Below are 45589 nucleotides of genomic sequence, written 5' to 3'. Positions count from 1 at the left end.
GCAGCAGCCATAGGCCGGCCGCTCCCGGCCAAACCCACCAGCCCGACCCAATCGGACCGAGCCGCTGGACCCGAGCCTCTATATCGAGCCACCCGGCCGCACTCCACTCGCCGACGTCGCCCGTCCGAGCACGCCCGTGCCCTGGGCCAAGACGAAGTCGCGCCTGCCCTGCCCTGCCCCAAGGCGCGCACTCCCCCTACGGCACTTAAGAAACCCCCTCCGCCGCGATCGCCAGCGCCGAGCGCAACGTCTCTGCCACCTCGGCCTCCCCCACCCCCGCATCCGCCACGGACTCGCTCACACTCCACGCGAACCGCTCCACCGCCGCCCGCAGCGCCGCGTTCAGCATCGCCGCCTGGATCATGGGCCGTAGATCGTCGGCCGGCAGGCCGGCGCGGTCGGCCAGGGCTCGGGCGAACGCCGGTTCCGCCTCGTCGTAGGTCTGGAGCCAGATCGCGCGGAGGCCCGGTTCCGTGCGGGTGAGGCGGACGAGAGCGCTGCCGGTGGCGCCGTCGGGGCCGGTCGCGGTGAGGAGGCCGGTCGCGAGGGCCGGGTCGAAGAGTTCCGACAGGGGGTGGCCGGGGCGCCACTCCCGCAGGCGGGCGGCGATCACGTCGATGCCGGCCGAGAAGAGTGGTCGTACGCAGCTCTCCTTGCTCGGGAAGTAGCGCCACACGGTGCGCGCGGAGACGCCGACCGCCTGGCCGATCTGTTCGCCGGTGGTCGCCGCGACGCCCTGGGCGACGAACAGCTCCACCGCGACCCGGGCGATCTCCAGGCGGATCTCGGCCTTGCGCGCCTCGGTGAGCGGCGGTCGTCCCGTGCGTCCGCTGGGTGCGGTCATCAGTTCCCCTCCGGCTGCGGTCGTGACCTCCGGGGATTCTCCACCATGACTTTATGTCACTTGAAGACATTAAGTCGTATGGTGTGGGGACCTCGGGCGGCGCAGAGCCCTCGCACCACGGACAGGAGCAACCTCATGGCCACTGGACTCGACGGACGCAGTGTCATCGTCACCGGAGCGGGTTCGGGCATCGGCCGTGCCGCCGCCCTGGCCTTCGCCGCGGAAGGCGCCAAGGTCGTGGCCGCAGACCTGAACGCGGACGGCGCCGGGGCGGTCGTCAAGGAGATCGAGCAGGCGGGCGGCACCGCCGTCGCGGTCACGGGCGACCTGAGTGAGCAGGCGGTCGTGGACGAGGTGGTCGCGACCGCCGTGGAACGGTTCGGCGGGGTCGACGTCCTGGTGAACAACGCCGGGATCATGGACCGCATGTCGGCACTGGCGGACGTGGAGGACGCGGAGTGGGAGCGGGTCATCCGGGTCAACCTGACCGCACCCTTCCTGCTCACGCGGGCCGCGCTGCCGCACATGCTCGCGGCTGGCCGGGGCGCGATCGTGAACACCGCCTCCGAGGCGGGCCTGCGGGGCAGCGCGGCGGGCGCCGCCTACACGGCCTCGAAGCACGGGGTGGTGGGCCTGACCAAGAACCTCGCCGTGATGTACCGCAAGCAGGGCATCCGGGCGAACGCCATCGCCCCGGGCGCGACGGCGACCAACATCTCCGTGGAGGCAGACCGGGCCGCCCACGGTCCGGCGGCGCTCGGCCCGCACTTCGTCAACGTCGGCAGCCTGGCCAGGCCCGAGGAGCAGGCCGCCGCCATCGTGTTCCTCGCCTCGGACGCGGCCAGCAACATCAACGGCGTGATCCTGCCGGTCGACGACGGCTGGTCGGCGGTCTGACGACTCCGCCCCGGAGCGCTCGGCAGCCTGCGGCCTACGACCCCGGACGCCCAGCGACGCCCTGCACGAACAGCCGCGCCAGCCGCTGCCCCGTCTCCACGGCCGCCGCGTGGTCCTCGATGGGCTTCACCTGCGAGTCCTTGAACACGATGTAGGTGACCCCGGCGTCCGTCCCGCCGCCGCGCGGATCCGTGCGGATGCCGAGGCCCTTGGCCGTGGCGTACGACGCCTCGCCGATGATGTCGTGCGGACCGACGTCTCCTACGACGGCGTACTGCACCCGGTCCCGGTAGACGACGGCGGCGACCGAGCCACCGCCGACGCCGTGGTCCCGGTGGTTCCAGAGGGCGCTCGCGGCGGGGACCACGATGTACGGGAGCCGTTCGGCGTTCAGATAGCGGCCGTCGGACTGCTGGTAGGCCGTCATGGAGGAGAAGAGCGGGTCGGTGCGCGCGTTGCAGCGGGCGCCGGCCTGGCCGTCGCAGTCGATGTCCAGGTCGGCCTTCCAGTAGACGGCCTCCTTGGTGCCGCAGACCGGGATCGTCGCGCGCACCCCGTCGTCGCTGCGGTACCGGCCCCGCGAGACGGGCACGCAGTCACGCACCTTGGCCAGCAGGTCGGCGGCGCGGACGTCGCCCTCACGCAGCGCCGCCGGCCCCGCCTGAGGTCGGACGAACGCGGCGGGGGCGGCGGCGGGCAGCGTGGTCGGGGCGAGCAGGGCGGCGCCGGCCGCGGCCAGCGTCAGCGACTGGACACGCACGATAGAGGACCCTCTCCTGGGGGATCTGACGGACACTCAGCCCACCCTGGTACCGGTCCGATCGAGCGGCCACCGGTAGGGGGCCGGACGGCGCACGCCACCCCCGAACTCCCGGCGGAAACCGAATCCGTGAGCCCGTGCCTTCCCGAAGGAAGCCGGGGCTCTGAGCCTGTGTCACTCCCGGCGGAAACCGGGACTCTAAGCCGGTGTTCACTCCCGACGGAAGCCGGGAACCCTGAGTTCGCGTCACTCCCGACCGGGGCCGGGCCCCTGAGCCCGCGCCCGTCCCGACGGAGGCCGGGACCCCGAGCCCGCTTCAACTCCCGACGGAAACCGGACCCCGAGCCCGCCCCACTCCGACGGGGGCCGGGGACCCGAGCCGGTATCGGCTCCGGCCACCCGGCCGCCCGCGCCGGCGCGGGATCAGCGACGACAGCGGTCCGCGCCACCGGCATGAACTGCCCACTCCCAGCGGCGAGTTCAGCCGTGCGGACTTCAGCATACGTAACCCCCGTGACCGGTCGGCAACGGTGCCCCTCTTGATGCGGCCGCACCACCCGGGTCATATTGGTCCGGACCTTTTCCGTCGTGTGGTGCCCGCGTGATACCGGGGAGGCAGAATCGTGCGACGCGTCCGTGCCGCCCCCACTCGCCTCCGAGCCGCCCTCGCACTCCCCTGTACGGTCCTGGTGTGCGCCGCACTCCTGCTGCTCGCGTCCTGCGGCATGACCGACGAGGAGGACGGCCACGCCCCCGGCGCCCCGGCCGGCGTCACGGCCGCGGCGGGGAGCGCGACCAGCGTGCACGTCATGTGGGACGCGGTGACGGCGGACCCGGGTATCGGCACCTACGAGATATACCGAGGCACCACGAAAGTGAAGGAAGTAGCGGGCTCCGAGCACATGGTGGATGTCACCAGGCTCCGGCCCGCCACCCTGTACTCCTTCACCGTGCGGGCCCGGGACACCGACGGCCGCCTGGGTCCGCGCAGCCGGACGGTCCGGGCGCGGACACCGGTCGCCGTCGCGGCCGACCACTCGGCGCCCACCCGTCCGCGCGCACCGCAGGGCCGGGTCATCGGCAGCCGGGCCGTCCAGTTGTCCTGGGGCGACTCGACGGACGACCGGGGTGTGGTGTCGTACGACATCTACCAGGGCGGGGCGAAGATCCACAGTGTGGGCGGAGCCCAGACCGCGACCGTGGTCACGGGGCTTCGGCCGGGCACGCGCTACTCCTTCACCGTGCGGGCGCGGGACGCCTCCGACAATCTCTCGCCCGCGAGCACGGCCGTCCCGCTCACCACCGCGCCCGGCAGCGACGCCGGGAGCGGCACCGCCCCCACGGACTTCCGCGCGACCACGCACCGGGGCGACGACGGGGCGTACTACATCGACCTGTCCTGGGTACCGCCACGCACGGACGGGGTCGTCACGGAGTACCAGATCCGGCTCGACGGACAGCCGGCCACCTCGCTGGTCTGGGGCGGGACCGCGCCGCGCGATCACGCGAAGTACAGCTTCTACGCAGGCGGGGATGCCGGGGTCAGCCATCGGGTGCGGCTCAGGGCACGGTTGCCGGACGGCACGTGGGGCGGGCTCTCGGCGGAGCGGACGGTGACGACGGGCAAGGCCGTACCATAGGCGAAACGTAGGATTCGGCTCATGGTCCATGGGAATTCCAATGGCTCGCCGCACCCCGCCCCGGCCGCCGCCACGCCGCTCGATCTCTCCCTCCTGCGCACGTTCCTCGCCGTGCACCGCGCCGGTTCGTTCACCGCGGCGGGGCGGCTGCTCGGGCTGTCGCAGCCGACGGTGACCACACAAATCCGGTCGCTGGAGGAGCAGTTGGGGCGGGAGCTGTTCGAGCGGCGCTCGCGCGGTGTCGTGCCGACCTCGGTGGCGGACAAGTTGGCCGCGCAGGTCGCGGCACCCCTGGACGCGCTGGCCGTCGTGGCGGCTCGGGGTGCTCTCGGTGCTGACCGGTCTCCGGAGCCGGTGCATGTGGCGGGCCCGGCGGAGTTGCTGTGCACCCGGGTACTGCCCGCCCTGGCACCGCTGACGGACGAGGGCGTGCGGCTGCGGGTGAGCCCGGGACTGACGGACGATCTGCTCGACGGGCTGCGGGGCGGTCGTTTCGACCTGGTGATCGCCACCGCGCGGCCGCGCGGGCGGACGCTGACCTGGGAGCCGTTGGCGGACGAGGAGTTCGTGCTGGTCGCCTCGCCCGCGTGGGCCGAGCGCATCGGGGCCGGGCGCGTCGCGGCCGAGGGGGCCGCCGCGCTGCACGGGGTGCCGCTCGTGTCGTACGCGGAGGATCTGCCGATCGCCCGCCGCTACTGGCGGCACGTCTTCGGTACCCGGCTAGGCGGGCAGGCCGCGATCACGGTGCCCGACCTGCGCGGGGTGCTGGCGGCGGTCGTGGCCGGCGCCGGGATCACCGTGCTCCCCCGCTATCTGTGCCTGGACGAACTGGCCTCCGGCGCGCTGGTACCGCTGCTGGTGCCCGAGGACCCGCCGATCAACACCTCGTATCTCACCCGGCGCCCCGGCTCACCGGACAATCCACACGTCGTTCTCGCAAGGGAGCGACTGCTCCGGGCGGCGCCCACCTGGTGAGCGCCCGCGCCCCTGCCGGCGCATCGCCCCGGAGCCTGACGCCCGAAGCGGCACCCGCCCGGTGAGCGCCCGCGACCCCGACAGCGTGTAACCCCTGAGCCGGACGAAGGAATCCGTCACCTGCCCGGTCCCCGTCCGCGTGCGGGACGGGCCGGGGGCGCGTTGGCTTCCTTGGAGGCAGCACGGCCGTTTCCCGATCCCGGCGGCGCAAGGGATGTTCCGCCAACCGTGCCGCCGGAGGGCAGTCCCATGCGCACTTTTCAGCTACTACTCCGCTCCGGCCTGACCGTGACAGCCGCCGCCGCTCTTCCCCTCGCCCTGACCGCCGGAACCGCCGGCGCGGCGTCGGGGATCTCCGTGAGCACGACCGGGACCACGGTCTCGGTCACGACCAGCGCGTGCTCCCAGAACCGCACCACCGGCGTCTGGGGCACCGGCTCGCTCCTCACCAGCAGCCAGGGGAGCTTCGCCGAGGGCCGCAAGGCGACCCTGGCGGGGACGACCGTCAGCCAGTCCACCGCCTGGACGAACGTCACCCCGGGCACCTACACCGTCATCGTCATGTGCCAGAACGCCAGCACGCCCGCGGGCACCCAGACCGTGGTCGTGTCCAGGTCCACGACGCCCACGGTCTCCGCCACGGCCTCGCCCTCGCGCGGCGTCATGGGCGGCCTCGGCGGGGCCACCAAGGACTACGGCCCGCTCACCCTGGCGGCGGGCGGGGGCCTGGTCGGAGTCGGCGTCATCGCGACGGCCTGGTTCCTGCGCAGGCGCGCGAAGCCGTACCGCCTCTGACCGTCCACGACCACGAGGGGCCGCCCGGTGACGGGGCGGCCCCTCCCTCATGCCCTACGACAACTCCCCCACGCCCTACGGCAGTTCGGCGAACTCCTCGATCGCGTGCGTGAGCCACTGTGTCCAGAAGGTCTCCAGGTCGATGCCCGCGCGCAGCACGAGGTGCTGGAGCCGGTCCTGGGGGCTGTCCCGGCCGGGCGGGAAGTCGCGCTTCTCGATCTCCTCATACTCGGTCAACTGCCGCTGGTGCAGGGCGAGATGACGGCGCAGGTCGGTCTCGATGCCCTCCGTGCCGACCACGGCCGCCGCGCGCAGCCGCAGCAGCATCACATCGCGGTGCGGCTTGGGGTCCTGGGAGGTCGCGGTCCAGCGGGCCAGTTCGGCTCGGCCCGCGGGCAGGACCTCGTAGCGCTTCTTCTGGCCGCGGGCCGGCTGTTCGGACGCGAGCGCCCTGATCTGGCCCTCGGCCTCCAGTTTTCCCAGCTCGCGATAGATCTGCTGGTGCGTCGCCGACCAGAAGTAACCGATCGACCGGTCGAAGCGCCGGGTCAGCTCAAGACCCGAGGACGGCTTCTCCAGAAGGGCGGTGAGGATCGCGTGCGGGAGTGACATGGAGGTCATCCTAGGGACGGGCCCCGGCCCTCAGAGGGCTGCCGCGACCTCGGTGCCCTGCTTGATGGCGCGCTTGGCGTCCAGTTCGGCGGCCACGTCGGCACCGCCGATGAGGTGCACGCTGCGGCCGGCGGCGGTCAACTCGTCGTACAGGTCGCGGCGCGGGTCCTGGCCCGTGCACAGGACGACCGTGTCGACCTCCAGGACGGTGGAGCGGCCGTCGACGGTGACGTGCAGTCCGGCGTCGTCGATCAGGTCGTACTGGACGCCCGGGACCATGGTGACGCCCCGGTGCTTGAGTTCGGTGCGGTGGATCCAGCCCGTGGTCTTGCCGAGTCCGGCGCCGACCTTGGTCGCCTTGCGCTGGAGGAGGTGGACGCTGCGCGGCGGGGCGGGGCGTTCAGGTGCGGCCAGGCCGCCGGGGGCCGCGTAGTCCATGTCGACGCCCCAGGCTCGGAAGTACGTCGCCGGGTCCTCGCTCGCCTTGTCGCCGCCGTCCGTGAGGAACTCGGCGACGTCGAAGCCGATGCCGCCCGCGCCGAGGATCGCGACGCGGTCGCCGACGGGGACGCGGTCGCGCAGGACGTCGAGATAGCCGACGACGCTGGGGTGGTCGACGCCGGGGATGTCGGGGGTGCGCGGGCTGACGCCGGTGGCGACGACGACCTCGTCGTAGTCCGCCAAGTCGTCTGCCCCGACTGGGGTGTTGAGGCGTACGTCGACTTCGTGCTCGGCGAGTCGGGTGCGGAAGTAGCGCAGCGTCTCGTCGAACTCCTGCTTGCCGGGGACCTGTCGGGCGACGTTGAGCTGTCCGCCGATCTCGCTCGCGGCGTCGAAGAGGGTCACCTCGTGACCGCGTTCGGCGGCCGAGACCGCGCACGCCAGACCCGCCGGACCCGCACCCACCACCGCGACGCGTTTCCGCAACCGCGTTGGGGCGAGGACCAGTTCGGTCTCGTGGCAGGCGCGCGGGTTGACCAGGCAGGAGGTGATCTTCCCGCTGAAGGTGTGGTCGAGGCAGGCCTGGTTGCAGCCGATGCAGGTGTTGATGGCGTCGGAGCGGTCGGCCGCGGCCTTGGCCACGAAGTCGGGGTCGGCGAGCATCGGGCGGGCCATCGACACCATGTCGGCGTACCCGTCGGCGAGCAACCACTCCGCCAGCTCAGGGGTGTTGATGCGGTTGGTGGTGACGAGCGGGACCGAGACCGCGCCCATCAGCTTCTTGGTCACCCAGGTGTACGCCCCGCGCGGCACCGAGGTCGCGATGGTCGGGATACGGGCCTCGTGCCAGCCGATGCCGGTGTTGATGATGGTCGCCCCGGCGGCCTCAACCGCCTTGGCGAGCCTGATGACTTCGTCGAGCGCGGAGCCACCCGGCACGAGGTCCAGCATCGACAGCCGGTAGACGATGATGAAGTCCTCGCCGACCGCCTCGCGCACCCGGCGCACGATCTCGACGGGGAAGCGCATGCGGTTCTCGTAGGAGCCACCCCAACGGTCGTCGCGGTGGTTGGTCTGGGCGGCGATGAACTCGTTGATGAGGTAGCCCTCGGAGCCCATGATCTCGACGCCGTCGTACCCGGCCTGCCGGGCGAGGCGGGCCGCGCGGGCGTAGTCCTCGACGGTCTGCTCGACCTCGTCGTCGGTGAGCGCGCGGGGCGGGAAGGGGCTGATCGGCGCCTGGACGGCGCTCGGCGCGACGAGGTCCTGGTGGTAGGCGTACCGCCCGAAGTGCAGGATCTGCATCGCGATCCGCCCGCCCTCGCGGTGCACGGCGGCGGTGATCTCCGCGTGCTGTTCGGCCTCGGCGTCGGTGGTCAGCTTGGCGCCGCCCTCGTAGGGCCGGCCGGCCTCGTTGGGCGCGATGCCACCGGTGACGATCAGGCCGACTCCGCCACGCGCGCGTGCCGCGTAGAACTCCGCCATGCGCTCGAAACCGCGCTCGGCTTCCTCCAGGCCTATGTGCATGGAGCCCATGAGGACACGGTTGGGCAGTGTGGTGAAGCCCAGGTCGAGCGGGTTCAGCAGGTGCGGGTAACGGCTCATCGGGGCCTCCGTGCGCGATGTCGTGCCTCTTTTGTAGAGGACGGGAAGGCCTTTATGCAACTAGTTGCATAATCGGGGGCAGGTCATGAGGTAGGCCATGGGGTGAGCCATGGAGGTCACCCGGCTCCCGATTCACAGGGATTTATTACCGCTTCTTTATCGCCCGCCCCGGAGAATCACAGGCAGGCGTGCCGGTGGGATGCCGCGCGCGTGGCCTAGGGAGCGAGCCGTGACGCACGATCCTGAGCACGAAGCCGGCGACAGCGCGGCGACACCTCCGATGCCCGACCACGCGCCGGAGTGGGAGGTGCTCACCGGCCCCGGCGGAGCTGAACGCGACGGCGGTCTCGACCGGTTGTGGCGACGGCGGTCGAGGCGGTCCCGTGCGGTGATCGCCGTGGCCACCGCGGGTGTGCTGGCGCTCGGCGGAACCGTCGCGTACGCGGCGACCTCGGGGGGTTCGGGCAGCGACGCCGTACCGGCCGCCGCCGCGTCCCCGTCGGGCACACCGTCGCCCGGCGGTCCCGGCTTCCGGCACGGTGGCGGGTTCGGCCTCGGCGGCGCGGCGGTACACGGTGAGGCGACGGTCAAGGACGACGCCACTGGCAAGTGGGTCGTACGGATCTGGCAGCGCGGAACGGTCACGAAGGTCGACGGCGACCAGGTCACCGTCAAGAGCGACGACGGCACGTCCTGGACCTGGACCGTGGGCTCGGCCGCCACGCCCCAGGGCGGCGCCGCCCTCAAGAAGGGCGACACAGCCTCCCTGACAGGCACCCGCTCCGACTCCGGCACCCGCACGGCCGACCGAGCCTTCACCGGCACCTTCGACCGCAAGGGCCCGGGCGACGGACGAGGCGGCCCGGGCGGCCGAGGCCCCGGCCCCTGGGGACGCGGCGACCACGACCAAAGCGCCGCACCCAGCCCGTCCAACGGCGCCCCGAGCCCGGCACCCAGCCCGTCCGGCAGCGACGCTACGACCTGACGGGGACCCACTCCGACACCGGCACCCGCACCGCCCACCGGCCCTTCACGGGCACCTTCGCCGCAAGGGCTCGGGCGGCGGACGGGGCGACCGAAGGCCCCGCCCCCAGCCCGTCCGACAGGGGCGTTACGACCTGACCGGCCTCCCCGCCCCGACGCCGGCACCCGCACGGCCGACCGGGCCCTCACGAGCACCTTCGACCGTAAAAGCCCGGTCGCCGGACGAGGCAGACCAGGCGGCCTCGGCCATTGGGGACGCTGCAACCACGGCCAATCGCCGTACCCAGCCCGTCCGGCATCGCCCGAAACCCTGGACCCCACCCCGTCCGGCAACGGCGCTACAACCTGATCGGCACCCGTTCCAACGCCGGCACCCGCACAGCCCACCCAGCCTTCACCGGCAGCCGCGCTACGACCCCGCCACCCCGACGCCGATCACAACGTTCGCGTACAACTCCTCCGAGTACGCCGACCGCGTCTCCAGCCCGGCACGTGTGAACGCCTCGACCGCTGACGGGAGTTGACGCTCGCTCGTCTCGACGAGGAGGCAGCCGCCGGGTGCGAGCCAGTCGGGGGCACCGGTGGCGACCGCGCGGAGTATGTCGAGGCCGTCGGTGCCGCCGTCGAGGGCGACCAGGGGTTCGTGTTCGCGGGCCTCGGCCGGTAGCAGACCTACCTCGCCCGTGGGGACGTACGGCACGTTGGCCGCGAGGATGTCGACGCGGCCGCGCAACGCGTCGGGCAGCGCCGCGTACAGGTCGCCCGTGTGGACGTGCCCGCCGTAGGCGGCGACATTGCGGCGGGCGCAGCGGGTGGCGGCGGGGTCGATGTCGGCGGCGTGCAGTTCGACCCGGCCGAGGACTGCGGCGAGGGCCGCGCCGACCGCACCCGAACCGCAGCACAGGTCCACGACGACGGACGCGTCGGGGGCGTGCGCGAGGGCCTGTTCGACGAGGAACTCGGTACGGCGGCGGGGCACGAACACGCCGGGTTCCACGTCTATGCGCAGGCCGCTGAACTCGGCCCAGCCGACGACGTGTTCGAGGGGCAGGCCCACGACCCGGCGGTCCACCATGGCGGTGAGTTCGTCCGGGGTGCGCGCGGCGGAGAGGATCAGTCGCGCCTCGTCCTCGGCGAAGACACAGCCCGCGGCACGGAGCGCGGCGACGACGGAGGCGGGGGAAGGAGAAGGCATGGAAGCCGAGAGCCTTTCGGGAAGCAACCGAAGGGCGCTCTCGCGGTCACCTACCGGCGGTGATCCGCGTTGTCCTGAGGTGAGAGCACCCGACCTGACACAGCGGTAATGGGTCTCACCTCCCAGGAGTTCAGGGCCGCGACTGCCCGCGACCGGGGAGCAACACTACCCCAACCACCGGGCCCGCGAGGGGCCCGCCTCCTGTCCGAGTTGTACTCTGCAACAAGCGGGTGAACGAGGGAGATTCCAGTGCGAGCGGACCAGGCCGTGGAGACCATCCAGCGCGAGATGACGGCCTTCGCCCGGCGCGCCCGGGCCTCCGCGGGCCGCCTCCACCCCGAGCTGTCACTGGTGTCGTACACCCTCCTCAGCCACCTGGAGGTGCGCGACGGCTGCCGCGCCACCGACCTCGCCGCGCACTACGCCCTCGACAAGTCCACGGTCAGCCGCCAGGTCGCCGCCCTGGAACGCGCCGACCTCATCGAACGGCGCCTCGACCCCGAGGACCACCGCGTCCAGGTCCTTCATCTCACCGCCGCCGGCCGCCGGATCCTCGCTCAGGTCACCGAGAACCGCCAGGCCGCCTTCCGGGAGCGGCTCGCGGGCTGGCCCGAGGAGGACCTGACCCGGTTCGCCAACTATCTGGAGCGCTACAACGCGTGGCCGGGCGGGGAGTCGGACGACGGCTGAGGGCTCACCGGCCCTTCGGTTCTACGACACCCCCACGGGCCGCGTCTGGGTGAGGTGCTCCGGCGCCCGTGCCGCGAGGAACGCGGTTTCGAGGCGCAGGCGGAAGCCCAGGGACTCGTACAGCCGGATGGCGGTCGCGTTGCTCGCGCCGGTGTGCAGGAACGGGGTCTCGCCGCGCTCCCGGATGCCGTGTGCGACGGCCAGGATGAGGCGGCTCGCGAGACCCTCGCCGCGGGCGGAGGGGTCGGTGCAGACCGCGCTGATCTCGGTCCAGCCGGGCGGGTGGAGTCGTTCGCCGGCCATGGCTATGAGGGCGCCGTCACGGCGGATGCCGAGGTAGGTGCCGAGTTCGATCGTGCGGGGCAGGAAGGGGCCCGGCTTGGTCCGTTCCACGAGGTCGAGCATCTCGGGGACGTCGGCCGGGCCGAGGCGGACCGCCTCCGGGTCCGGCGCGGCGGCCAGCCCGTCGTCCACCATCTGTACGCCGTCGATGTGGAAGGTGATCTCCCAGTCGTCCGGCACCCTGTCCCGGAAGCCGAGGAGCGGGATCTCGGCGCCCGGGCCGGACATCGCGGCGACGTCCGCCCAGTCGTCGGCGTCGGGCTCGTCGGGCAGGGCCAGCCACGGGGTCACGTCGACCGGGTAGCGCAGGATGCGGCCGCGCCGCTCGGCGAAGTGGGCGTGCGGGCCGGTGAGGGCGGCACGGGCCGGGTTGTCGAGAACGTGCTCGTCCACGGCGCTCATCCGGCGACCTCGATCACGATCTTGCCGCGGGCGTGGCCGTCCTCGACGGTGCGCAGGGCCTCGCCTGCCTGGTCGAGCGGGAAGGTCCGGGTCACGTGCGGGTCCAGCCGGCCCACGATCACGAGCTGGGCGAGCGCGTCGAGGACGGCGGAGTTGCGGGCGCGTTCGACACGGGCGCCGCCGAGCTTCTCGACCTCGGGGGCGGGCGCCCCTGCGGTGATCAGCTTCGTGGGGTCGGTGAGGAGGGTGGCGGCCTCGGCGAGGACCTCGCCGCCGACGAGGTCGTAGGCACCGTCGACCCCGTCCGGGGCGACGGCCCGTACCCGTGCGGCCAGGTCCGGTCCGGAGGGGACGTGGACCGCGCCCAGCGACTCCACGAAGTCCTTCTTGCCCTCGCTCGCCACGCCCACGGCGCGCAGTCCCAGCGCGCGGGCGATCTGCAGGGCCGCGGAGCCGACGCCGCCGCCCGCGCCGGTGACCAGCACGGTCGCGCCGGCGGGCAGGTCGAGCTGGCGGATCCCGTCGTACGCGGTCGCCGCGGCGACGGGCAGGGTGGCGGCGTCCGTGAACGACAATTCGGCGGGCCTGTGCGCGGTGACCGTGGCGGCGAGCAGGGCGTACTCGGCGTATCCGCCGGCCACGGTGCTGCCGAACACCTCGTCGCCGACGGCGAATCCGTCGACTCCGGCACCGATCTCCCGTACGACTCCGGAGACCTCCTGGCCGAAGACCGCGGGGAACGCGCGTGAGCCGGTCTCGCCGGGCCGGCGGTAGCCGTTGCGTTGCTTCCAGTCGACGGGGTTCACCCCGGCCGCGCGCACCGCGACGAGGACTTCACCGGGGCCGGCACTGGGCCGGTCGACCTCGACGAGCGCCTCGGTCTCGGGTCCCCCGTAACGCGTGAAGACGTACGCCTTCGGCATCTGTTCCCTCACTCTCCCTCGCAGTCACCGGATCAGCCTGTGCTCACGACATCAGCACGACCACGAGCTGCCCGCACTCAGGCCGCCACTCGAAACGCCACTCAAGCCGCACTGAAGACCAAGGTCGATCCCCGGGCGGCTATTCCCCCGCGCGCGGAGAGTTCATACGGCCGCAATGATCGTCGGTCGCCCTCGGACCTGGGCATACCTCGTGGACGCGTACCGTTGAAACGAGAAACCACTGATCACGCTCGCCCGGCGGACCCGCGCCGCAGCGGCCTGGAGGCTCCACCCGTATGCACGTCACCCGAGGCTTCACCGGACGCCCCCGCGTCCCCGACGCCGGCCTGCCGCCCGGCCAGTACGACGCTGGCGACGACTGGCCCGTCCTGTCCGCCGAGGTCACCCCCGACCTCGCACCGGCCGACTGGACGTTCCGCGTCGACGGACTCGTGGAAGAGCCGCGCACCTGGAACTGGACGCAGGCGCACGAACTGCCCGCGTCGGCCTACGAGGGTGACATCCACTGCGTGACGAGCTGGTCGAAGTTCGGGGTGCGGTTCGGGGGCGTCTCGCTGGACGCGTTCCTCAATGTGGTGCGGCCCCATGTGTCCGCCACACATGTAGTCGCGTATTCGCACACCGGGTACACCACGAACCTGCCGCTCGAAGACGTGACCGGTGGTCGGGCCTGGATCGCGTGGGAGTACGACGGCAAGCCGCTGCCCGCCGAGCACGGCGGTCCCGCCCGGCTGCTGGTGCCGCACCTGTACTTCTGGAAGAGCGCCAAGTGGATCGCGGGCCTGCGTCTCCTCGACCACGACGAGCCGGGCTTCTGGGAGCAGAACGGCTATCACGCCCGGGGCAACCCCTGGGAGGAACAGCGGTACTCCGGTGACTGACACCTTCGCGCCCGCCACCAAGTTCGCGGTGCCGGGACGCATCGCCGTGAGCAACCGCGCCGCCGCCGTGTGGCAGACCGCCACGCTCACCGAGATCCGCCGGGAGACCCCGCACGCCGCCACGTTCCGGTTCGCGGTGCCCGGCTGGGCCGGACATCTGGCCGGCCAGCACCTGATGCTGCGGCTGCGCGCCGAGGACGGCTATGTGGCGCAGCGCCACTACTCGATCGCCTCGCACCCGGACGACGCCGGGCATGTGGAGCTGACCCTGGACCACATCGAGGGCGGCGAGGTGTCGGGCTGGTTCCACACGGTGGCCAGGCCCGGTGACGAGGTCGAGGTGCGCGGCCCGCTGAGCGGCTTCTTCGCCTGGCCCGGCGACCGGCCCGCGCTGCTGCTGGGGGCCGGTTCCGGGGTCGTACCGCTGATGTCGATGCTCCGGCAGCACCGGGCGCGGGACCTGTCCGTGCCGCTGCGGCTGGTGGTTTCGGCGCGCAGTCCCGAGGAGTTGATCTACGCGCGGGAGTACGGCGCGGAGACCACGGCCGTGTTCACGCGCAGTGCGCCGGAGGGTGTACCGGTGGGACGTATGGCCGCCGCACATGTGGCGCCGCTCCTGGCCGAGCAGCCCGCAGGTGGGTGGGAGGCCTATGTGTGCGGCTCCAACGGCTTCGCCGAGCATGCCTCACGGCTGCTGGTCGAGGCGGGGCAGCCGGTGGACCGCATCCGCATCGAGCGGTTCGGCTGAGGATCGGCTGCACGCGGCCTGCCGATCGATCCACTCCTCCTCCGGTTGAGAAAAATACCTCGGAGGGGGTACGACATCTGTGTGGACGCTCGCATGCGTGCGCGGTGTCGAGGCGGCGGCGGACCGGCCCCACAGAGGGCTTCCGGCCTTACGGTTCCTCGGCTCCGGTGACGGCGAGGAGACCGACATGCGGACCCGGGTACGGAGTCGACGCCGGCGGCGGAATCCGCTCCGGCGCCGGTCGGATGTCGTGGAGGCGTGGACAGCGCTGGCCGTCACCCTCCTGCTGTTCATCGGCGCGCCCCTGGCCGGCGCCGCCGCCGGCCTGTGGGCCCACGACCAGGCCCGGACCATTGCCGCGACCCAGCGGGCCGACCGTCATCGCGTCCACGCGAAGGTGATCGGCAACCCGCCCGCCGCACTCCCCTCGGCGGAGGGCAACCGCCCGCGCAGCTTCCCGGTGGCCGTGCGCTGGACGGAACCGGGCAAGGGGGCGCGTACAGCCACGGTCGCCGTCCCTGCGGACACCGGGCGCGGTGACGTGGTGGACGTATGGCTCGACGCCAAGGGCCGCAGTGTCACCCCGCCACCGGGTGAAGTGGCCGTCTGGCAGCACACGGTGACGGTCGGCGTGTGGTCGGCGGCCGGTGTGATCGGCGTGGCCCTTCTCGCGCGGGCGGTGACCCAACGGGTCTCCCTGCGGCACCGGTTGGCCGAGTGGGAACGGGACTGGGCGCTGACGGAACCGCAGTGGACTCGACGGCGGGCGTGACGAACCGGAAGTGACGGAGGCGGGCGTGACGTCCGACGGGCTGTGACGGGCACAGGGGGCGTGGCACACCCACCACGGTCGCCCCGATCAGCCGGTCACCTCAACACCCCGCCACCACAAGCCGGTTGAGCCACAGCCATCTCCACCGCAGCCCACCCTCAGCCCCTACACCCCCCGCTGCATCCGCCGGGCAACCCGCCCATGGTCCCGCAGCACATCCCGCAACCCCGCCAGCACCGGCTCGCCCCGCTCCACCAGCACCCGCCCGCCCACCACGGTCGTCCACGCCCGCGCGGGCCCACACCGCAGCCAGGCCTCGACGGGATCACTCACCGCCCCGGCCAGCGCGACCTCGTGCAGGTCCCAGACGACCAGGTCGGCACACGCCCCCGGCCGCAGGTGCCCCAACTCGTCGGCCCGGCCCAGACACCGCGCCGAACCCAGGGTCGCGATGTCGAGGGCGTCCCGCGCGGTCATCGCACCCGGTCCGCCCCGATACCGGCCCAGCAGCAGCGCACCCCGCGTCTCCATCCACAACGAGGCGTGATCGGTCGAAGCGGAACCGTCGCAGCCGATCCCCACCGGCAGACCCAGCTCGCGCATCTCCTTCACCCTCGCCGTGCCGCCCCCGATGAGCATGTTGGAGCTGGGGCAGTGGGCCACGCCGACACCCGCGGCGGCGAGGCGGCACAGTTCGTCGTCATTGGGGTAGATGCAGTGCGCGACCCAGGTGCGGTCGCTCATCCACCCGGTGTCCTCGAAGTACTCGACAGGCCGGCAGCCGTAGGTCTCCAGGCAGTAGGTGTCCTCGTCGCGGTCCTCGGCGAGGTGCGTGTGCAGGCGTACGTCGTACCGCTCGGCGAGTTCCGCGGTCGCCGTCATCACCTCCTTGGTGACCGAGAACGGCGAGCAGGGGGCGAGCGCGACCCGGATCAGTGCGCCCGGTTCCGGGTCGTGGTGGGCCTTGATCAGCCGCTCGCTGTCGGCCAGCACCTCGTCGGTGCTCTGTGTGACGCTCCTCGGCGGCAGTCCTCCGTCCTCGACGGAGCGGGTCATCGAACCGCGGGTCGCGTGGAAGCGGAAGCCGATGTCGCGGGCGGCGCGGATCTCGGCGTCGACCAGGTAGGGGCGCGGATGCACATAGAGGTGGTCGGAGGATGTGGTGCAGCCACCCATGAGGAGTTCCGCCATACCGACGTACGCCGATACGTACGCGGCCTCCTCGTCGAGGCTCGCCCACAGCGGGTAGAGCGTGGTCAGCCAGTCGAAGAGGGTGCCGTTGACGGCCGGGGCGTAGGAGCGGGTGAGGTTCTGGTAGATGTGATGGTGCGTGTTGATCAGGCCGGGGGTGACCAGGCGCCCGGCCGCCGAGACGGTCGTGGCGGCCTCGGGTTCGGACCCTCCCGCACCGACGGCGGTGACCCGCCCACCCGTGACGGCGACCCAGCCGCCCGGGATCTCCCGCTCACCGTCCACGACGAGCAGTTCGGCGTCCTTGACCAGCAGATCCACGGCAGACGACATGTCGCCATGGTAGGCGCGGGGCGCCGCACGAGCCTGGCGAGTCCTCCGATGTCACACGTACGGTGTGATCATCCGCACCCACACTTCACAAAGGCGGTCATCGATGGCCCTGTTCGACCTTCCGCTCGACGAACTCCGCGCGTACCGCAGCGATTCCGCCGAGCCCGAGGACTTCGACGCCTTCTGGTCCAAGACCCTCCAGGAGGCCCGCGAGCACGATCTGGACGCCCGCTTCGAGCCGGTCGACACGGGACTGTCCACGGTGAACGTGTACGACGTGACGTTCGCCGGGTTCGGCGGTCACCCGGTGAAGGGCTGGCTGCGGCTGCCGGCCGACGCGGCCCAACCGCTGCCGCTGGTCGCGGAGTTCGTGGGTTACGGCGGCGGGCGGGGCCTCCCGCACGAGAACCTGCTGTGGGCCTCGACGGGCCGCGCGCACTTCGTCATGGACACGCGCGGGCAGGGCAGCGCGTGGGGTGGCGGCGGTGGCACCCCGGACCCGGTGGGCGGCGCGCCCGCGTACCCCGGCTTCATGACCCGGGGTATCGACGCCCCCGAGAACTACTACTACCGGCGGGTGTTCACGGACGGCGTGCGGGCCGTCGAGGCGGCGCGCTCGCACCCGTTGGTCGATCCCGCGCGCACGGTGGCGGTCGGCGCGAGCCAGGGCGGCGGCATCACCCTCGCCGTGGGCGGGCTGGTCGGTGACCTGGCCGGGATCGCGCCGGACGTGCCGTTCCTGTGCGACTACCCGCGCGCCGCGACCCTCACGGACCGCCACCCGTACCGCGAGATCGGCAGCTACCTCAAGACCCATCGCGGCCGCAGCGAGGACGTCCTGCGCACGCTCTCCTACTTCGACGGCGTCCACTTCGCGTCCCGCGGCCGCGCCCCCGCCCTCTTCTCGACGGCCCTGGAGGACCAGACCTGCCCGCCCTCGACGGTGTTCGCCGCATTCAACGCCTGGGCGCACGCGGACAAGAAGATCGAGGTGTACGACTTCAACGACCATGAGGGCGGCGGCCCTTACCAGGAGGCCGTGAAGCTGGACTGGCTGCGGTCGTACGTCTGAGGGGTACCCACATGGACATGGGCACGAGTGAGGCCGCCGAACGGTTCGTACGGGTCTGGGCGCGGGCCTGGTCGGAGCACGACGTGGACGCGCTGCTGGAGTTGTACGCGGAGGACTGCGTGCACCGCTCGATGCCGTTCCGTGAACTACACCGGGGGCGGGCCGAGTTGGCCGCGTATCTGCGGTGGTCGTTCGCGGCGGAGCGGGTGGGCGATGTGCGGTTCTCGGCGCCGGTCGTCGGTCAACACGGCGTCGCCGTGGCCGAGTTCAGGGTGCTGGCCGAGGAGGACGGTGAGCCGTCCACGCTGGCCGGCTGTGTCTTCGTGCGCTTCGACGGCGCCGGGCTGGCCGTGGAGACACGCGACTACTGGCACACGGAGGCGGGTCACCGGGAGCCGGCCGGCACCTTGTTCCTGAACTGAGCGCACGACGGCTTCCGGTCAGTCCGACCAGTCGGTATGTTCAGGACGTCCGGGCCGCAGCGTCGCGGCCCGGACGTCCGGCACACCACGGAGGCCCCATGTCCGAGCACCAGCCAGCCGTCGACGGCCACTGCGATCCCCGCTTCACGGCGGTGCGCACGGCGTTCGAGGAGAACTTCCGGGACCGCGGCGAACTGGGCGCCGCGGTGACCGTCACCGTCGGCGGCGAGACCGTGGTCGACCTCTGGGGCGGCTGGGCCGACGCGGCACGGACCCGCCCCTGGGAGCGGGACACGCTGGTCAACGTGTGGTCGACGACGAAGGGCCCGGTGGCCCTGTGCGCCCACATCCTCGCCGACCGCGGCCTGCTCGACCTCGACGCCCCGGTGGCCGCGTACTGGCCGGAGTTCGCCGCCGCGGGCAAGGAGAACGTCCTCGTACGACATCTGCTCTCCCACCGCGCCGGACTGGCCGGCCTGCGTGAGCCGCACTCTCTCGCGCAGCTCTACGACTGGGAGTTGACCACCGAGCGGCTCGCGGCGACGGAGCCCTGGTGGGAGCCGGGGACACGATCCGGGTACCACGCGCTGACCTACGGCTTCCTCGTCGGCGAAGTGGTGCGCCGCGTCTCGGGGTTGCTCCCGAGCGCCTTCCTGGAGCGCGAGGTCACCGGCCCGCTCGGGATCGACTTCACCATCGGGCTGCCGGAGAAGGAGGCCGGCCGGGCGGCCGAGCTGGTGCATCCGCCCGCCGCGTCGGCGAGTGAACAGGCCGCGGTCTTCAGCCAGTTGGCGCCCGCGGCCATCGCCGCACTGACCAACCCGGTCGCGGGCGCGGCCGAGGCCAACACCCCCGAGTGGCGCGCCGCGGAGATCCCGGCCGCGAACGGCCACGGCACGGCACGCGCGATCGCCGCGCTCTACGGCGTCTTCGCCGGGCGCGGGACCTACGGCGGCCACCGCGTCCTCTCCCCCGAGGCGGCCGAGCGGGTGCGCGAGGGGCAGGGCAGCTGCCGCGACCTGGTGCTCGGCGCGGGCTTCGCGCACGACACGGAGATCGGGCTCGGCCTGTGGCTCAGCGGCCCGAACGGATCGTACGGCCGCAACCCGAGGGCTTTCGGACACGACGGCTTCGGTGGCTCCTTCGGTCTCGCCGACCCGGAGGCAGGGGTGTCGATGGGCTATGTGATGAACCGGATGGGGCCTCATATCGCCGACGACCCACGGAAGATGACCCTGATCGACGCCGTGCAGGAGGCCCTGTGAGGGGTGACCGGCGCGGGCCGGTTTCGGCCTAACTGGCCTGCCGCTCTTCCCTGGTGGTTTAGACCAATGCTAGATCTGGTCGCGCAACGAGCCCGCACGGCTACGAATCGTCACCAGTTCTGCTCTCAGTCTTGTCACCAACAGGAGGCGCGGCATGGCCCGCACCACCCCCCACGACCACCCCACCGCCGACGACCAGCCCCTCTACGGACGGGTCGCCACCCAACTGCTCGGCGAACTCCACGACGGCACCATCCCGCCCGGTGAACGCCTGCCCGGCGAACGGCAGTTGGCCGAACACTTCCAGGTCAGCCGGGAGACCATAAGACAGGCGCTGGAGGTGCTGCGCAGGGACGGCCTGGTCGCCACCGACCGGCGCGGCAGCCACGCCACCCTGACAGGACAGCCCGTCGAGACCCCTTCCTCCCTCACCTTCCCGGTCGGCGCCCGCAGCACGGACCCGACCGGCTTCGACCGGGCCACCGTCGCCTGGGAGACTCCCCCGCCGGACCACGCCGAGGCCCTGGGCATCGCCCCGCACCGGCCGACCCTGGTACACCGCTACGCGTCCGCCGCGGCCGACGGAAGCGGACTGCGTACGGCCGTCACGTCCTTCTCGGCGGTGGCGCTGGCCGAGGTGGAGGAACTGGCCCGCTACCGCGACCGCGCGGACGGCTCCGCCGCCGCCCAACTCCGGCGCACCTACGACTGGATGCGCCGGGCGGGCCTGACCCTGCACCACCGGGACGCCATCACCCAGGTCGCGAACGCGCCCTCCGTCCGCGTGACCCGCCGCGTGCACGACCAGTACGCGCGCCCGCTGGAAATCACCGACCTGGTGGTGGAGGCCCAACAGGACGCCCTGATCTACGAGTTCACACTGCCTGCAGCTGGCTGAACCCAAGTACGGCGGCGCGCGGCGGGCCCCAACTCGCCGCGCGCCAAGCCGACTCAGGCGCTCGTGAGGACCACGAGCTGCTGGGTCGCCCGGGTCATCGCCACATAGTGGTCGACGGCTCCTTCGATGCCCTCGCCGAACCACTCCGGGTCGATGAGGACGACCAGGTCGAACTCAAGTCCCTTGGACAGCACGGGAGTCAGCGCCCGGACGCGGGGCCGCGTCCGGAAGATGCCCTCGTCCATCTCGGCCGTACCGATGACACAGCCGATCCCGTCCGCGTGCTCGGCGAGCCAGGTGTCGAGGACCGACTCCAGGTCGGCGGTGGGTCCGTGGACGACGGGGATGCCACTGCTGCGGATCGACGTCGGCACGTTGGCGTCCGGAAGTACGGCGCGGATGACCGGCTCGGCCTCCGTCATGATCTCTTCCGGGGTGCGGTAGTTGACGGTCAGGGACGCGAGGTCGATCCGGTCGAGGCCGACCCGCTTCAGCCGTTCCTGCCACGACTCGGTGAATCCGTGCCGGGCCTGGGCGCGGTCGCCGACGACGGTGAAGCTGCGGGACGGGCAGCGCAGCAGGAGCATCTGCCATTCCGCGTCGGTGAGTTCCTGTGCCTCGTCCACGACGATGTGCGCGAACGGCCCGGCGAGCAGGTCGGGTTCGATGGCGGACACCTGTGCGGCCTCGTCGATCAGCGCGTCCCGTAGATCCTGCCCGTGGAGCATGCCCATCGCGCCTTCGCTCTCGTCGATCTCGACGTTCTGCAGCAGGCTGTCGATGACGTCGGTCCTGCGGGCGTGTTCGGCGACGACGGCGGCTTCTTGCCGGCGCTTGCGGCGCGCCGACTCCGGGTCGCCGAGCAGTTGCCGTGCCGCGTCGAGCAGCGGCAGGTCGGACACTGTCCAGGCCTGCGCGTCCGCGCGCTGCAAGCGCTGGACCTCGTCGCGGCTCAGCGCGGGGGCGCACTTGCGCAGGTAGGCCGGTACGGTCCACAGGTCTCCGACGAGGTCGGCCGCTTCGAGCAGCGGCCACGCGCGGTTGAAGGCGGTGAGCAGTTCCCGGTTCTGCCGCAGCGACCGCCGGAGCTGCTCGGGCGTGACCTGCCCGTCCTCACCGTCCTGCGGCGAGGCGGTGTCGTCGTGCTTGTCGACCAGGATCGTGAGCAGCTCCTGCCAGACCTGCTCGCGTCCCTCGTTGTGCGGGGTGCCGGGTTCGGCCGCCTCGAAGGCGACGGCCCAGTCCTCGGGGCTCAGCCAGATGTCGGACCAGTGGGTGGTGACGTTCATGCCCTTGGTGGGCGGCTCCTCGTAGAACCGGACGGCGGGCTCGATCGCCCGCACCAGTTGCACGGAGGACTTCAGCCGGGCCACCTCCGGATCGGTCTCCACGACCGCCGCGGCGCCCTCGGTGACGAGGTCCCGCAGGATGCAGGTCTGCACGCCCTCCTCGCCGAGGCTGGGGAGGACGTCGGCGACGTAGTCCAGGTAGGGCCGGTGCGGACCGACGAACAGCACGCCGCCCCTGCGGTGCCCGAGGCGCGGGTCGGAGTAGAGGAGGTAGGCGGAGCGGTGCAGGGCGACGACGGTCTTGCCGGTGCCGGGGCCGCCGTCGACGACGAGCGCGCCGCGTGATCCCGCGCGGATGATGGCGTCCTGGTCGGCCTGGATGGTGCCGAGCACGTCACGCATCCGGCCCGAGCGGTTGCCCCCGAGGCTGGCGATGAACGCGGACTGGTCGTCGAGCGCAGCGTGTCCGGCGAAGCCGTCGGTGGTGAACACCTCGTCCCAGTAGTCGCTGATCCGGCCGCGCGTCCAGCGGTATCTGCGGCGGCTCGCCAGCCCCATGGGGTTGGCGTGGGTCGCGCCGAAGAACGGCTCCGCCGCGGGCGAGCGCCAGTCGAGCAGCAGCCGTCGGCCCGTGCTGTCGGTGAGACCGAGCCGCCCGATGTACACGGGCTCGGAGGTGTCGGCGTCCACCATGTGGCCCAAGCACAGGTCCAGGCCGAAGCGACGTAGGGTGCGCAGCCGTGTGGTGAGCCGGTGGATCTCCGTGTCCCGGTCCATCGCCGCCCGGCCGATGCCGCCGGGCGCCCTGCGCGCGACGTCGAGGCTCTCGGTGAGTTCCGCGATCGACCGGTCGAGGCTCTCCGCGATCTCCGCGAAGTGCTGCTCGTCGGCTGCGATCAGCGCCGGGTCGGCCTTGGCGGAGAGCCGGTCGGGAAGGTCGAAGGCGCTGGTGGTCAGGGGGTTCACGGCATCAATTCCGATCTGAGATCGCTCACGGCCCGGCGTGCGGCTGGGCGTGGGGACCGGTGCGTGCGGTTTCTCGTGTGCTCGGTTCGGCCGGTTCACGCGTGCGTGGACCGCCCTTCCCCGCTGACCATGTCGTGGAGCATCTTCGCGGCCACTGTCGTCCCGTCCGTGCGGAGCATGCCCGCCACGGTCCGTGCCCGGGTCCGGACATCGGGGGCCAGGACGGTGGCGAGCGCGGCCGACAGGGAGTCGTAGGTCGGCGTCGGGCCGTCGTGCGCCACGCCGATGCCAAGCTCGGCCACCCGTGCCGCCCAGTATGGCTGGTCCACGATCTGCGGCACGACCACCTGGGGCGCGCCGGACAGTGTGGCCGCCGTCGTGGTGCCCGCACCGCCGTGGTGCACGACCGCGGCGACCCGGCCGAACAGCGCCTGGTGGTTGACCTCGCCCACGCCGAAGCAGTCGTCCCGGTCGTCGATCGGAGCCAGGTCCGCCCAGCCTCGGCCGAGGACGACACGGCGGCCCTGCGCGCGGACCGCTTCGACGGCGATCCGGGCGGCGTCCGGCGAGGTGCGCAGGGCCATGCTGCCGAAGCCCGCGTACACCGGCGGCTCGCCCGCCTCCAGGAACGCCTCCAGATCCGCCGGGAGCGGGCGCTCGTCGGGCAGGATCCACGACCCGGTCACCGCGAGGTCGAGATCCGTCTGGTCCTGCCACGGGAACAGGTCCGGGTCCGAGGCCAGCCACGGCCGCTCGGTGAACGCGTGGTCGCGGACGTTGTCCACCGGCGGCAGACCGATCGACGCCCGGTGCCGGTTCTCCGCCTCGCGGTAGAGCGCGTTCACCCGCTGGGCGTCCTCCTCCCACAGCACCTTGATGTCGGTCTCCTCCGGCGAGGACTGGTGGCCGGGCCGCGACAGCGGCCGGTGCTTCGACGACGGCAGACCGGCCGTGTGGAAGCAGGCGAACACATAGTGGATGCCCAGTTTCTCGGCCACCGAGCGGGCGCCGGTCGGCATCAGACCGCTCGCCAGCAGCACGTCACACCCCGCGGCCGCCGGCAGCAGCGTCTCGTACCGGGCTGCGACCAGCTCGGGCGCGAGCTGGAACGCGGTCGCCGCCGACGGCGGCCTCGCCCCGGTCACCACCGAGCGCACCGACGGACCGAGCGGCACCAGCGGCACACCCGCCCGGGCCAGCAACTCCACGAACTCCTCGTCCGGCGGCGCGGCGACACGCACCTCCGCGCCGAGCTCCAGCAGACGCGACGCGAGCCCCGCCACGGGCTCGACATCCCCGCGCGATCCCCACGTCGTCAACAACACACGCATTCCGCGACTCCCGTTTCCGCAGGTCATGCCCTCAGGCCGGACATTCTGCGGCACGACGGGGGCCTTGCCGCAAGCCCCCCGGTGCGCTATACGTTAAGAAGGGAAGAGGAGTGGGTGCGCCTCCCTTTCCGCCCTCCCCCCACAGAACTCCGCGAGCCTCGCGAAACTCGCGGAGAAAAATCCGCCGCCGATGTCGAGAACCCGCGCCCGGCTCCGTCCCCGAGGTGAACGCGACCACAATGGGTCGCACGAGCACCGAGGAGTACGACGATGGCCAAGTACCTGCTGCTGAAGCACTACCGTGGCGCCCCCGCCGCCGTGAACGACGTCCCCATGGACCAGTGGGCACCCGAGGAGATCACGGCCCACATCGAGTACATGAACGACTTCGCGGCCCGCCTGGAGAAGACCGGCGAGTTCGTCGACAGCCAGGCACTCTCCCCCGAGGGAACGTTCGTCCGCTACGACGGCGAAGGGCGCCCGCCGGTCACCGACGGCCCGTTCGCCGAGACCAAGGACGTCATCGCCGGCTGGATGGTGATCGACGTCGACACCTACGAGCGTGCCGTGGAACTGGCCGGTGAGCTGTCGGCCGCGCCCGGGGCCGGTGGCAAGCCGATCCACGAGTGGCTGGAGCTGCGCCCGTTCCTGGGCGCGCACTCCACCGTCACGGACACGGAGTGCACTTTCAAGTGAACGAGGTCCTGCTGAGGAGCCTCACGCCGAGCGTGCTCGGGATCCTCGTCCGCCGCGGAGCGGATTTCGCGGCGGCCGAGGACGCCGTGCAGGACGCGCTCGTCGAGGCGGTCCGGGTGTGGCTGGACGATCCGCCGCGGGACGCGAAGGGCTGGCTGGTCACGGTGGCCTGGCGGCGGTTCCTCGACGCGACGCGGGCGGAGACCGCCCGCCGTAGGCGCGAGGACCTCGTGGAGGAGGAGCCGGCTCCGGGTCCCGCGCCCGCCTCGGACGACACGCTCCAGCTCTACTTCCTGTGCGCCCACCCGAAGTTGACGCCGTCGTCGGCGGTCGCGCTCACTCTGCGCGCCGTCGGCGGGCTCACCACCCGGCAGATCGCGCGGGCCTATCTGGTGCCCGAGGCGACGATGGCGCAGCGGATCAGCCGGGCCAAGCGCACCGTCTCCGATGTGCGCTTCGACCAGCCCGGCGATGTCGCGACCGTGCTGCGCGTCCTCTACCTGGTCTTCAACGAGGGCTACTCCGGCGACGTCGACCTCGCCGCCGAGGCGATCCGGCTCACCCGGCAGCTCGCGGCCGCGATCGACCACCCCGAGGTCGCGGGCCTGCTCGCGCTCATGCTGCTGCACCACGCCCGGCGCGCCGCCCGGACCGCGCCGGACGGCAGCCTGGTGCCGCTCGCCCAGCAGGACCGCGGGCGCTGGGACACGTCGGCGATCGCCGAGGGCGTCACCATCCTCCAAGTCGCCCTCGCCCGCGACCGGTTGGGCGAGTTCCAGGCGCAGGCGGCGATCGCGGCGCTGCACGCGGACGCGCCCACCGCCGGGGAGACGGACTGGGTGCAGATCGTCGAGTGGTACGACGAACTCGTCGGCCTGACCGACAGCCCGGTGGTCCGCCTCAACCGCGCGGTCGCCGTGGGCGAGGCCGACGGCCCGCGCGCCGGCCTGGCCGCCCTCGCACCCCTGGACGACACGCTGCCCAGATACACCGCGGTGGCCGCCTACCTCCACGAACGCGACGGCGACCTGAAGACGGCGGCCCGCTTGTACGCGGAGGCGGCGCTCAAGGCCCCCAACCTCGCCGAGCGCGACCACTTGACCCGTCAGGCCGCCCGGCTCAACGCGGGCCGGAGTCGCTGACGGGGCACGGTCACTCCCACTGGTACTGCAGGTACTTCCCGTCGAGGGTGATGACGACCCGGTCACCGGCGGGGTCGGGCACGCGGCTGACGTCGAGGCGGAAGTTGATGGCGCTCATGATGCCGTCGCCGCACTGCTCGTGGATCAGTTCCTTGATGGTGGGGCCGTAGACCTGGATCACCTCGTAGAGCCGGTAGATCGTGGGGTCCACTGGTACGGCCGCGTCCAACGCGCCCCGGGTCGGCTGGAGTTGGAAGGCGAGGGCGGCCTCCTCGCCGAGTTCGAGGAGGGCGGCGGCCGTCGCCGCCTCGTCCTTGGACATGGGGTGCTGGCCCAGCAGGGCCGCCGTGGTCCACGCGAGCGGCCGGCCCACGGCCTCCGCCAACTGGGCCCATGTCACACCGGTCTTCACCTTGGCCTGGCGCACCGCTTCGCCGGCTTCACCCTTGCTGAGCATGCACAACTCCGTTCCCGGACAGCACTTTTGCCCCCACGCCGTTCAGCGTAGGAGATCGCCCAAGCCGCGACAATGGCGTCCTCCCGCACCAAGTGCGGCCGTACACCAGACTCCAGGACCCCATGGACGCATACTGCGGGCATGACCCATATCGACGTACAGCAGATCGAGCGGGCGAACGCCACCGAACGCACGCCGGTCGTCTTCGTCCACGGTCTGTGGCTGTTGCCGAGCAGTTGGGACCGCTGGGCGGCGCACTTCGAGCAGGCCGGGTACGCGCCGGTCTCGCTGTCCTGGCCCGACGATCCGGAGACGGTCAAGGAGGCCAACGCACACCCCGAGGTCATGGCGGGCAAGACGGTCAGCCAAGTCGCCGACCACCTCACGGAGTTGATCGGCACCCTGACCCGCAAGCCGGCGATCGTCGGCCACTCCTTCGGCGGACTGCTCACGCAGATCCTCGCCGGGCGCGGACTGTCCGCCGCGTCCGTGGCGATCGACCCGGCGCCGTTCCGGGGCGTGTTGCCACTGCCGATCTCCGCGCTGCGCTCTTCCGCACCGGTCCTCAGCAACCCCGCCAACCGCAATCGCGCGGTCCCCCTGACCTACGACCAGTTCCGCTACGGCTTTGCCAACGCCGTCGGCGAGGAGGAGGCACGGGAGTTGTACGAGACGTTCGCGGTGCCCGCACCCGGTGCCCCGCTGTTCCAGGCGGCCACGGCGAACCTCAACCCGTGGACCGAGGCGAAGGTCGACACGGAGAATCCCGAACGCGGCCCGCTCCTGATCATCTCGGGCGAGAAGGACCACACCGTGCCCTGGTCGATCGCCAACGCCTCCTACAAGAAGCAGCAGCACAACAAGAACGTCACCGAGATCACCGAGATCAAGGACCGGGGCCACGCGCTGACCATCGACCACGGCTGGCAGGAGGTCGCGGACACCGCCCTGTCGTTCGTGCGCCGCTACGTCTGAACTCCCGTAGGGCCTACCGGGCACCGATGAGCACGCGTTCGACGTCGATCTCCTCGCCCTCAATCGGAGCTGACCGATGAGGATTTCGCGTAGACCCTTGCTCCTGGGGGCAGTTGTCGCGACCGGCACCCTCGCGGCCGCCGCACTCCCGGCCTCGGCGGCATCCGCCACCGGAGGTTCGCACTCCACGCCGAAGCCCACTGTGGTCCTGGTGCACGGGGCGTTCGCCGACGCGTCCAGCTGGTCGGCCGTGGCCTCCCGGCTGCAGAAGGCGGGGTACACGGTCGTGGCGCCCGCCAATCCGCTGCGCGGGCTGACCACGGACGCCGCCTACATTTCCGCGCTCCTCAAGACGATCGACGACCCGAAGGTGGTCGTAGGACACTCCTACGGCGGCGCGGTGATCACCCAGGCGGCCGCGGGCGACGCGAGCGTGAAGGCGCTCGTCTACGTGGCGGCCTTCGTACCCGACAAGGGCGAGCAACTGGGCGAACTCGGCGCGCGGTTCCCCGGCTCGCAGCTGAGCGACGCCTTGCAGCCGCTGCCCGACGGCGCGGCCGGAACCGATCCGGCCATCCAGACGGCGAAGTTCCACGCGGTGTTCACCGCCGACGGCGGCCTGGCGCGACATCCCCCCGTGGGCGGTCGTGGCGGCGCAGGACCGGGCGATCGCACCCGACCTGGAGCGCTTCGAGGCCAAGCGGGCCGGTTCGCACACGACCGTGGTGGACTCCTCGCACGTCGTGATGATCTCCCACCCCGACCTGGTCACGAAGGTCATCAAGTCGGCGGCGACAGCGACAAGTTGAGACCCTCTGCGGCTACGGCAGCCGTCGTGCCGCGACCATGCGGACGCGGGGGCTGCCGTCGCCGCGACTCCCGAACTCGGGCAGCGCGTAGAGGTCGACATCGAATCCGATCCGCTCCAACTCGGTCTGTACATAACCGAGTTGGAAGTCCCGGTAGTACATGACGAAGGGCGGCCGCCACACCGCGTTGCGTACCTTCATCACCGCGTCGAAGCCGGACAGCATCCAGTACGCGGGGGATGTGGGCCGCGGCGGTGCGAGGACGGGGAAGGCGAAGCAGCCGCCGGGCCGGAGCACGGAGTGGACCTGTTCGAACAGCCCCGGCAGTTCGCGGGGCAGGAAGTGGCCGAACGCGCCGAAGCTCACCACCAGGTCGAAGGCCGAAGTGAACGGCAGGGCCCGGGCGTCGCCGCGCACCCATGAGACGCGGGGTTCGCTGCTCGTCACGCGCTCCCGGGCGACGTCGAGCATGCCCGCGCTGAAGTCCACGCCGGTGACGCTCACTTGGCACACCTTCGCGAGCACCTCGGCGCCCGCGCCGGTGCCACAGCACAGGTCGAGTCCGTCGTCGAAGGGGCCGACGCGGCGCAGCATCGTGGCGACCGCGTCGAGCAGCGGGGCCGGTGTACGAAAGGGGGTGTGGTCGAACTTGGGCGCGAGGAGGTCGTAGCCGTGCTCGACGGACGACAGGGCCTGGACGGCGAGTTCGCGCAGACTGGGGCCTTCGGGGCTGAACATCCGGGTCAGCCTAGGGCTGCGCGCTGCTTCAGGACCGCGAGAACGCGCTCGCACCAGCGCAGGTTCTCCTCCTCGAAGGTGATCCCGGCCATGAGCGTGAGATACGGCCCGATGCGGTCGGCATCGCGGAGGTACTCCTCCTCGGTCAGACCGCCGAGGAGACGGTCCCGTACACGCTCGTAGCGGTCGAGCTTGCCGCGCGACCACGACCTGCGCTCCTCGATCAGCTCGCGGGTCACGGCCGGGTCGGCGCCGTCCATGGCCTGGATCTTGATGAGGAGTTCGTCGCGGATGGCGGTGGGACGCCGGGGCGGCTCGGCGGCGAAGGTGTCGAGGTCGCGCCGGCCGGCCTCGGTGAGCGTGAACATCCTTTTGTTGGGCCTGCGTTCCTGCTGTACGACCCGTGCCTCGATCAGCCCGTCCTCCGCGAGGCGCTCCAGTTCGCGGTAGAGCTGCTGCGGTGTCGCGGGCCAGAAGTTCGCCAGCGAAACGTCGAACACCTTGGCCAGCTCGTAGCCCGAGGCCTCGCCTTCCAGGAGGGCCGCGAGGACCGCGTACTTGAGGGACATGTGGACACGCTAACAGCCGTTGATTAGTCTCATCCACACCTACTCAACTAATTGACTATGGAGTGAGCCGATGCGTGCGTTCCGTGAAGCGGTCGAGGCGCAGGACATGGACGCCGTCGAGGCGCTGCTGGCCGAGGACGTGGTCTTCACCAGCCCGGTCGTGTTCAAGCCGTACCCCGGGAAGGCGATCACCGCGGCGATCCTGCACGGGGTGGCGCGGGTCTTCGAGGACTTCCGGTACGTACGGGAGATCGGCGACCCGGACGGCAGCGACAGCGCGCTGATGTTCGCCGCGCGGGTCGGCGACCGCGAGCTGACCGGCTGCGACTTCATCCACGTCGACGAGGAGGGCCTGATCGACGAACTGACGGTCATGGTCCGGCCGTTGTCGGGGGCGCAGGCTCTCCAGGCGGCCATGGGCGCGCAGTTCGAGCAGATCGCGAAGGAGGCGGAGGCGCGGCTCGCGTGAAGCCCGGGTCCTGAGCCCTGAGCGGCGCGCCCCCGCCATCGCTCACGCGACGGTCAGCGTGAGGGCGCCCGTGTAGGTCTGGCCCGCCGTGATGGCCGTGGCCGTCCCGTCGACCGTCAGCGTGACCTTCTTGCCCCGGGGCGCCTTGACGGTCGCGTCGGCGGCGAGGGCGAGCCGGGTCAGGTACGAGGTGCCGGTCACCGTCCACGTCGAGCCGCTGTTGAGCCGCACGATCGCGCCGTTGTTGACGGCGGCCTGCGCGGTGTTGGTGACGATGCCCAGCTCGTAGAAGGTCGACGCGTCGATGCTGGAGACACGGTGCTTGGCCTTCGACGCCGAGATCACGCCCTCGAGACTCGCGCCCTCGAAGGTGAGGACCATGTTCTTGCCCGTGCGCATGCCGTTGTAGAAGTCGCCCTTCAAAGCGATGGAGTTGAAGGTCGCGGCACCGTCGGTGGCGTGGACGGCGGTCGGGTCGAAGGTCGCGTCCTTCGCCGGGTCGCCGGTGGGCTCGGTGTAGACGCCGATGTTCATCATCTTGCCGTTGACGTTGACCGGGCCCGGGTCGTCCAGCTCGATCATCTGGAGGATGATCCCGTCGCGCGGGTTGAGCCGGGCGCCCTGCGAGCCGTCGACGCTGATCGTGGTCTGCTGGCCCTTGTTGAGGAAGGTGGCCCGGTCGGAGTTGATCACCGTGCCGCCGTCGAGGGTGAGTTGGCCGGCGCCGAAGAACATGTAGCCGAAGTGGCCGGAGTTCACGACGGTGTTGCGCGCCGGGATCGACGCCAACTCGGCCTGGGACAAACCGAGTTCCAGCTCGGTGTTGAGTGCGGCAACGGCGGACCTGGTGCTGTCCCCGTAGTGCACGATCGCCGCCGGGCCCGCGATGATGGTCGCGTAGCTGCCGACGTCGAGCCGGGAGCCGAGCACCCGCACGGTCGCGTCACCGATGGCGTACGTGCCGTAGCCGTACTCCCCCGTGTTGCCGAAGTGGCTGTTGATCGCGGTCAGTTTGAGCCCGCTGCCGCCCTCGACCGACAGGGCGCCCCACGTCTCGGAGAACACGGTCGAGTTGAGGTAGGTGGCCTTGCTGTTCTTGCCGATGAGGTTGGTGGCGCGGACGTTGCCGTCGAGGCCGAGCATCCAGGGCACGGACTCCATGTACGGCGTTTCCACGGTGGCTTGGTAGTCGGCGGGCAGGACGCCGTTGCGGGCGCGGAGGACGGAGTCCTTGACGATGACGTTGGCGCCGTCGTTGGAGATGACGGCGGTGCGGACGACGCCCTTGTTGTCGATCCGGGCGCCGTCCACGACGAGCGTGGTCGAGGAACCGTCGCCGACAACTGCGGCGCCGTAGCCCGCAAAGTCGCAACGCCCGTTGCCCGTAAGGGAGATGGAGGGCCGGTCGAGCGTGTAGGTGGCGTCCTGGACGTACACGCCGTCGAAGCACTCGCCGGTCGAGGTGATCGACACGTTCTTCGCGTAGGCATCCGTCAGCTTGCCGCCGAGGACGGCCGCGAGGACGGACTTGTCCTTGACCACGCCGTCGCCGTCGACGTACACCGCCTGCCGGAACGGGAAGGTGAGCGTCTCGTACGTCACCTCGTTGGCCGCGGCGACGGTCAGGACGACGTCTCCCCGGTAGGTGCCGGCCTGGATCAGGGTGGCCGTTCCGCCGGTGGCGGTGAGCAGTTGGCCGGTCTCCACTCCGTCGACGGTCAGGGAGAGGCTGGAGCCGTCCGGGGCGACGATCGTGCCGCCAGCGGCGATGGACAGCTCGCTCACGCGGGTGGTCGCGGAGACCGTGTACGTCTCACCGGATGCGACCGAGATCCGCGTGCCCGAAGCCTTCGGGGTCTTGGTGGCCGTCGGCGCGGCGGTGGCGGAACCCGCCGGCACGAGTACGGCTCCGGCCGTGGCGGTACCGGCGATCAGGACCGAGCGTCGGGTGATCAGCGTCATTGCTTGCCTTCCCAGGGATCGATGCGCCGTCGCGCAGTGTGACCGGCCGGCCGTCGAACGCGGGATGCGGACGGCCCGGCGGAGGCACCGAAGGGTGCGCACGAGGGAGTGAAGCAGCCATGAGAACCAGGGAATAGGCGGGCGGCGCACACATATGGGAGTCCGATGCCTTGGATCACGCCGACCATTCCATGGCGGTCACACAGAGTTGTCATAGCGGATGTGTTCCGGTACGCACGACGGCGAGGCGGGCGGCTCGTCAGCCGTCCACCTCGCCGTTTTCCGCACCCCATTCAGCTACGACGGGGCGATCATCCCGGCCGAGAGGTCGATATCGGCCCCGCACAGGCCGGGCATCGCGAGCATCGCCACCAATGCCTGGGCGACCTCGTGTTCCTCGACGAGCCGGCCCAGGGCGGCCCGGGAGGCGAAGTCGCGTTCGGCCTCGGCGACCGTGCAGCCGGTCAGTTCGGCGGTGAGTCGGAAGTTGCGGTCCATGCGCGGGCCCCGAACCGGGCCCGGAGAAAGGGAGTTGACCGCGATCCCCCGCAGGCCGACCTCCCCGGCAAGCGTCCGGGTCAGGCCCAGCAGCGCCATCTTGGAGGCGGTGTACGGGGTCCGGTTGAGCAGCGGGCGTTTCCCGCTGACCGAGGCCACGTTGACGATGTCACCGCGTCCGGCCGCGAGCATCGGGGGCAGGAAAGCCCGGCACATCAGATAGACGCCCCGGACGTTGGCGGCGAACACCTCGTCCCACTCGTCCGGCTCGACGTCGACCAACGGCCTTACGGGACCGGCGACTCCGGCGTTGTTGACGAGCAACGACACGTCCTCGTCGGCGAGTTCAGCGGCGAGCGCGTCCACGGCCGACGGATCGGAGACGTCACACACTCCCGTACGGGCCTGCCCGCCGTCCTTCTCGACCTGTGCTGCCGCCTCCGCGAGTGCCGTCTCGTTGCGGCCGACCAGGATCACCCGGGCCCCGGCGTCCGCGAGAGCCAGCGCGAAGGCGCGCCCGAGCGGTCCCCCGCCACCGGTGATCAGTGCCGTACGGCCGTCCAGGGTCACGCGGTGTTCCAGGGCAGTTCGTCGCCCGCGGCCTTCGCGGCCCGTATGTCACCGGAGCGCGCGTGGCCCTCGAACAGCTCCACACGTGCCGCCCGCCCGCACAACCGGCCCAGCAGCGCCTGGGAGCCGGGGTCGGTGACCTCCTGATAGGTGACCGTCTTGAGGTACTTCCCCACCCACAGGCCGCCGGTATAGCGCGCCGCACCACGTGTCGGGAGCACATGGTTCGTGCCGATGACCTTGTCGCCGAACGACACACACGTGCCCTCACCCAGGAACAGGGCGCCGTACTGGGTCATCCGCTCCAGCGCCAGACGCGGCTCCGCGGTCAACACCTCGACGTGCTCGAAGGCGAACTCGTCGGCCAGCGCGTACAGCTCGTCGAGGCTGTCCACGACATGCACCTGGCCGTGGTCACGCCAGGCCGGCCCGGCGAAGTCCCGGGTCGGCATGCCCGGCAGCAGGCGCTCGACCTCGGCGATGGTCTGCTCGGCGACCTCACGGGAAGTGGTGATAAGGACGGCCGGTGAGTCCGGACCGTGCTCGGCCTGCGAGAGCAGGTCCACGGCGCACACGAACGGATCGGCCTGGTCGTCGGCGAGGACGAGGATCTCGGTCGGCCCGGCGAACAGGTCGATGCCGACCTCGCCGAACAACTGCCGCTTGGCCTCGGCCACATAGGCGTTGCCGGGCCCGGCGATCAGGTTGACGGGCCGCATCGTGTCGGTGCCGACGGACATGGCGGCCACCGCCTGCACCCCGCCGAGCAGCCAGATCTCGTCCGCGCCCGCGAGATGCATCGCGGCGACGGTGGCGGCCGGGATCTCCCCGTGGATGGGCGGCGTACACGCCACGACCCGGGGCACGCCCGCGACCTTGGCGGTGACGATGGTCATGTGGGCGGAGGCGGTGAGCGGGTAACGCCCGCCGGGGATGTACGCGCCCGCTGCCTGCACCGGGATGTGCTTCTGCCCGAGCTTCACTCCCGGCAGGGTCTCCACCTCGAACTCCCGCAGGGAGTCGAGCTGGTGGCGGGCGAAAGTGCGCACCTGGTCCTGGACGAAGCGGATGTCGTCGATGACCTGCTGCGGCACCGACGCGACGATCTTCTCGACCTCCTCGTCCGTCAGCCGGAAGGAGTCGGGGCTCCACTTGTCGAACTTCTCGGAGTAGGCGCGCACGGCCTCGTCGCCGCGTTCACGGATGTCCGCGATGACGCCGGTCACGGTCTCGCGTACCTGGTCGAGGGAGGCGGTCACCTCCGCCTTGGGCACGGCGTGCTTCAGGATCGTTGCCACAACTGCGGCCTCTCTCATGCGGGTTGGGTGTTCTGCTCAGACCGGCGGGGCTTCGAAGAGCACGTCGGGGTCGTTGAACTGCTCCTTGGCGACCGACTCGCTCATCGGGTCGGCGGTGCCCCACTGGTCCTGGGTGATCGGATCGTCGACGTCGTGTCGGCCCGGGTGCCACAAGTCCTCTTCGAGGACGGCGAGTTCGGTCGTGTACTCGACGGTGTTGCCGTGCGGGTCGTGGAAGTACGAGAAGGTGTTGTCGCCCGCGAGATGCCGTCCGGGCCCCCAGGTCAGCCGGGTCCCGGAACGCAGCGCCCGCCCGGTTCCCCGCATGTACTCCTCGACCCCGCGCATCTCGAACGACGCGTGGTGCAGGGAGACATGGGGGCCGCGGGCGATCGCGAAGGAGTGGTGCAGCGGGCTGCACCGCAGGAAATACATGAGGTCGCCCATGTGCGTCGAGTACAGGGTGTCGGTGAGCCGGAAGCCGAGGTGGCAGATGTAGAAGTCCCGAAGCCCTTCCGGGTCCTGGGAGTTGACCACGCAGTGCGAGAGCCGGACCGGGATCGCCTCACGCTCCTCGATCTTCCGGTGGGTGCGGGTGGCGACATCCGCGGAGACCTCCACGACCCGCCCGTCCGGGTCGAAGAACCGGAAACCGTACCCACCACCTGGGGTATCCAACACACCGGGCTCACCGAGGAGTTGAATCCCCGCCCGCCCCAGCCGCCCGTGCAACTCGTCCACGGTGGCCGATGACGCGGCCCCGAACGCGACGAGGTCCATCCGCTTCCGCTCGTCCTCTCGGATGCGCACGATGTACTGCTCGGGGCTGCCCTCGGCGGCGAAGAAGGCGACACCGCTGTCGTTCGCGACTTCGGTCAGGCCCCAGGTGGTGCCGTAGAAGGCGCGCTGGCGGGCGAAGTCCGGTACGGCCAGATCGACATGACGCAGATGGGTGATCGGCTGAAAGCTCATGCGTGGCTCCTGACGGTGTTGCGCTGATGGCCCAGTCCGGTGATCTCCGACTCGACGACGTCGCCGGGCTGCAGGAAGACACCCCAGTGCGCGCCGTTGCCCGCCGGGGAACCGGTGAGCAGCAGATCACCGGGACGCAGGGTGGTGGTCGCGGAGACGTACGCGATGAGCTTGGGGATGTCGAAGATCATGTCCTTGGTGGACTCGTCCTGGCGGACAACTCCGTTGTGACGCAGGGTGATCCGCAGGTCGCCCGGGTCTCCGACGAAGGCCGCCGGCACCAGGAAGGGCCCGGTCGGCAGGAAGGTGTCGGCGTTCTTCGCGGTGAACCAGTCGGTGCCTATCGCCTTCAAATCGGGCCGGTAGAGGCGATCCCGAGTCGTGAGGTCGTTGCTGATGGTGTATCCGGCGACGTACTCCATCGCGTCCTCGGCGGCGATGTTCTTACCCAACTTGCCGATGACCAAGGCGAGTTCGAGCTCCCAGTCATGCTGCTCACCCAGCGCGGGCAGCACGATGTCGTCGTAGGGACCGCAGAGGGCGCGCGGCGAGCCGAGGAAGACATACGGCACTCCGTTGCGCGCGCGCTCGTCCATCATCAACTCGGCGTCGGCGCGGGCCTCTTCGGGGGTGGCGCCGTGCACGCTCTCCTTCTCGGCGGCGACCAGATCGACCACGTGCTTGCGGTAGTTGGCACCGCTCTGCAGGATCTGCCCGGGCTCGATCGGGGTCAGGACACGCAGCGCGGCCAGCTCAAGCCAGGTCCCCTCACTGGACCGAGCGAGCTCGTCGAGCCGGGGCAGCCAGGTGTCCCACTCCTCGACGACCGCACGGATCGACGGCACGAGATCGGAGAGGTCGCGCACGCGGTCCCCGGTGACCAGTCCAGGGAAGCCCTCCTCACCGGAAGCACCGGAAGCGCCCGAAGCGAACGTGCCGAGCGCGAACGGTCCGGCGTGGGTGGGCAATTGATCGGGCACGGCGCTCTCCTCGTACGGGTGGGGGCTCGCCGTCGACGCTAGGCAGCCTCGGGGCGCGGCGGAAATGGCGATCCGCGATGCCTGCCATCACCGAACCGCCGGACACCGAACCGCCGCCCCGTCCAGCGGCTCGCCGGACGGCTGAACCGCTGGTCCATCGCCGTGCGGGATGCATGACGTCCCCCTTGCCGATGCCTCGATCCGTTGACCCCCGCGTCGGGCGCCACGCAGGCTCGGAGCACCCCACCACCCGAGGAGCGCACCGTGATCGTCGAGCATGCCGAGCTGACCGTCGAGGCCGGTCGTGAGCAGGAGTTCGAGGAGGTCTTCGGCAAGGCCCGCGAGGTGCTGGCCGAGGCCGACGGCTTCCGCTGGGCCGAGCTGCTGCGCGGTGCGGAGCGCCCGACGACCTTCCTTCTGCTGGTCGGCTGGGAGTCGGTCGAGGCCCACACGGTCGGTTTCCGGGAGTCCGAAGCCTTCGGGCGCTGGCGGGCCCTGGTCGGGCCGTTCTTCGCCGAGCCGCCGGCCGTCGAGCACTTCCACGAACTCGGCGCCCGCTTCTCGGGATGACCCCCACTCTTCTGTCTACGTTCGCAAGGATCGCCCATGCCCGTACAAAAGGTGCTCGTCGTCGGTGGCGGCATCACCGGAAGCGTGCTGTGTCTCGCGCTCGCCCAGCGGGGCGCCGAGGTGGAGCTCGCCGAGATCTCTCCGCAGTGGTTCGGTGTGGGCCATGGCATCACCCTTCAGGGCAACGCGCTCAAGGCGCTGCGTTCCGTCGGTGTCCTGGACCGGGTGCTGGCCCGGGCGGTGCCGTTCGACATCATGCGGCTGCGCCGGGCCGACGGCGGGCTGCTCACCGAGTTGGACACCCCGCACACCGGCGGGCCCGAACTGCCGTCCACAGCGGGGGCGTTGCGCTCGGATCTGCAGGACGCGCTGTGCGACGCGGTGCGCTCGCACGGGGTGCGGGTCCGCCTCGGGCTGAGCGTGGAGCGGCTCGACCAGTCGCCGGACCATGTGGACGTGGCCTTCACGGACGGTTCGGCCGGCCGCTACGACCTCGTCGTGGGCGCCGACGGCATCAACTCCCAGATGCGCGAACTGATCGGCATCGACGCCAAACCCCGCCCGGTCGGCATGTCGATCTTCCGGGTCGTCGCGGAGCGCCCGGCCGAGATGGACTGCGCCGAGGTGTACTACGGCGGCCCCCGTTTCAAGGCCGGCTACAGCCCGATCTCCCCCGACCACTGCTACGCCTACCTCCTCGACGAGAACCTCGACACCACTCTGATCGGCCCCCGCGCGCCCCTCGCCCTGCTGCGTGAACGCGGCGCCGGATACGGCGGCACCTGGGGCAGGATCCTCGCCTCGCTGCCCGACGACACGGCGGTCGACTACCGCTGGATCGAGGCGATCCTCGTCGACGAGCCCTGGCATCGAGGCCGCGCGATGGTCATCGGCGACGCCGCGCACGCCTGTCCGCCGCTGATCGCACAGGGCGCCGCGATGTGCATGGAAGACGCCGTGCTGCTCGCCGAGTTGGTGACGGGAGACGCGCCGGCGGAGAAGGCTCTGGACCAGTTCATGGCACGGCGGCTGCCCCGGGTGCGGATGGTCCTGGAGAACTCCCTCCAGCTCGCCGACTGGGAGATCCACCCGGACACGCCCGGCGCCGACCCGGCCCGGATCATGTCGGAGACCCTGGACACCCTGACGGCGGCGGCGTGAACAGCTCGCCCGTGGTCGACTTCCACGGCCACCTCGCCGTCCCCGCCGCCGACGCCCTGGTCGCGGGCACCCCGGGTCTCACCGCCGAACTCGCGGCCGAGCAGCGCGCCCACTCCCCCGCGTCCCTGGCCGCCAACCGTGCCCAACTCCAGCGCCTGGCCCCTAAGTTGACGGACGTCACCACCCGCCTCGCGGACCTCGACGCGATGGGCGTCGACATCCAGGTGGTCGGCCCGATGCCAATGCACCACTACTGGGCGGACCCGGACCTCGCGATCCACCTCGCCCGTACCGTCAACGCGGTCGTCGCCGCGCACTGCGCCACCGCACCCGACCGGCTGTACGGCCTGGGCACCGTCCCGCTCCAACACCCGGACCTGGCGGTCGCATTGCTGGACCAGGCGGTCAACGACCATGGCCTGTACGGCATCAGCGTCTCCACGACGGTCGACGGCCGCGAACTCGCCGACCCCGCGCACGACGTGGTGTGGCAGCGGGCCGAGGAGCTGGGCGTGGTCGTCTTCGTGCACCCCTGGGGCTGCTCCCTCGGCGGGCGCCTGGCCACCAACTACCTCGGAAACACGGTCGGTCAGCCGGTCGAGACGACGGTCGCGCTCTCGCGTCTCATCTTCACCGGTGTCCTGGACCGCTTCCCGCGCCTGAAGCTGGTGGCAGCGCACGGCGGCGGCTATCTGCCCACCTACATCGGCCGCTCCGACCACGCCTGGCAGGTACGGGAGGACGCGCGCGGCTGCGCCGAACCACCGAGCGCCTATCTGCGGCGGATGTGGTTCGACGCGCTGGTGTACACCCCGGGCGCGCTGCGTCACCTCGTCGAGGCGGTGGGGGCGGACCGGGTCGTCCTCGGTACCGACCACCCCTTCGACATGGGCGTCGACGACCCGGTGGCCCGCCTGGACGCGGCCGGACTCACCCCCGCGGACCGGGCCGCCGTCGCCGGGGGCAACGCCCTCGACCTGCTGCTGAAAGGACGTACGCGATGACCGCCGGTGCCCTCGGTCCGATCGAGGAAGAACTCGCCAAGGCCCGTTCCGCCTACCGCAATTGGGGCCGCTGGGGTGAGGACGACGTGCTCGGCACGCTGAACTTCATCGACGACGCGATCCGCGCCCACGCGGTAGGGCTGGTGCGGCGCGGGCGGTCCTTCTCGCTCGCCCAGGAGTTCAACGAGTCGGGCCCGCAGCGCGGTTTCCGCGGCCGTATCAACCCGGTCCACTACATGCGGGACACCGGCTCCGACGCGGCGGCCGGCACCCAGGGCTTCCCGCACGGCTTCGGCGGCGCCGACGACCACGTCCTGATGCCCTTGCAGGCCTCCACGCAGTGGGACGGCCTGGGCCACATCTACGACAACAAGCAGGCGTGGAACGGCCGTCCGTGCACCATCGTCAACGGCGACGGCGACTCGGTCACCGGCATCGAGCACATGAAGGAGGCCTTCACCAGCCGCGGAGTCCTCCTCGACGTGGGCCGCGCCGTCGGCGACGAGCACGGTGAACTCCCGGACGGGTTCCCCATCTTGGAGGAGCATCTGCGGGCCACGATCGAGGCGCAGGGCGCGACCAGTTCCGTACGCCGCGGCGATCTCGTCCTGATCCGCACGGGCCAACTCGGCCGCGTACGGCGGCTCGGCGCGTGGGGCGGTTACGCCGCCGGTGACGCGCCCGGCCTCTCCTTCACCACCCTCGGCTGGCTGCACCGTACGGAGATCGCGGCAATCGCTTCCGACACCTGGGGACTTGAGGTACGGCCGTACGAGTTCCCCCAGCCCGCGATGTCCCCGCTGCACCAGATCGCGATCCCCAACATGGGCCTCCCGCTGGGCGAGATGTGGGACCTGGAGGCACTGGCCGAGGACTGCGCGGCCGACGGCGTCCACGAGTTCCTGCTGGTCGCCGCACCCCTGCCGGTGACCGGTGCGGTGGGCGCCCCCGTCAACCCGATCGCGATCAAGTGAGTCCCCGAGTGAACCTCAACCGCTTCTTCGGCACCCTCCACCTCCCCGACGACGAGGACTTCGAGACGGCGTGCTTCGGGCGGGTCTTCAACGCCCGCCGCCCAAGCGACCGTTCACCGGCCGCCGTCCTGATGGCCGAGTCCGAGCAAGACGTCGTCGAAGGCGTACGGCTCGCCCTCGAACGCGGCTGGCAGGTCGCCGTCCGTTCCGGCGGGCACAGTTGGGCCGGCTGGTCAGTGCGTCAGGACGCGCTGCTGATCGACCTCGGGGGCTTCCGCGAGATGGCGTACGACCCGAGGACCGGGATCGTGACGGCCACGCCCAGCGTCAAGGGCGGCGACGAACTCAACCCGTACCTCGGCGAGTTCGGGCGCTTCTTCAACGGCGGCCACTGCCCCTCCGTCGGCATCGGCGGCTTTCTGCTCCAGGGCGGGCAGGGCTGGAACGCGCGGGGCTGGGGCTGGGCGGCGGAGAACATCGTGGCGATCGATGTCGTCACCGCCGAGGGCGAGTTGGTGCGCGCCGACGAGAGTCATCACAACGACCTGTTCTGGGCGGCACGGGGCGCGGGCCCCGGCTTCTTCGGCATCGTCACCCGCTTCCATCTGCGTACGCGGCCCCTCCCGAAGTACCTGGGGCACACCGTGCACGCGTTTCCGCTCGACCTGTTCGACGAGGTCATGACCTGGCTGCACGGCATGCACCACACGGTCTCGGACCTGGTCGAGATCGTCGCGCTCACCCAGACACCGCCCGACCTGGACGAACCGGTGCTGCTGGTCACGGGCGTGTCGATGACCGACACCGCGGACGAAGCCGCCGAGGCGCTGGCGCCACTGCACGCCAACCCGTACGCGGACCGGGCGTTGTTCCGTGTGGAGGCCCAACAGACCACGCTGGCCGAGCAGTTGGCGGGTCAGCGCATGGCCAACCCCGAGGGCCACCGTTACCTGGTCGACAACGCCTGGCTGACCGGCCCCGCCGACGAGGTCGTCCCGGCGATCCGCAAGGCGTTCACCGAACAGCCCACCCGGCAGACCTTCACCATCTGGTTCTCCATGGCCCCGCTGCGCCAACTTCCCGACATGGCCTTCTCGTTGCAGTCGGAGATCTACTGCGCCACCTATGTCATCCACGACGACCCGGCGCAGGACGCGGAGTTGCGTGCCTGGCTGGACGGGGCGATGGCGGACATGGAGCCGGTGACGGCCGGCCAGTACCTCGGCGACTCCGACTTCACCGTGCGGCAGTTGAGGTTCATGGGCGACGAACAGTGGCGCCGGCTGCGGGACATCCGGGCCGCCTACGACCCCAAGGGTCTCTTCGCCGGCTACCTCAGCACGGGCACCGTCACCAACACCAACCACTGGGAGCAGTGAGCGATGCGTTTCGCGACATACGAGTACGAGGGCGTGGAGCGCGCCGGGGTCCTGCGCGACGGGACCATCCATCCGCTGCCCGAGGGGATCACCGTACTGACCCTGCTGGAGCAGGACGTGCTGCACGCGGCCGGTACCGAAGCACTGCGTGCGCCAAGCGACTTGACGGTGGATCAGGTGCGGCTGCTGCCTCCCCTCAAGCCGCCGTCCATCCGGGACTTCGTCGGTTTCGAGGCGCACATCGAGGGTGTTTCAAAGTCCCTGGACGGGCTGGAGCACGTGCCCGAGGAGTGGTACCGGGCGCCCAACTTCTACTTCACCAACCCCCATGCGGCGTACGGCGCCCACGACAACGTGCCGGTCCCGGCGGGCTGTTCGGTGCTCGACTTCGAGTTGGAGGTCGGTGTCGTCATCGGCCGCAGCGGGCGTGATCTCACGCCGGAGCGTGCGCGCGAGCACATCGTCGGCTATCTCGTCTTCAACGACTGGTCGGCGCGCGATCTGCAGAAGCCCGAGAAGAACCTCGGGCTCGGTTTCTCCAAGGGCAAGGACTTCGCGAACACGCTTGGCCCTTGCCTGGTCACCGCCGACGAGGTCGAGGACCGGCGCGACCCGGACGGCTTCCTGGACCTGGAGATGACGGTCACGCTCAACGGCGAGCTGATCGGCCGCGACACCCTCGCCAACGTCTCCTGGACCTTCGAGGAGATGATCGCCTACGCCTCCCGGGACGCCTGGGTGCGCCCCGGGGACATCCTCGGCTCCGGCACCTGCGGCTGGGGCGCGCTGGCGGAGTTCTGGGGCCGGCTCGGCGAGCGCACCCCGCCGCCGCTCCAGCCCGGCGACGAGGTGACACTCACCGTGGAGCGCCTCGGCACCCTCTCCAACCGTGTCGTGCCCGGCCGTACGGACGTATACCTGCCGCGCGCCCGCAAGCGCGGCCGGACCCCCCGGCCGTAGAAGCGCCAGAGAACCCTCCGACCTGCACACATCCAGGGATCCGATGGGAGCTATCGGATCCCTGTGACTTCTCCCCCAGCCCCTTCCTCGGCGGGTACCCGGTCGTTACGCTCCGGTTTCACCGAGCTTCAACGACGCGGCCGGAAGGACACACGCATGGGTCTGGGAGCAATCGACCTGAATCTTCTGGTGGCTCTGGAAGCCCTCCTGGAGGAGAAGAACGTCACCCACGCGGGGGTGCGGCTGTCCACCAGCCAGTCCGCGATGAGCGGCTCCCTGGCCCGGTTGCGGCGGCACTTCAACGACGAGCTGCTGGTGCGGGTGGGCCGCGAGTACGAGCTGACCCCGCTCGCGGAGCGGCTGCTTCCGGTCGTCCGGTCCTCTCTGCACAAGGCGGAGGAGGCGCTGTCGCTGACCAGGCACTTCGACCCGTCGCGCAGTCGGCAGCGGTTCTCGGTCGTGATGTCCGACTACGTGATGACGGTGTTCATGGAACCGCTGCTGCGGGCCCTCGCGCAGGAGGCCCCGGGCATCCGGATCGACTTCCACCCGATCGTCATCGGGCAGCTGGAGACGGAGACCCATCTGCGCTGCCACGACCTGATGATCGTGCCGCTCGGTTATCAGCTGCCGGGCGTCAGCGAGACCGTGATGCACGACCGGTTCGTGTGCATCGTCGACCCGGACAACCCTCGGCTGGTGGACGGGCGGCTCTCGCTGCGCGACCTCGCGGAGATGCCCCACGCGGCCTGCGTCATCGGCAAACTCACGCCCGCCGACCGGCAGTTGGAGACCCTGGGCATCACGCCCCAGGTGCAGGTCAGCACGCCCGGCTTCAACGTGCTGCCGTTCCTGGTGGGCGGCACCGACCTGGTCGCCGTGGTCCCCGAGCGGCTCGCCCGGCGCTACGAGGGCTTCGCGCGCTGTGCCGTCGTACCGACGCCCTTCCCGGACGTACCGCTGGTGGAGGCCATGTACTGGCACCACAACCGGCACGCGGACCCGGCGCACCGCTGGTTGCGGGAGACGGTCCGCGAGGTGGCCGCGGCGCTGGACGACCCGGTGGTGCGCGAGATCGCCGGCGCGGATGCCACCCATGCCGATCGTGCGTTTCCGGAGCTGACCCCGGCTTCCTAGCGTGGACGGGAGACAGCCCGCACCCCCTGGAGGAACCGTGAGCCGCACGCGTCTGGCCGGCCGTACCGTCGTCGTCACCGGGGCCGCGCAGGGCCAGGGAGCCGCCGAGGTCGCGGCCGCGGCCCGGGAGGGCGCGACGGTGATCGCGACCGACGTCCTGGACGAGGCGGGCGAGAAGCTCGCCGCGTCACTCCGGGGCGACGGCCTGGACGTGACCTATCGGCACCTGGACGTGTCGTCCGAGGACGACTGGGCAGACCTCGCGGCTTCCGTCACGGAAGTCCACGGCCTGGTCAACAACGCGGGCATTGCCATGCGCGCCCGCCTCGGTTCGGTCCAACTCGCCGACTGGAACCGGGCGTTCGCGGTCAACACCACGGGGGCACTGCTCGGCATCCAGGCCCTCACCCCGCTGATGCCGGCCGGTTCGTCCATCGTGAACGTCGGCTCGGTCGCGGGCCTCACCGCGCATCACGCGGTGGCGTACACCGCGAGCAAGTGGGCGCTGCGCGGCCTGTCGAAGGTGGCCGCGCTGGAGCTGGCCCCGCGCGGCATCCGTACGAACGTGATCCACCCCGGCTACATCGAGACCCCGTTGATGGCGTCCGCGAACCCGGTGTTCGTCCAGGCTCACCTGTCCCTGACCCCACAGGGCCGGGCGGGCACGGCCGACGAGGTGGCGCCGCTGGTCGTCTATCTGCTGTCGGACGAGGCGTCGTACGTCAACGGCGCGGAGATCACCGTCGACGGCGGGTACGCGGCGCACGGCGGGGTGAAGGCGATCACGAACGCCCTCGACGCGACGTGACGGCCGGCGTCCTGGGCGACACCGGCCGTCGTGGGCGAGGAGTGCGGCCCTACTGATCGGTGCGGTCGGTGCGGAAGTTCGCGGTCAGCCGGTTGATGCTCTTCACCGCGAGTTCGGCGAAGTTCGAGCGGGCGACGATGGCGGTGGTCTCGCCATGCCGTCGAACGCTGCGCAGGTCGCGCTGTACCTGGCGCGAGAGCTGGTGGAGTTCGCGTTGGGCGGTGGCGAGCCGCTGCTCGGCGGCGGTTCGGGCCTGTCGGTGCTCCCGTCGAGTACGGGGAGTGCCGGTGCTGTCGGCAGAGGTCTCTGTGGGCATGTCGGTGCTCGCTTCCGTGGTGGTGGGTCGCGTCACCGCGACGGGGCGGACGCCGACGGTGTCCAAATAGGCTTCTACGGCCGGGAGTTCGGCGGTGCCGAGCACGGCGGCGACGTATCCGTCCGGGCGGACGAGCACCCACTGCTCGGCGGACAGGCCGTAGGCGTTCTGGACACGGTCGCCGCTGTCGACGATGTCGCCCCGGGCGCCGATGGTGTGGATGTGCAGGCCGGCGCGCGCTGCCGGGACCGAGGTGCCGTCGACGTCGTGGCCGAGCAAGGTCCAGTGGGGTCCCTGGAAGAGGCTGAACAGGCGGGTGGGGAGGCCGCCCGCGCCGGTGACGGGCGAGTCGGGCGCGCGGTCTCCGGCCAATACGCCCTTGTCGCGCTCGGGGGTGTGCAGCGACAGGGGCGAGTCGAGGTAGCCGAGGTCGAGCTGGCTGACCTCTCGGCCCCGGTGGATGTCACGGTTCTTGGCCGCTTCGAGCAGCTTCTCGGAGAGGCCGAGGACGGCTTGGGCGATGGGCCGGCGTTCCTGCTCGTACGTCTCCAGCAGGGAATCCGGGGCGCCGTCGAGCACGGCGGCGAGCTTCCAGCCGAGGTTGTAGGCGTCCTGGACACTGGTGTTGAGGCCCTGTCCGCCGGTCGGCGGGTGGCAGTGCGCCGCGTCTCCGGTCAGGAACACGCGCCCCTGTCGGTACGAGTCGGCCAGCCGGGCGTTCATCTGGAACGCGGACGCCCAGGACACGGAGCGGATCACTACGTCGTCGCGGCCGGTGCGTTCGCGGAAGAAGACGGTGAGCCCCTCGGCCGAGAGGTCCAGGTCGACGTCGAAGGGTACGGGGGCCTGGA

The 45589-nt window shown here is 71.1% G+C and carries 45 protein-coding genes and 1 pseudogene (1 of these 46 only partly in view); 27 read left to right on the top strand and 19 right to left on the bottom strand.

What is annotated here, in order from left to right:
• Positions 1-205 precede the first annotated feature (205 nt).
• A complete protein-coding gene (locus tag ACGFY9_RS16425) occupies positions 206-844 on the bottom strand; it encodes a TetR/AcrR family transcriptional regulator (protein ID WP_393754661.1) in 639 nt (212 codons plus the stop codon).
• Between the two features lie 135 nt (positions 845-979).
• Here ACGFY9_RS16425 and ACGFY9_RS16420 point away from each other — a divergent pair, with 135 nt between their 5' ends.
• Positions 980-1741 (top strand): SDR family NAD(P)-dependent oxidoreductase, encoded by a 762-nt coding sequence (locus ACGFY9_RS16420; RefSeq protein WP_393754659.1) that lies wholly within the window; start codon positions 980-982, stop codon positions 1739-1741.
• Positions 1742-1775: 34 nt separating this feature from the next.
• Here ACGFY9_RS16420 and ACGFY9_RS16415 read toward each other — a convergent pair whose 3' ends face one another.
• A complete protein-coding gene (locus ACGFY9_RS16415) occupies positions 1776-2501 on the bottom strand; it encodes a glycoside hydrolase family 75 protein (protein ID WP_393754657.1) in 726 nt (241 codons plus the stop codon).
• Positions 2502-3124: 623 nt separating this feature from the next.
• Between ACGFY9_RS16415 and ACGFY9_RS16410 the strand changes: the two genes are divergently transcribed.
• The 3 genes from ACGFY9_RS16410 to ACGFY9_RS16400 all read left to right on the top strand — a co-directional run bounded on the left by ACGFY9_RS16410 (position 3125) and on the right by ACGFY9_RS16400 (position 5911).
• The gene (locus ACGFY9_RS16410) at positions 3125-4141 is read left to right on the top strand and encodes a fibronectin type III domain-containing protein (RefSeq protein ID WP_393754655.1); all 1017 of its coding nucleotides are present in this window, start codon (positions 3125-3127) and stop codon (positions 4139-4141) included.
• Between the two features lie 21 nt (positions 4142-4162).
• Positions 4163-5116 (top strand): LysR family transcriptional regulator, encoded by a 954-nt coding sequence (locus tag ACGFY9_RS16405; protein ID WP_393754653.1) that lies wholly within the window; start codon positions 4163-4165, stop codon positions 5114-5116.
• Positions 5117-5365: 249 nt separating this feature from the next.
• Complete coding sequence (locus ACGFY9_RS16400; protein ID WP_393754651.1) at positions 5366-5911, top strand: hypothetical protein; 546 nt, start codon at positions 5366-5368, stop codon at positions 5909-5911.
• A gap of 75 nt (positions 5912-5986) precedes the next feature.
• On the opposite strand, the gene ACGFY9_RS16395 is transcribed toward ACGFY9_RS16400, so the two are convergent.
• The gene (locus ACGFY9_RS16395; protein WP_393754650.1) at positions 5987-6523 is read right to left on the bottom strand and encodes a PadR family transcriptional regulator; all 537 of its coding nucleotides are present in this window, start codon (positions 6521-6523) and stop codon (positions 5987-5989) included.
• Positions 6524-6553: 30 nt separating this feature from the next.
• The gene (locus ACGFY9_RS16390; protein WP_393754648.1) at positions 6554-8569 is read right to left on the bottom strand and encodes an FAD-dependent oxidoreductase; all 2016 of its coding nucleotides are present in this window, start codon (positions 8567-8569) and stop codon (positions 6554-6556) included.
• Positions 8570-8798: 229 nt separating this feature from the next.
• Here ACGFY9_RS16390 and ACGFY9_RS16385 point away from each other — a divergent pair, with 229 nt between their 5' ends.
• The gene (locus tag ACGFY9_RS16385) at positions 8799-9554 is read left to right on the top strand and encodes a hypothetical protein (RefSeq protein ID WP_393754647.1); all 756 of its coding nucleotides are present in this window, start codon (positions 8799-8801) and stop codon (positions 9552-9554) included.
• A gap of 408 nt (positions 9555-9962) precedes the next feature.
• Here the strand turns inward: ACGFY9_RS16385 and ACGFY9_RS16380 are convergent, their stop codons facing one another.
• Positions 9963-10748: a putative protein N(5)-glutamine methyltransferase gene (locus ACGFY9_RS16380; RefSeq protein ID WP_393754645.1), complete on the bottom strand. Its 786-nt coding sequence runs from the start codon at positions 10746-10748 to the stop codon at positions 9963-9965.
• Positions 10749-11036: 288 nt separating this feature from the next.
• On the opposite strand from ACGFY9_RS16380, the gene ACGFY9_RS16375 reads away from it, so the two are divergent.
• Positions 11037-11438, top strand: a complete 402-nt coding sequence (locus ACGFY9_RS16375) for a MarR family winged helix-turn-helix transcriptional regulator (RefSeq protein ID WP_393755256.1) — start codon at positions 11037-11039, stop codon at positions 11436-11438.
• A gap of 21 nt (positions 11439-11459) precedes the next feature.
• Here the strand turns inward: ACGFY9_RS16375 and ACGFY9_RS16370 are convergent, their stop codons facing one another.
• Entirely contained in the window at positions 11460-12182 is a 723-nt protein-coding gene (locus tag ACGFY9_RS16370; protein WP_393754644.1) for a GNAT family N-acetyltransferase, read from the bottom strand.
• Positions 12179-13105: an NADP-dependent oxidoreductase gene (locus tag ACGFY9_RS16365; RefSeq protein WP_393754642.1), complete on the bottom strand. Its 927-nt coding sequence runs from the start codon at positions 13103-13105 to the stop codon at positions 12179-12181. The genes ACGFY9_RS16370 and ACGFY9_RS16365 overlap by 4 nt, the downstream gene beginning before the upstream one ends.
• Positions 13106-13401: 296 nt before the next feature.
• Between ACGFY9_RS16365 and ACGFY9_RS16360 the strand changes: the two genes are divergently transcribed.
• The 3 genes from ACGFY9_RS16360 (at position 13402) to ACGFY9_RS16350 (ending at position 15527) form a co-directional block, all read left to right on the top strand.
• Positions 13402-14007 (top strand): sulfite oxidase-like oxidoreductase, encoded by a 606-nt coding sequence (locus ACGFY9_RS16360; RefSeq protein ID WP_393754641.1) that lies wholly within the window; start codon positions 13402-13404, stop codon positions 14005-14007.
• The gene (locus ACGFY9_RS16355) at positions 14000-14755 is read left to right on the top strand and encodes a ferredoxin reductase (RefSeq protein ID WP_393754640.1); all 756 of its coding nucleotides are present in this window, start codon (positions 14000-14002) and stop codon (positions 14753-14755) included. The genes ACGFY9_RS16360 and ACGFY9_RS16355 overlap by 8 nt, the downstream gene beginning before the upstream one ends.
• 97 nt (positions 14756-14852) lie before the next feature.
• On the top strand, positions 14853-15527 hold the full coding sequence (locus ACGFY9_RS16350; protein WP_393754638.1) for a hypothetical protein: 675 nt from the start codon (positions 14853-14855) through the stop codon (positions 15525-15527).
• Between the two features lie 165 nt (positions 15528-15692).
• On the opposite strand, the gene ACGFY9_RS16345 is transcribed toward ACGFY9_RS16350, so the two are convergent.
• Positions 15693-17051: an 8-oxoguanine deaminase gene (locus ACGFY9_RS16345; RefSeq protein ID WP_393754637.1), complete on the bottom strand. Its 1359-nt coding sequence runs from the start codon at positions 17049-17051 to the stop codon at positions 15693-15695.
• Positions 17052-17154: 103 nt separating this feature from the next.
• On the opposite strand from ACGFY9_RS16345, the gene ACGFY9_RS16340 reads away from it, so the two are divergent.
• The 4 genes from ACGFY9_RS16340 to ACGFY9_RS16325 all read left to right on the top strand — a co-directional run bounded on the left by ACGFY9_RS16340 (position 17155) and on the right by ACGFY9_RS16325 (position 20708).
• The gene (locus ACGFY9_RS16340) at positions 17155-18123 is read left to right on the top strand and encodes an acetylxylan esterase (RefSeq protein WP_393754635.1); all 969 of its coding nucleotides are present in this window, start codon (positions 17155-17157) and stop codon (positions 18121-18123) included.
• A gap of 17 nt (positions 18124-18140) precedes the next feature.
• Positions 18141-18545: a nuclear transport factor 2 family protein gene (locus tag ACGFY9_RS16335; RefSeq protein WP_393754634.1), complete on the top strand. Its 405-nt coding sequence runs from the start codon at positions 18141-18143 to the stop codon at positions 18543-18545.
• Positions 18546-18643: 98 nt separating this feature from the next.
• Entirely contained in the window at positions 18644-19810 is a 1167-nt protein-coding gene (locus ACGFY9_RS16330) for a serine hydrolase domain-containing protein (RefSeq protein ID WP_393754633.1), read from the top strand.
• A gap of 154 nt (positions 19811-19964) precedes the next feature.
• Positions 19965-20708, top strand: coding sequence for a GntR family transcriptional regulator (locus ACGFY9_RS16325; RefSeq protein WP_327406116.1), 744 nt, complete (start codon positions 19965-19967; stop codon positions 20706-20708).
• Between the two features lie 53 nt (positions 20709-20761).
• On the opposite strand, the gene helR is transcribed toward ACGFY9_RS16325, so the two are convergent.
• Both helR and ACGFY9_RS16315 read right to left on the bottom strand, forming a co-directional pair.
• A complete protein-coding gene (gene helR / locus ACGFY9_RS16320) occupies positions 20762-22963 on the bottom strand; it encodes an RNA polymerase recycling motor ATPase HelR (protein WP_393754631.1) in 2202 nt (733 codons plus the stop codon).
• Between the two features lie 95 nt (positions 22964-23058).
• Entirely contained in the window at positions 23059-24294 is a 1236-nt protein-coding gene (locus ACGFY9_RS16315; RefSeq protein WP_393754629.1) for a glycosyltransferase, read from the bottom strand.
• Positions 24295-24564: 270 nt separating this feature from the next.
• On the opposite strand from ACGFY9_RS16315, the gene ACGFY9_RS16310 reads away from it, so the two are divergent.
• Both ACGFY9_RS16310 and ACGFY9_RS16305 read left to right on the top strand, forming a co-directional pair.
• A complete protein-coding gene (locus ACGFY9_RS16310; RefSeq protein WP_393754628.1) occupies positions 24565-24990 on the top strand; it encodes a YciI family protein in 426 nt (141 codons plus the stop codon).
• On the top strand, positions 24987-26132 hold the full coding sequence (locus ACGFY9_RS16305; RefSeq protein WP_393754626.1) for an RNA polymerase sigma factor: 1146 nt from the start codon (positions 24987-24989) through the stop codon (positions 26130-26132). The genes ACGFY9_RS16310 and ACGFY9_RS16305 overlap by 4 nt, the downstream gene beginning before the upstream one ends.
• 10 nt (positions 26133-26142) lie before the next feature.
• Here the strand turns inward: ACGFY9_RS16305 and cynS are convergent, their stop codons facing one another.
• Positions 26143-26589 (bottom strand): cyanase, encoded by a 447-nt coding sequence (gene cynS, locus ACGFY9_RS16300; protein WP_393754624.1) that lies wholly within the window; start codon positions 26587-26589, stop codon positions 26143-26145.
• 141 nt (positions 26590-26730) lie between these two features.
• Here cynS and ACGFY9_RS16295 point away from each other — a divergent pair, with 141 nt between their 5' ends.
• The 3 genes and pseudogenes from ACGFY9_RS16295 to ACGFY9_RS16285 all read left to right on the top strand — a co-directional run bounded on the left by ACGFY9_RS16295 (position 26731) and on the right by ACGFY9_RS16285 (position 28373).
• Positions 26731-27564: an alpha/beta hydrolase gene (locus tag ACGFY9_RS16295; RefSeq protein WP_393754622.1), complete on the top strand. Its 834-nt coding sequence runs from the start codon at positions 26731-26733 to the stop codon at positions 27562-27564.
• 76 nt (positions 27565-27640) lie between these two features.
• A pseudogene (locus tag ACGFY9_RS16290) lies at positions 27641-27985 on the top strand (alpha/beta fold hydrolase); the annotation flags it as partial.
• Between the two features lie 145 nt (positions 27986-28130).
• A complete protein-coding gene (locus tag ACGFY9_RS16285; protein ID WP_393755254.1) occupies positions 28131-28373 on the top strand; it encodes an alpha/beta fold hydrolase in 243 nt (80 codons plus the stop codon).
• Between the two features lie 12 nt (positions 28374-28385).
• Here ACGFY9_RS16285 and ACGFY9_RS16280 read toward each other — a convergent pair whose 3' ends face one another.
• On the bottom strand, positions 28386-29111 hold the full coding sequence (locus ACGFY9_RS16280; RefSeq protein WP_393754620.1) for a class I SAM-dependent methyltransferase: 726 nt from the start codon (positions 29109-29111) through the stop codon (positions 28386-28388).
• Positions 29112-29116: 5 nt separating this feature from the next.
• Positions 29117-29680 carry a PadR family transcriptional regulator gene (locus ACGFY9_RS16275; RefSeq protein WP_393754618.1) on the bottom strand — a complete coding sequence of 188 codons (564 nt, stop codon included), beginning with the start codon at positions 29678-29680 and terminating at the stop codon, positions 29117-29119.
• Positions 29681-29750: 70 nt separating this feature from the next.
• Here ACGFY9_RS16275 and ACGFY9_RS16270 point away from each other — a divergent pair, with 70 nt between their 5' ends.
• Complete coding sequence (locus ACGFY9_RS16270; RefSeq protein ID WP_390162164.1) at positions 29751-30149, top strand: nuclear transport factor 2 family protein; 399 nt, start codon at positions 29751-29753, stop codon at positions 30147-30149.
• 42 nt (positions 30150-30191) lie between these two features.
• On the opposite strand, the gene ACGFY9_RS16265 is transcribed toward ACGFY9_RS16270, so the two are convergent.
• From ACGFY9_RS16265 to ACGFY9_RS16245, 5 genes are all read right to left on the bottom strand, one after another.
• The gene (locus ACGFY9_RS16265; protein WP_393754616.1) at positions 30192-32111 is read right to left on the bottom strand and encodes a hypothetical protein; all 1920 of its coding nucleotides are present in this window, start codon (positions 32109-32111) and stop codon (positions 30192-30194) included.
• Positions 32112-32408: 297 nt separating this feature from the next.
• On the bottom strand, positions 32409-33179 hold the full coding sequence (locus ACGFY9_RS16260; RefSeq protein ID WP_393754614.1) for an SDR family NAD(P)-dependent oxidoreductase: 771 nt from the start codon (positions 33177-33179) through the stop codon (positions 32409-32411).
• Positions 33176-34495 carry a histidinol dehydrogenase gene (hisD, locus tag ACGFY9_RS16255; protein WP_393754612.1) on the bottom strand — a complete coding sequence of 440 codons (1320 nt, stop codon included), beginning with the start codon at positions 34493-34495 and terminating at the stop codon, positions 33176-33178. Before hisD ends, ACGFY9_RS16260 begins: the two co-directional genes overlap by 4 nt.
• A gap of 18 nt (positions 34496-34513) precedes the next feature.
• Positions 34514-35449, bottom strand: a complete 936-nt coding sequence (locus tag ACGFY9_RS16250; RefSeq protein ID WP_393754610.1) for a VOC family protein — start codon at positions 35447-35449, stop codon at positions 34514-34516.
• Positions 35446-36429 carry a fumarylacetoacetate hydrolase family protein gene (locus tag ACGFY9_RS16245; RefSeq protein ID WP_393754609.1) on the bottom strand — a complete coding sequence of 328 codons (984 nt, stop codon included), beginning with the start codon at positions 36427-36429 and terminating at the stop codon, positions 35446-35448. Before ACGFY9_RS16245 ends, ACGFY9_RS16250 begins: the two co-directional genes overlap by 4 nt.
• Positions 36430-36693: 264 nt before the next feature.
• Here ACGFY9_RS16245 and ACGFY9_RS16240 point away from each other — a divergent pair, with 264 nt between their 5' ends.
• The 8 genes from ACGFY9_RS16240 to ACGFY9_RS16205 all read left to right on the top strand — a co-directional run bounded on the left by ACGFY9_RS16240 (position 36694) and on the right by ACGFY9_RS16205 (position 44422).
• A complete protein-coding gene (locus tag ACGFY9_RS16240; RefSeq protein WP_393754607.1) occupies positions 36694-36999 on the top strand; it encodes an antibiotic biosynthesis monooxygenase family protein in 306 nt (101 codons plus the stop codon).
• A gap of 36 nt (positions 37000-37035) precedes the next feature.
• Complete coding sequence (locus ACGFY9_RS16235) at positions 37036-38160, top strand: FAD-dependent monooxygenase (protein ID WP_393754605.1); 1125 nt, start codon at positions 37036-37038, stop codon at positions 38158-38160.
• Entirely contained in the window at positions 38157-39164 is a 1008-nt protein-coding gene (locus tag ACGFY9_RS16230) for an amidohydrolase family protein (RefSeq protein ID WP_393754603.1), read from the top strand. The genes ACGFY9_RS16235 and ACGFY9_RS16230 overlap by 4 nt, the downstream gene beginning before the upstream one ends.
• Positions 39161-40138, top strand: coding sequence for a cyclase family protein (locus tag ACGFY9_RS16225; RefSeq protein ID WP_393754601.1), 978 nt, complete (start codon positions 39161-39163; stop codon positions 40136-40138). The genes ACGFY9_RS16230 and ACGFY9_RS16225 overlap by 4 nt, the downstream gene beginning before the upstream one ends.
• A gap of 8 nt (positions 40139-40146) precedes the next feature.
• Entirely contained in the window at positions 40147-41517 is a 1371-nt protein-coding gene (locus tag ACGFY9_RS16220; RefSeq protein ID WP_393754599.1) for an FAD-binding oxidoreductase, read from the top strand.
• Positions 41518-41520: 3 nt separating this feature from the next.
• On the top strand, positions 41521-42477 hold the full coding sequence (locus ACGFY9_RS16215; protein ID WP_393754597.1) for a fumarylacetoacetate hydrolase family protein: 957 nt from the start codon (positions 41521-41523) through the stop codon (positions 42475-42477).
• Positions 42478-42633: 156 nt separating this feature from the next.
• Complete coding sequence (locus ACGFY9_RS16210; RefSeq protein WP_393754595.1) at positions 42634-43614, top strand: LysR family transcriptional regulator; 981 nt, start codon at positions 42634-42636, stop codon at positions 43612-43614.
• A gap of 37 nt (positions 43615-43651) precedes the next feature.
• On the top strand, positions 43652-44422 hold the full coding sequence (locus tag ACGFY9_RS16205) for an SDR family NAD(P)-dependent oxidoreductase (protein WP_393754593.1): 771 nt from the start codon (positions 43652-43654) through the stop codon (positions 44420-44422).
• 49 nt (positions 44423-44471) lie between these two features.
• Here the strand turns inward: ACGFY9_RS16205 and ACGFY9_RS16200 are convergent, their stop codons facing one another.
• Positions 44472-45589, bottom strand: partial view of an FAD-dependent oxidoreductase gene (locus ACGFY9_RS16200; protein ID WP_393754591.1) — the 3' portion only. It continues 682 nt past the right edge of the window; only the last 1118 of its 1800 coding nucleotides appear in the window; its start codon lies off the right edge, out of view — the gene reads right to left on this strand; its stop codon occupies positions 44472-44474.

This window comes from Streptomyces sp. NPDC048504, from assembly GCF_043200035.1.
In the GTDB taxonomy this organism is placed as follows: Bacteria; Actinomycetota; Actinomycetes; order Streptomycetales; family Streptomycetaceae; genus Streptomyces.
The sequence above is the reverse complement of the archived record's forward strand: the minus strand, read 5'-3'. Positions and strand labels throughout refer to the sequence as shown.

What these genes read in the sequence shown, in the direction of transcription:
- ACGFY9_RS16425 (WP_393754661.1), bottom strand. Translation starts at nt 844, where the DNA reads ATGACCGCACCCAGCGGACGCACGGGACGACCGCCGCTCACCGAGGCG.
- ACGFY9_RS16420 (WP_393754659.1), top strand. Translation starts at nt 980, where the DNA reads ATGGCCACTGGACTCGACGGACGCAGTGTCATCGTCACCGGAGCGGGT.
- ACGFY9_RS16405 (WP_393754653.1), top strand. Translation starts at nt 4,163, where the DNA reads ATGGTCCATGGGAATTCCAATGGCTCGCCGCACCCCGCCCCGGCCGCC.
- ACGFY9_RS16400 (WP_393754651.1), top strand. Translation starts at nt 5,366, where the DNA reads ATGCGCACTTTTCAGCTACTACTCCGCTCCGGCCTGACCGTGACAGCC.
- ACGFY9_RS16395 (WP_393754650.1), bottom strand. Translation starts at nt 6,523, where the DNA reads ATGTCACTCCCGCACGCGATCCTCACCGCCCTTCTGGAGAAGCCGTCC.
- ACGFY9_RS16390 (WP_393754648.1), bottom strand. Translation starts at nt 8,569, where the DNA reads ATGAGCCGTTACCCGCACCTGCTGAACCCGCTCGACCTGGGCTTCACC.
- ACGFY9_RS16380 (WP_393754645.1), bottom strand. Translation starts at nt 10,748, where the DNA reads ATGCCTTCTCCTTCCCCCGCCTCCGTCGTCGCCGCGCTCCGTGCCGCG.
- ACGFY9_RS16375 (WP_393755256.1), top strand. Translation starts at nt 11,037, where the DNA reads ATGACGGCCTTCGCCCGGCGCGCCCGGGCCTCCGCGGGCCGCCTCCAC.
- ACGFY9_RS16370 (WP_393754644.1), bottom strand. Translation starts at nt 12,182, where the DNA reads ATGAGCGCCGTGGACGAGCACGTTCTCGACAACCCGGCCCGTGCCGCC.
- ACGFY9_RS16365 (WP_393754642.1), bottom strand. Translation starts at nt 13,105, where the DNA reads ATGCCGAAGGCGTACGTCTTCACGCGTTACGGGGGACCCGAGACCGAG.
- ACGFY9_RS16360 (WP_393754641.1), top strand. Translation starts at nt 13,402, where the DNA reads ATGCACGTCACCCGAGGCTTCACCGGACGCCCCCGCGTCCCCGACGCC.
- ACGFY9_RS16345 (WP_393754637.1), bottom strand. Translation starts at nt 17,051, where the DNA reads ATGTCGTCTGCCGTGGATCTGCTGGTCAAGGACGCCGAACTGCTCGTC.
- ACGFY9_RS16340 (WP_393754635.1), top strand. Translation starts at nt 17,155, where the DNA reads ATGGCCCTGTTCGACCTTCCGCTCGACGAACTCCGCGCGTACCGCAGC.
- ACGFY9_RS16335 (WP_393754634.1), top strand. Translation starts at nt 18,141, where the DNA reads ATGGGCACGAGTGAGGCCGCCGAACGGTTCGTACGGGTCTGGGCGCGG.
- ACGFY9_RS16330 (WP_393754633.1), top strand. Translation starts at nt 18,644, where the DNA reads ATGTCCGAGCACCAGCCAGCCGTCGACGGCCACTGCGATCCCCGCTTC.
- ACGFY9_RS16325 (WP_327406116.1), top strand. Translation starts at nt 19,965, where the DNA reads ATGGCCCGCACCACCCCCCACGACCACCCCACCGCCGACGACCAGCCC.
- ACGFY9_RS16315 (WP_393754629.1), bottom strand. Translation starts at nt 24,294, where the DNA reads ATGCGTGTGTTGTTGACGACGTGGGGATCGCGCGGGGATGTCGAGCCC.
- ACGFY9_RS16310 (WP_393754628.1), top strand. Translation starts at nt 24,565, where the DNA reads ATGGCCAAGTACCTGCTGCTGAAGCACTACCGTGGCGCCCCCGCCGCC.
- cynS (WP_393754624.1), bottom strand. Translation starts at nt 26,589, where the DNA reads ATGCTCAGCAAGGGTGAAGCCGGCGAAGCGGTGCGCCAGGCCAAGGTG.
- ACGFY9_RS16295 (WP_393754622.1), top strand. Translation starts at nt 26,731, where the DNA reads ATGACCCATATCGACGTACAGCAGATCGAGCGGGCGAACGCCACCGAA.
- ACGFY9_RS16280 (WP_393754620.1), bottom strand. Translation starts at nt 29,111, where the DNA reads ATGTTCAGCCCCGAAGGCCCCAGTCTGCGCGAACTCGCCGTCCAGGCC.
- ACGFY9_RS16275 (WP_393754618.1), bottom strand. Translation starts at nt 29,680, where the DNA reads ATGTCCCTCAAGTACGCGGTCCTCGCGGCCCTCCTGGAAGGCGAGGCC.
- ACGFY9_RS16270 (WP_390162164.1), top strand. Translation starts at nt 29,751, where the DNA reads ATGCGTGCGTTCCGTGAAGCGGTCGAGGCGCAGGACATGGACGCCGTC.
- ACGFY9_RS16265 (WP_393754616.1), bottom strand. Translation starts at nt 32,111, where the DNA reads ATGACGCTGATCACCCGACGCTCGGTCCTGATCGCCGGTACCGCCACG.
- hisD (WP_393754612.1), bottom strand. Translation starts at nt 34,495, where the DNA reads ATGAGAGAGGCCGCAGTTGTGGCAACGATCCTGAAGCACGCCGTGCCC.
- ACGFY9_RS16250 (WP_393754610.1), bottom strand. Translation starts at nt 35,449, where the DNA reads ATGAGCTTTCAGCCGATCACCCATCTGCGTCATGTCGATCTGGCCGTA.
- ACGFY9_RS16235 (WP_393754605.1), top strand. Translation starts at nt 37,036, where the DNA reads ATGCCCGTACAAAAGGTGCTCGTCGTCGGTGGCGGCATCACCGGAAGC.
- ACGFY9_RS16225 (WP_393754601.1), top strand. Translation starts at nt 39,161, where the DNA reads ATGACCGCCGGTGCCCTCGGTCCGATCGAGGAAGAACTCGCCAAGGCC.
- ACGFY9_RS16215 (WP_393754597.1), top strand. Translation starts at nt 41,521, where the DNA reads ATGCGTTTCGCGACATACGAGTACGAGGGCGTGGAGCGCGCCGGGGTC.
- ACGFY9_RS16210 (WP_393754595.1), top strand. Translation starts at nt 42,634, where the DNA reads ATGGGTCTGGGAGCAATCGACCTGAATCTTCTGGTGGCTCTGGAAGCC.